We start from the raw sequence: 57671 nt of genomic DNA, 5'->3' as shown, positions 1-57671 counted from the left end.
CAATGGGCATGCCCAAAAGATGAAAATGGAAAACTAGATGTAAAGAGAGCCTTAACAGGAGATGATTTAGTCGATTTTGTAAACAAAACCCTTTTCCCTTATTTACAAGCATTTAAAGCAACAACAAACAATCCTAAATCGCTAACCTATAAAATAGGGGCAATTTTCGAATATTTAGACAACAGAATTGCAAGCGGACATACCTTGCGTGAAGTTTTAGACATTATCGATGCCTTAGACTTTCAAAGTAGTGATGAGTTGTTTGAGCTATCTCAAGTATACGAAAACCTACTAAAAAGTATGGGAAGCGATGGTGGAAACTCTGGTGAGTTTTACACACCAAGAGCCATTATTAAAGCTATGGTAGAAACTACAGATATTAAAGTTGGCGATACCATTTATGATGGTGCAGTAGGTTCTGGCGGTTTTTTAGTAGAAGCATTCGATTTTTTAACTGCTGGAGATAAAAAAGAAAAACTCTCTGCAAAAGATTGGGAAACCATACAAAACGACACCTTCTTCGGGCAAGAAAAAACCAGTTTGGGTTACGTTATGGGTATGATGAATATGATTCTCCACGGAATAGAAAGTCCAAACGTATATAAAGGCAATACCTTAACCCAAAATATACGCGATTATCAAGAAAAAGACAGACACGATGTTATTTTAGCAAATCCACCTTTTGGCGGGAAAGAGAAAAAGCAAATACAACAAAACTTTCCTGTAGAAAGTAACGCGACAGAAATACTGTTTATGCAGCATTTTATGAAAATGCTAAAACTAGAAGGTCGCGCAGCAATTGTAGTGCCAGAAGGTGTGTTGTTCCAAACCAATAATGCCTTTACCAAAGTAAAACAAACCTTGCTAGAAAACTTTAATGTACATACCATAGTAAGTTTACCATCTGGTGTGTTTTTACCCTATAGTGGTGTAAAAACCAATATTATATATTTTGATAGAAAAGGTGCTACCAACAACATTTGGTATTACGACGTTACACCACCTTACAAGTTAACCAAAAACAAACCGATTGCTTACGAGCATATTAAAGAGTTTGTACACTTATTTCATAACCCTAAAAAACGTAATGCAACTAATGCTAAGACTGGTAAAGAATGTAACGACTGGACTGTAAACGTTGCAGATATAAAATACTATGACCTTAGCGCCAAAAACCCACACAAAGTAGTTGAAGTAATACACCAAAGCCCAAAAGAGTTGTTAAATGCTATTAAGCAAAACGATACTGAAATAAACACATTAATGAACCAAATTGAAAGCTTGATTGATGGGTAAGTGGGAAGAAATACAAATTGATAAATTATTTAAAATTAGAAGTGGAAATTTCATTAAAAGAAAAGATATTTCTGAAAATAAGGAATTTCCTGTTTTTGGAGGTAATGGTATTACTGGATATGCTGAAGATTTTAATTTAGAAGGAGAGAATATAATTATTGGAAGAGTTGGAGCAAAATGTGGTAACGTAAGGTTTATTAAAGAAAAGATATGGTTAACTGATAATGCTTTTTATATCTCTGAATACTTTGAGGAGTTTGATAAACAGTTTTTAAAATTATTCCTCGAACATTATAATTTAGGCTCTACAGCTAATCAAGCAGCTCAACCAGTAATTTCTTATAAAGGAATAAAAGAAATCAAAATCCCACTTCCACCATTACCAGAACAACAACGTATTGTTACCAAATTAGATGGTTTATTTGCCAAAATAGATAAAGCTATTGGTTTGTTAGAAGAAAATATTGCACATACGCAGGCTTTGATGGGTAGTGTTTTGGATGAAATATATTCGGATGGAGATATAATGCTTAAAGACGTGTGTATTCTTGGTCCCAAAAAGTCAGAAGTAAGGGATCTTGATGACAATTTAGAAGTTTCATTTTTACCAATGAGAGATTTAAATGAGCACGATATTAATTTCGTTCCAAATGAAATTAAAAAGATTAGCGAAGTTTATAAAGGCTACACCTATTTTGCAGATGGAGATATTATTTTGGCAAAAGTAACACCTTGTTTTGAAAACGGTAAAGCAGGTTTAGCAAAAAAATTAACCAATGGTATTGGTTTTGGTTCTTCGGAATATCACGTTTTAAGACCAAAAGAAAACGTTTTGCCAGAATGGATTTACTTCTCTGTTTTAACCGAACAAATAAGAGTTACAGGTAAAGAAAACATGACAGGAGCTGGAGGATTAAAAAGGATTCCAAGACCTTTTTTAGAAGAATGGAAAATACCAGTTCCTGAATTATCAATTCAGAAAAAACAAATTAAAAGAATAGTTCAAATTCAAGAAGAGACTAAAAGTTTAGAAACCTCAATTCAGGAAAAATTAAATCATTTAAAATCCTTAAAAAGTAGTTTGTTAGATCAGGCTTTTAAGGGGGAGTTGTAAAATGTTTAGTGTGTTAAAATAAAAAAGTAAAAAATGGCATTAGAAATAAATATAGGTGAAGAATATAAAATAAAAATAGAAAAAACTGAGGACTTTGAAAAATCTATTTTTAAAGAAGTATATACGCAAGCCACAAAAAATGTAGAAGAGATAATTTTACAAGCAAATACAGTTTCTAGCACAAAAAGTATTAGTAACGATGATTACAATAATGTAATTGCTTTTACAGGAGAACGCGGTACAGGTAAAAGTTCTTCTATGATTTCTTTTGCTGATGCTTTAAAAAACAAAAAGTCTAAAGATACTTTTTGGAGTGCCACTCCAAATCTTGAAAAAGCTAAAATAAAATCTTTAGATATTATAGACCCTTCTTTATTTAGAAATGAAGATAAACTTTTTGAAATTATAATTTCTAAAATGTTTTCTAAGTTTCAGAAGAAATTAAAGAAAGAAAATACGATTAAAAATGACCGCAAACGTGATTTAATAAAACAGTTTCAAAAGGTATTTAACAATCTTAAAGTAGTTCATAACGGAAAGTCTGATGTTTACGAAAAAGAAGCTATTGAGGCTTTAAGTGATTTAGCTTTCGGAACAAACTTGAAAGAAAATTTTAAAAAATTAGTAGACGAATATCTACTTTGCATGTATGGAATTGATAATTCTAAAGATAAAAAGGGATTTTTATTGATTCCTATAGATGATTTTGATTTAAACATTTCTGGAGCTTATGAAATGTTAGAAGACATTCGTCAATTCTTAATTCAAAGTAATGTTCTTATTCTGATTGCATTTAAAATGGAACAATTACAAGATTCTATAAATAATGAAATCATAAAAGAGTATGATATGATTTTTAAATATGGAGAAAAAGCTAATATATACTTGTCAGAAAACATATCTAATAAATCTAATAAATATTTAGACAAGTTATTTCCTTTAGAAAGAAGATTTAATACTCCAATTCTTATAGAAAATAATATTTCTACTCAAAAAATGAATTTGTATGATTCTCAATATGAAATTGAATTAAAAGAAGAATTAAATACAAAAGACGTTAAAGTTAACAAAGACAAGATTTATTATATTAAAAATCAGACCATAGAAAATACTTTTTTAGGTTTGGTTTATAGAAAAACCAATATTTTAATTGCGAAAAACAAGTTTGAAAAAAATATAATTGTTCCGAATACTTTAAGAGATTTAACCAATACAATAACTTTAATTTATAGGGAGTCAAATATAAATTCTTTTAAGACTTATTTAAATAAAGAAATAGGAAGTAATCTTTCACAAGAAGAAGTTTATTTTTTTAAAGAATTAGACAAGGCTTCTAATACTACATTAAACCAATTTATTTTAAACTGGATTGGCATAAATAAAAATGGATTATTATTTAATTCTGATTATGACCCAACGTTCGAGGATGAAAATGAGATTAGTAGGTTGACTAAAATAAAAAAATATTATAATGCTTCTTTTGGAGATGTCTTATCTGTTTTAAGAGAGATAAAAAGTAATATTTTAGTTACAGATATTAAAAATTTACAGTTTGTAAGTTATTTAAAAATATATTACTCTATTAGATTTACAGAGTTATTTAAAAATAACTTTAACATTGAAAATTTACAAATTTTAACAAATGATAGATTAACAAATAATTCTATAAAATATTTTCCAACAATTAGAGATAAACCAAAAGGTCTAGGTCGACGAGATTATTTTGTAATTAACAAATCTCCTCTAGATTTATATCAATATATAGTTGATCTTATTAATGAAATTACACCAAATAATAACAATTATAATGAAATTTATTTATGGTTTACTCATTTTTTAAATTTTATAGGTTATGGAAGTAAAGACAATAAGTATTATGTCAATAATATAACGGATGATATAAAAGAAAGGACAGGTAATAAGTATGAAACTGTTACATTTAGTGCAATTTCTATTTTAAATAATTTAAATAATTCGGACAAGTTAATAAAGCAATATGTTCCTCATAATATTTTAGTAGACATTAAAGATTCTAATTTTTATTTAAATTTAAAACAATGGAATATTGATTTAAACAAAGATTATTATTTAGTATATAATATTAACTTGTTTGATGAAATACTAAATAAATTGAGTGATTACTCCAGTAGTAAAGATAGTTTAGGAGATAATTATGGAAAAAGATTACATGTCTATTTATATGATGGATTAAAAGAGATTAGTGAGAAATTATCAATTAAATATAACATTGATTTAAGAGATATATGCAATAATCCATTTTTTGATTATTGGAATGATAACTATTCAGTTTTAAACGGAATTTTAGATTCATTATTTAATTTTTCATCAGAAAAGAGCATTAAAAGTTTATATAAATTGGATAATGAAAATCTCAATACAATTAATAGGTTTATAAAACACTCTTTACCTAGTTTAACAAAAAAGAAGTTAGCTATATTAATCAATAAATTAGCTAAATCAAAAAATTCCCCTAATCAAAGAATTTTAAATGAGCTTTGGAAACTTAGAAATAGTTTAAATAATAATAACCTTGAAGAAATAAAGAATGATTTACGTGATTTGTTAAATAATTTAAAATCTAATGGATAACCTTAGAAAATCCATAAAAGCAATTTTCAATAATACTTGCCCTGATTTAATATTTCAGAATATCTATAGTAATGGTTTGGAAAAGGATACTTTTTCTAAAACGGGTTTTTTAGAGCAAGGCTTGGCATTTTTTAATAATTATAGCTTTGATGAAATTGAAAACTTGTATAGCAAATTAGATTCAGATTGGTTGCTAGATGTGTATCAAGGAAAAAGTAGTAAGAAGTCAATTTTTAATTTATTAACTCATTTTAATAAACAAGTTTTAATAGAAAGAGACAAAGAACCTTTTGTTTGTTATGAGCATTTATTGCGTTGGCGAGATTTATCTTTTTCTTTAGGAGAAGATTTATTTACGTGTTCTTATTTTGCATACATGGATAACCGTTCTAAAAGAAAAAGAAATTTCTTTTCTTGGAGAACCGTTGCTTTTTCAAACAATAATAGACTTAAAAAGTTATTAGATAAAGGGATTGCAGAAAATCATTTTCATTTAAAAGGCTCTGCTCCAGTTTTTGATTTGAATTGGATTTCTTTAATGAATACGATTAATAGTAATCATCATACTGAAAAGTTTAAGAAGTTAAAAAAAGGACTAAAATTAAATGGAGCTACTTCTCATTCTTTCCATAATCAAAATAAAGAAATAGACGTCCTTGTTAATAAAGCTTCGAAAATAAGACTGGTGTTATTTCAATTTTTATTAGATGAAAATAGTGAAATTAACTTAGCTGATTTTAAGTACTTATTATATCCGAATTCTAATAAAAATGATTCCTTTGAGCTATTAATGAATTTATCTAATATTCAAATTGAAATCAACGAGAAGAAAAAACTTTATGGGTATGAGTTTTATCATAAAGGAAAGCAGGAAGTAGCAGATTATGCTATTACTAAAGATATGCATATTAATAACTTTAAAGGTTCTTTTATAATGTATGGAGAAAGGCAGTTGCTCTACAAAGCTTTCAAATATATTTATTCAGAAAAAAAAGAAAGCTTTAAAATAGAAAAATTATTACACGCCTACATATCTATTAAAAATCAATTTAGGTCAGAATTAATTCAAGTCAATAAAAAGGTTGGTTTTGCTAATTTTTCTACGTATCAAGATAGAAAAGAATACTTTATTCCAGATAATAGTATTTATGAAACAGCCTTATTACAAATGGCTATTAATGATAGTACAAAGTTTCAAAATATAACTTCTTTTGAAACTAGAATTACACCAAAAAATACAGCTTTAGCCATTAATAACAGTTTAAAAAAATATCAAATTAATAGTGATATAAAAGCATTAAAAGAGACACATTATAATATACCTACTAAAAAGGCTTTAGGTACTTATAAAGCAAATAAAGAAAAACATTTTTATACAGTCCATTTTATTAAGTTTAAAGAGAAGAATACCAACTATAAATTAGCTCAAGAAGTATTACCAAGGCATCATCAATTAAGGAAAGATGTAAAAAAACAAGCCAGAGCAATTGTGCAACTAAGAGAATCGTATTCTAAGAAAGCAAAACTTATTAGAGGTATTGATGCTGCTTCGTCTGAATTTAATGCAAGACCAGAAGTTTTTGCACAAGCTTTTAGGTATTTAAAAGACCATAAGTTAAATGGAAAATACAATCATTTAAAGAAAGAGATTGTAGAAAATAAACTATATGCTACTTATCATGCAGGTGAGGATTTTTACGATATTATAGATGGAATTAGATGTATTGATGAAACGATTAAATTTCTAAAATTTCGCCAAGGAGATAGAATAGGACATGCATTGGCACTAGGAATAGATGTTAAAGAATATTTTGATTTTAAAGGAAGAAAATTATTGATTCCGAAAGAGATGCTATTAGATAACATAGCTTGGTTATTAGCAAAGGTTAGAAAATATAATATAAATGACCATACCAGTGAAATATATAAATTAGAAAAATTATTTGACTCATTATTTAGAGAAGTCTATCAATGTTATTTTGATAAAGATTCTAAATTTAATAACATACATTTTAAGCACGAAATATATTTTGATGCCTGGAAATTAAGAGGAGATGATCCATATTTATATTTAGAAGATATACATGAAAAAATAGAAGATATTCCGAACATCACGTACTGGGAAAGATGTAGAATTAACCATTTTTATCCTAAAAGAGGAAACATAAGAAATGATAGCAAAACTAAATTTTTGTATCTACAATATCATTTTAATCCTGAAATAAAAAAGAAGGGTAAAGAAATAAAGCAATTTGAAATTACAGATGCTTATGTAAAACTAGTAACAAGTATTCAAAAAGAATATCAAAACTATATCGTTCAAAAGAATATAGGTATTGAATGTAATCCAACATCTAATTATTTAATAGGAACTATAGATAAATACCACAAACACCCTATAAAGAATTTTTTCAATTTACATTTAGAAACTGATTTTGATATAATAAAAGAATGTCCACAATTGTTTGTTTCAATAAATACAGATGATCAAGGTGTTTTTGGTACATCTTTAGAAAATGAATATGCTTTATTAGCTATTGCCATGGAAAAAGAAAAAGATGAAAACGGAAACCCTAAATATAGCCAAACTATGATATATGAATGGTTAGACAAAATTAGAGAAATGGGGTTAGAACAAAGTTTTAAAAAATAATATATTATTCTCAAAAGGATGTTGTTTTGGCGCTTTGGAACAATAATCTAATTATAAAATAAAAGTAAGCTATGCTATTCGAAAAAGTAACCAAAGAACATATATTACAAGGAATTAAAGATTTCGAAGAAAATGGCTTGCCAAATGGTTTTGGTCCTTCTTCAACATATGATTTAGTTTATAACGGTATACATTACCCTCCAAAGGCAATAATGGCATATGCTAATTTTTATGCAGAAGGAAGAACCATAAAACCTTATTTTAAAGGTGGTTTGAATACGGATTGTTTTAATGCATTCGAAAAACTTCAATTTAGTGTTATTAAAAAGCAGTTAACAGACCCTATATTTCAAATTCAAGTCTCTAAAACAGATAAAACTTCAGACGGCAATTTTTTAACAGCAAAATTGCAAATTGTAAAAGGTGGCTATCAATTATTAAAAGGATCTTATATTTATAAAGAACCCAAACCTAGTTTTTTAAAGCACTCTTATTATCAAATGAGAGTTAAATATGAAAAAGAAGACTATTTTGAAGACTCTGATTATAGTAAATATGTAATTCTAAAAAAAAGCATAACATTTAATAGACCATCACCAGCAGCGGTTATTACACTTAATAGAGCTGCTAATGGAAAGTATGAATGGAAATTAAAAGACGGTACTACCCTTGAAGAATTTGAAAACAAACAAGTAAAGCCTTTAAAACAGATTAATTACTGGATCTTTCAAGGAAATCCAGATATTTATAATATTACAAATGCCTTAAAGTATGGACACTTGAAAAGCTGGAAAGTTGCTGCACATAAAGACAAAATAAAAATTGGTGATCAAATAATATTGTGGCAAACCGGAAATCAATCAGGATGTTATGCGTTGGCAGAGGTTACTTCAGAAGTAGGTGTTTTAGAAGAAGAAAAAATTGAACAGCAATATTATCTCAATCCTAGCATTAGTGAGGCTGCAGTAAGAGTGAAAATTAAAATCACAAAAAACTTAGTAGAAAATCCTATTTTATGGAAAGATATAAAAGAGGATCCTAAATTTCTAAATTTTAAAGCAGGGAATCAAGGAACAAATTTTAGTGCTACTCAAAAAGAATTTGAGACTTTGTTAAATTGGAATCAAAACAATAATACTAAATATTGGTTGTATTCTCCAGGAGGAGGTGCTGATCATTGGGATGAATTCTATAATGGCAACATTATGGCTATTGGTTATGATAAACTAGGAGATTTAAGAACTTATAAATCTAAAGATGAAATACGTGATGCTTTAATTTCATTAAACGGTGGAGAAGGAAATCCTATGAACAAAGTAGTAGCGAATTATGATTTCCTGGAAAATATAAAAATTGGAGATATTATAATTGTTAAAAAAGGAATAAGTAAATTATTGGGGTATGGAGTAGTAACTTCAGATTATTTTTTTGATAGCAAAAGAGAAAGTTATAAAAGCTGTAGAAAAGTAGATTGGAAATTAAAAGGAGAATGGCATTCAGAGCATAAACTTGTTTTAAAAACGCTTACAGATGTTACTATTTATGATTCTGAATACAAAGGGTATGATAAATATTCTGATTATTTAATGGAATTAATGACAAGTGATAAAAAAGAAAAAATTGCAGAAAAAATAATAACCGATATGAAACCAACAAACCAAATTCTATACGGACCTCCAGGAACAGGGAAAACTTATTATTTAAAAGACCAATTATTTGATACATATACGCTTAGGGAAAACGCCATCACTAAAGAAAAGTTTTTTGAAGATAAAATAACGAATTTAACTTGGTGGCAAGTAATAGCAATTGCACTTATTGAAAATGGAACCTCAAAAGTAAATGACATTTTAGAGAATAGATGGTTAAAAACAAAAGCATCGTTATCAGAATCTAAAAATGTGAGAGCTACAATATGGGGAACATTACAAATGCACACGATAACTTCTTCAGAAAATGTAGCATATAAACAACGTCAAAATCCGTTAATTTTTGATAAGAATAATGATAAAATGTGGCAGTTACTTGAAGAAGAAACAAAAGAGCAAATTCCTGAAATATATGATATAATAGATGAGGTTAACAATTTTAAAAGCAATAATGAAACGGTTATAAAAAATTACGATTTCGTAACATTTCATCAATCCTTCTCATATGAAGATTTTATTGAAGGAATCAAACCTGTTTTTCCAGAAACAGAAGAAGAAACGAAAGATTTAGGATACACGATTGAAGATGGTGTTTTTAAAAAATTGTGTACAAAAGCTAAAAATGATTCTGAAAATAGATATGCTATTTTTATAGATGAAATTAATAGAGGGAATGTCTCTGCAATTTTTGGGGAGTTAATTACGCTTATAGAAATAGATAAACGAAGTGGCGCTAAGAATGAATTAAGTATAAAGTTGCCATATTCTAAAATAAATTTCAGTGTACCTTCTAACTTAGATATTTATGGTACCATGAACATAGCAGATAGATCTGTAGAAGCATTAGACACTGCATTAAGACGTCGTTTTGAGTTTAAAGAAATGATGCCAGATTATGCTGTTATAGAAAATGAAGAAGTAGATAATATTAAGCTATCTGAAGTTTTAAAAAAGATAAATGAACGTATCGAATTATTAATAGATAGAGACCATACAATCGGACATTCTTACTTTTTTAATGTGAATTCAGAAGAAAAACTAGTCAATGCTTTTAATAATAAAATAGTGCCCTTGTTACAAGAGTACTTTTATGGTGATTATGGTAAAATAGGATTGGTGTTAGGAAAAGGGTTTGTAGAAAAGAAAAAAAATGATGATATCAATTTTGCAGATTTCTCGTATGAAAATTCAAATGATTTTAAAGCACCTTCATACCTTCTAAAGCTAGTAAATGAAGGTAATGTAATTGATGCTGTTCTATCATTGTTAGGAAAAAAGCAAGCGGAATAATTGATAAGTAATAAGACAATATCGGTTTTTGAACACCAACGTTTATATGTTGGTGAGGAAGGTTTTAAGCAAGTACATTTAGATGCGCTATTAAAACTGAACGAATATCATGATGGTAATTATTTTGAACCTATTGCAAAAGGGATCAAATTTAATCAATATGTTGGTGTAATTCAGGTAGATGGTTTAACTATTGAGATTCACCCAAAAGCAGACAAAGAGGATGATGATAATAAATGGAAAGGTGTTTTATTAAAAATGTTACAAGCATGCGGAAAACTTAAAGCGGAATCTTCTGGGGCAGCACATGTTAAAAGACAGCACCTTAATTTACTAGAAGTTTATTTTGAATTGTACTTATTAGAAGTAGAAAGTTTGGTTAGAAAAGGTTTGATTAAAAACTATAGAAAGCAAACACAAAATACAAAAGCATTAAAAGGTAAATTAGAATTTGCAGGACATATTCGAAAAAACATCGTCCATAAAGAACGCTTTTATACTACGCATCAAGTGTACGATAGTAATCACTTTTTACATCAAGTATTACAAAAAGCATTAATTATTGTTACTCAGTTTACAAACGGAACGAGATTACAGGATTTAGCAAACAGAGTGCAGTTAAATTTTCCAGAAGTAGATCAAAAAACTATTACCGAAAAACAACTGAATGAAGTTCGGTTAAATAGAAAATCTGTTGGATATGCGAATGCTATAGAGTTAGCGAGGTTAATTATTTTAAATTATTCACCAGATATATCAAGCGGAAAAGAAAAGATGTTGTCTCTATTATTTGATATGAATGAATTATGGGAAACCTATGTTTTAAAACAATTACAAAAAGCTTGTTTAGGTACTGATATAAAAGTGTCAGGACAAGAATCTAAATCCTTCTGGGGAGGCAATAGTTTAAGACCAGATGTTGTATTACGCAAAGGTTCACAAACCTTCATAATCGATACAAAATGGAAAAGACCCAAAAACAATACAGCTTCAGTGAGCGATTTAAGACAAATGTATGCCTATTGTCGTTTTTGGGATGCTAAAAAAGCATTGTTATTGTATCCCGGAGATCCCCGAGAAAATAGTTTTAAATCGTATTTAACAGATGATTATGTTATAGATGAAGATGCTAATCATTCACAAATAGAGCATCAATGTAAAATGGGCTTTGTATCGGTTTTAGAGGGGGGAGAACTAGATGAAAATCTAGGGAATAAAGTGCTGTCATTAGTAGTTTTATAGAATATAATTCTGTGTGTAATTAAAAGGGACTTGAATAATTTTAGGTAAAATAAATTGCTTTTTTTAAAAGCAAATAATAAAGGATAAGTTAGTGCGTGTTTATTGAGTTTAAAACATGAGAAATAAAATTCTGTATATAGATATTGAAACGTCTCTACAAGGGAAGATCAATGATGTGGGTGCTGTTTTTAAAGGAGAGGAGCTTCATGGAAAACAATTGACCAAATTAGAGTCTTGGATAAAGCAAGCAGAGTATATTTGTGGTCATAACATTGTAGCACACGACATTGCATTATTAAAGTTGTCTTTGGGAGACGATATTTTTAAGACTAAAAAAATAGTAGACACATTACTATGGTCCCCAATACTCTTTAGCAATACTCCTTATCATAAATTAGTAAAAGGATACAAAATTGTAAACGATAGTGATTATAATAATCCTTTGTCAGATTGTAAACTCACAAAACAATTATTAATAGATGAGTTAAATAGATTCTCAGAATTAGAATCAAACATACAACAGGTATATGCTTGTTTATTTTCTAATTTAAAGGACTATGCTGGATTCTTAGAGTTAATCAATTTTAAGACAACAAATATTGAAATTAAGATAGAGCTAAAAAAATGCTTTGAAAATAAAATCTGTACAAATTTAAAGATAGAAAATCTTATAAAGAATTATCCCGTAGAGTTAGCATATGCATACGCACTAATAAATACGGTAGAAGATAAATCAGTACTAGCTTATTGGATTAGCAAAACTTACCCAAAAACGCAACAAATAGTAAATCATTTAAGATTTAAAAATTGTGAAGACACAAATTGTAAATATTGTAGTTCAAACCTAAACCCTAAAAAAGCCTTACAAACTTATTTTGGTTATAAAGATTTTAGAAGCTTCGACCAAGAGGAGGTAATAAGTTTACAAGAAAAAACAGTAAGAGCAGGACTAAGTGAAAAATCATTTGTTGCCGTGTTTCCTACAGGTGGTGGTAAATCACTTACGTTTCAATTACCAGCCTTAATGAAAGGTGCTTTATCGCGTCAACTAACTGTAATAATTTCTCCATTAGTGTCTTTAATGAAAGATCAAGTAGAAAATCTTGAAAAACGTTTCGACATTACCAAAGCTGCTGCCATCAATGGTTTATTATCTCCATTAGAAAGACAAGAAGCGATTGAACGTGTAGAAAAAGGAGATATTCAGTTACTCTATTTATCTCCAGAATCGTTAAGGTCTCAAACCATCTTAAGAATTTTAAAACAACGTTCCGTAGCTCGATTTGTGATAGATGAGGCACATTGTTTTTCTTCTTGGGGACAAGATTTTAGAGTGGATTATTTATACATTGCTCAATTTATCAAAAGTTTAGAAGAAGAATTGATGGGTAGAAGAATACCTGTTTCTTGTTTTACAGCAACGGCAAAACCACAGGTAATAACAGATATCAAAGAATATTTTAAAACAAAACTAGAGATTGATTTAGACGAGTATGTAACCAGAGCAAGCAGAACAAATCTTAGATACGAAGTAGTCGATATCAATGATGCGGAACGCAAAATGGGCGCATTATTAAAGTTACTAGACCGTTGTGAAAAACCAGCAATTATTTATGCTTCTAGAACCAAAAAAGTAGAAGAAATTCATGGTTTAGTGGAAAGTGCAGGATTTAATGCATCTTATTTTCATGGAAGGTTAGATAAAGATCTAAAGAAAGAGTACATGGATGCCTTTATGAACAATAAAAAAGACATCATAGTGGCAACTTCCGCTTTTGGAATGGGGGTAGATAAAGATGATGTAAAATCAGTTATCCATTATAATATATCAGATTCTCTCGAAAATTACGTGCAAGAAGCGGGTAGGGCAGGTCGTGACGAAAACATTCAAGCTAAATGTTACATTCTTTTTAGTGAAGGAGATTTAAATAAACATTTTAGTTTATTACAACAGACCAAAATAAATCAAAAAGAAATTCAACAAATATGGCAAGGACTTAAGTTTTTGTCTAAAAACAGAAAGAACAATAAAATAAGTAATTCTGCTTTAGAAATTGCTCAAAAAGCAGGTTGGGATACCGAAATACATGAGCTTGAAACTAAAGTAAAAACATCAATTGCAGCCTTAGAAGATCAAGGGTTTTTAAAGCGTAAGCAAAATTCTTCAAGTGTGTTTGCAGATAGTTTAATGGTACCAAACTTAAATAAGGCACTTCAAAAAATACATAAACAAACATCACTAACAGAAGAGCAAGTATTAAATTGCTCCCGAGTATTACAACGTATCGTAAAAGACAAAGAATGCAGAATTGATTATTTAGCCGATACCACAGGGTTAACACTTTATATAATTAGAGATGTAATTGATATATTAAGAGATTTAAAAATCTTAGGAGATTCAAAAGATTTAACGGCTTTTATAAATGTAACACAATCAGCAAATAGTTCTAAAAACGTAATGGCTCGTTACAGTAAAATTGAATCAGCATTACAAAAGTTCTTAACAACAAGCATTAAAATATCAATGCGACAATTAAACCAAAATTTAATGGATTTTGGAGTTGTGAATTCTTCAATAGACGCCCTTAAAAACATTTTAAATTATTGGGAGATAAGAAACTTTATCACTAAAAAACGAATTGATAGGGAAAATGATTTATATCAAATTAAAATCAATAAAAGTAAGGAGTTAAAAGAGGATCTATTGTGGAGACATGAGCTTGCAGTAGACGTGTACCAGCTACTTGAAAAATTTCAAATAAAGCAAAAAGAAAAACAAGTAGGTACAGATAAGAAAGACCTTCCAGTTTCTTTTTCAATGTTAGAATTAAAAAATTCGAACCAGTTATTGGGGCATTTAAAAGAAGAAAATCTAAAGCGATATGAAAAAACATTACTTTATTTAAATCAGATAAAGGCTATAAAATTAGAAGGAGGGTTTATGGTGTCTTACAATAGGTTAAATCTCGAAGAGATTAATGCATCTATCCCTAGATTTACCTTAGAGAATTTTAAAAAAATGGAGGATCATTACATCCATAAAACGGAACAGATTCATATTGTAGGAGAATATGCAAAACGTAGAATTCAAAATTACGAAGCGGCTCTTACCTATGTAAATGATTATTTCAGCTTACCTTATGAAGAGTTTTTGGCAAAATATTTTCCAAGACGTAAATCAGAAATTAGAACACCTTTAACTCCTAATCGATTGAAAGAAATTATAGGAGATTTAGATACAAATCAAACTAAAATTGTCAATGATGGTAAATCAGATAATATTTTAGTGTTAGCAGGACCGGGAAGTGGTAAAACCAAAGTATTGGTGCATAAAATAGCAAGTTTATTACTTTTAGAAGATATCAAGCCAGAACAGTTTTTAATGCTTACATTTTCTAAAGCTGCTTCTTTAGAGTTTAGAGCAAGAACAAGAAAATTAGTACCAGAATATTCAGGATTAATTAAAATCACCACCTTTCATGGCTTCTGTTTTCAGATAATGGGGCAATTAGGAGATCTAGCAAAGTCTAAAAATGTAATACAAGATTGTTTAAACGCCATCGAAAATGAGGATATAGACATCTCATCAATTATAAATAAAAGTGTGTTGCTTTTAGATGAATTTCAAGATGTAAATCAAGCGGAATGGAAACTCATTCAAACCATTATACAAAAATCTGGAAATATAAGAGTAATTGCAGTGGGAGATGATGATCAAAATATTTATGAATTTAGAGGTTCATCAAATAAGTATATGCTTGAGTTTAAAGAAAAGTATAAAGCCACAGAATATTCATTAATTAAAAACTACAGATCTACTGCTAATATTGTGGCATTCAATAATGAGGTGTTAGATAAAATTCCAAATAGATTAAAGCGAGAAGTATTAGAACCAGCAAAAGTAGAAATAGAGCGGCCAATTCAATTAATTAGATATCAAAGTTCGTATTTAGAAAAATCTTTGACAGATTTCTTAATAAAGGATAACCATGTGGGTACAAGGGCTATTCTTGTAAGAACAAACAAGCAAGCTTTAATGCTAAGTACATTACTTAAAAATGTGGGGCAAAAAACAAGATTAATCACAGATTTAGAGGGTTTTAGGTTGTCTGATTTGATGGAAATAAGGACATTTACGGATAAACTAAAACAAAACAAAAATGATGCGGGTATCATCTTTAATAATTTTTGGGAAGAGGCAAAAATATACTTTAAAAACAGTCATAAAAACAGTATTCATTACCAAACATGTTTAGAGATTATCTTAAAATTTGAAAGAAACTATGAAAAGAAAAAACAATTAATAGATTGGTATGAGTACATTAATGAAATAAAAATGGAAGATGCCATCAATGCAGATGCAAATGCAATCATCATTGCAACAATCCATAAATCAAAAGGTAAAGAATTTGATCATGTATATCTATTATTAGAAAATTATGAATTTAATAACTCTGAATCAAAACGTGTATTGTATGTAGGATGTTCAAGGGCAAAAAAATCCTTACAAATACATTGTAATTCAAGTTTTTTCGATCATTTTAAAACAGAAAAATTAGAAATCATTCCGTTCAAAGGCAAGACCACACAACCTAATTATTTTGAGATTATTTTAGATCATAAAGAAATTAATTTAGGTTCACAAAAATATAGAGCAACCATAAATAGGGTAAACCATTTAAAAACAGGAGATCTGCTAAATAAAGATTTGACACAATTTTCTAATGGTTCTGTTTTAGGTTTAGCAAATCCAACATTAGGTAATGTATTGTTGTTTTCTAGAGCTTTTATAGAAAAAAAATACAACATTTTTTTAAAAGATGGATATCAATTGACGAATGGTAATGTAGAATACCTATTGTTTTGGTACGATATCAAAGAAAAAAAGGAATACAAAATAGTACTTCCAAAATTACAGTTTAAGAAAAACTAAAAACTGTACGATTCGACTAATTTCAAATCCATAAACAAAATCTACAAAGAATAACTTTTACCTAAAGCACAGACTTCTTCAATGCCTCCAATTCCACACCTAAATCAGTAAACATTGTAATAATACTACTCAATTTCAATTCATGTTCCTCATATTCTTGAGTGTTGATACTACAAGTAAATTTCCACAATTCCAAAACCTCAGAAACAGGTACATGGTAAGGTTGGTAAGTCGGATTATCAGGTTTCAATAAAAAAGAATCATTTTCTTCAATCTCATTATAAAGCCTTTTATACGTCATACCATCATCTTTGGTCACCACAATATAAGAAACCCCACTTTTCGCATTTTTAATATCCTCAACAAATTCAGCAACCAAATAAGAACCATCTTTCATAGGCAACATAGAATCCCCTTTAATAGGGAAAGCGCGATGTTTTCCAGTAGGTAAAAAAGGCAATTTAATTTTTTCCAATTGCTCAATATACTCAGGATCATCATAGCCTAATAGATAACCTGCAGAAGCTTTTGCAGGTACAATTTCAATCAAGTTTTCATTGTCCTGGTCTACAGTAATCGGAAACAAAACACGTTGGTTACCAACTTCAATAAAAGAAACATCTTTCGCTTTGGTCAAATCATTTTTAATAATAATGTCAATCGGAATACTAAAATAGTTCGAAAAATCAATTAAAAAATCAATAGTTGGCGAAGAACGATTCTCTTCATAAGAACTAATACGAGATCGGGTAACATGCAATTCTTCGGCCAAAGACTCCTGTGTTAATTTTTTAAGAGTTCTTAAATGTTTGATGTTTTTCGATAAAATATTCATAATGCTACAATATTGAGCAACAAATGTATGGTTTTGTAGCTAATTTTACAACGTGAAAAAACATATTTTACATCTCGATTTAGATACCTTCTTTGTTTCTTGCGAACGACTCATAGACAGCAGGTTGAAAAAAAAACCTCTATTAGTGGGCGGTACAGGAGACAGAGGTGTGGTGGCAGCATGCAGTTACGAAACCAGAAGGTTTGGGGTACATTCTGGCATGGCTATGAAAATAGCCAAAAGATTGTGTCCAGAAGCAACAATCATTAGAGGCAATACTGGAATTTACTCCAAATATTCAAATCTAGTCACAGAAATTATCAAAGAAAGTGTACCCGTATTCGAAAAAGCAAGTATAGACGAATTTTATGCAGACCTATCTGGTATGGATGCTTTTTTTGGAAGCTATAAATATGCTTCAGAATTAAGACAACGTATCATCAAAGAAAGTGGACTGCCAATTTCTTTTGGCTTATCACAAAATAAAATTGTTTCTAAAGTGGCTACTGGTGAAGCCAAACCTAACAACCAATTACTCATTAATAGGGGGTTTGAAAAATCCTTTTTGGGGCCTTTGTCCATTCGTAAAATTCCATCAGTAGGTGAAAAAACCTATAAAATCTTAAGAAATTTAGGGGTAGACAAAGTAAAAGTAGTACAAGAAATGCCACTAGAAATGATGATGAGTGTTTTGGGTGCAAACGGAAAAACGATTTGGAAACGTGCAAACGGAATTGACAATGCTCCAATCATCGCTTTTCATCAGAGAAAATCCTTATCAACAGAAAGAACTTTTTCAAAAGATACCATAGACATCAAAAAACTAAAAGAAACCATTTTTGCAATGGCAGAAAATCTAGCCTATCAATTAAGAAAAGGGGATAAGTTAGCAGCAACCATCAGTGTGAAAATTAGATATTCAGATTTTAACACCTATAGCAAACAAGTAAAAATTCCATACACTAGTGCAGATCATATCATCATACCAACAGTATTAGAATTGTTTCAAAAGCTCTATCAAAGGCGTTTATTAATTAGGTTGGTAGGGGTTCGGTTTACAGATTTGGTAAGTGGTAATTATCAAATAAATCTTTTTGATGACACAGAACAAATGCTCAATTTATACAATGCCATGGATACGGTTAGAAACAAATATGGCGAAAAGAGTATTATGAGAGCAGCAGCTATGGGAGCAAAATCAATCGGTAGATTTAACAATCCTTTTAACGGAGAACCACCATTAATATTAGCACATAGAAAACAATAGTGATGTATCTAAATTGTCATACATATTATTCTTTAAGGTACGGTACGTTTTCAGAAGTAGAATTGCTACAATTGGCAGTAGAAAATGGCGTACAAGCAGTAGCGTTAACCGATATCAACAATACCTCTGCATGTATGAATTTTGTACAACAGGCACACAAAACAAATATAAAACCAGTGCTAGGTGTAGATTTTAGAAATGGCAATTCCCAACAGTTTGTGGCACTCGCAAAAAACAATCAAGGTTTTCAAAATATCAACACCTATTTATCTAAATTTTTAGAAGCTAAAACAGCCATTCCAAATCAACCGCTAGAGCTTGATGAGGTATTTATCATCTATCCTTTTGAAAAAGTGTTAGAGCTAAATTTAACTGTTTTTAAATCAAATGAATTTATTGGGGTTTCCATAGCTGAGGTCAACAAACTACGGTTTTCTTATCTAAGAAGTTACCAAGATAAAATTGTCATGCAACAGCAAGTAACCATCAGAAATAAAAAGGACTTCAATGCACACCGATTATTAAGAGCAATAGATAACAACACTTTATTGAGCAAGTTGGATACAACAGAGCAATGTTTAGAAACAGATAAAATGCACAATGTTGTAGAGCTAGAAAATCATTTTAAAGAGTTTCCTAATGCCATTGCAAATACCAAGAATTTGTTGCAGCAATGCAATATTGACTTCGGTTTTGGTAAAGAACGTAAAAATCAAAACCTGCAGGTGTACACCAATAGTTTTCAAGAAGATTGTAACATGCTTTTAAATTTATGCAAAAACAAGTTACACAAACGCTATAAAAACCCAACAGAAGAAGTACATAAAAGGTTACAAAAAGAATTAAAGGTAATTATCGATTTAAAATTTGTTTCTTTTTTTCTGATCAATTATGATATTATTCAACATGCAAATAGCAACAATTTCTTTCATGTGGGTAGAGGTAGTGGCGCAAACAGTATTGTAGCTTATATTTTAGGAATTACAGATGTAGATCCTATCGAATTAGATTTGTATTTCGAAAGATTTATCAATCCGTTTAGAGCTTCGCCTCCTGATTTTGATATTGATTTTTCTTGGAAAGATAGAGACATCATGACGCAATATATTTTCAAGCGATTTAAAAATGTAGCCTTATTAGCAACCTATGTAACGTTTAAATACAAAGCAGTTGTAAGAGAATTAGGAAAAGTATTTGGCTTACCCAAAGAAGAAATAGACAAATTAAGCAAAGGACCTGCAGCAGAACAATTAGACGAGATGTCTAAGTTGGTTTTAAAATATGGCAAATTAATAGAAGGATTTCCAAATTATGTAAGTGTGCATTCGGCAGGTGTGTTAATCTTAAACAAACCCATTCATTACTATTCAGCCACGCATTTACCACCCAAAAATTTTCCTACAGTACAATTCGATATGAATATTGCAGATGATGTAGGTATTTTTAAATTCGATATTCTAGGTCAAAGGGGATTAGCAAAAATTAAAGAGGCATTAGAAATCATAAAAGAAAACAATCCTACACATCCACCAATAGATATTACAGAGGTAGCTGCTTTTAAAAAGGACAAAAACATTAATAACCTTTTAAAATCAGGGGGTGCTATTGGGGCTTATTATGTAGAGTCTCCTGCAATGCGTGGTTTAATGCAAAAATTGCAAACCCAAGATTATTTAGGTTTAGTGGCAGCAAGTTCAATCATAAGGCCAGGGGTTTCCAGTTCTGGGATGAAAGAGGAGTTTATCAAAAGACATCGTTTCCCAGAAAAACGAAAAGAAGCAAATCCAATTTTATTAAAAATAATGCCAGAAACTTACGGAGTGATGGTGTATCAAGAAGATGTCATGAAAGTGGCCAATCAGTTTGCAGATTTAACTTTAGGAGAAGCAGATGTATTAAGAAGAGGGATGAGTGGCAAATACCGTTCACTCAAAGAATTTCAAGCGGTAGAAGAAAAATTTATTGCAAACTGTAGAAAAAAAGGACATAAAGACGAGTTGATTTTTAAAGTATGGAATCAAATTAAAAGTTTTGCTGGTTATGCTTTTGCAAAAGGACATTCGGCTTCTTATGCCGTAGAAAGCTATCAAAGTTTATTCTTAAAATGCTATTATCCCATCGAGTTTATGACAGCGGTGCTAAATAATGGTGGTGGATTTTATTCAGCAGAGCATTATATACATGAAGCTAAAATGTGTGGTGCTAAAGTAGAGTTGCCTTGTATCAATAGAAGCGATCACGCAAATAGAGTAAAAGGAAAAACCATTTATTTAGGCTTTGGGTATTTAAAAAGTTTAGAGCAATTAGTAATTCAACGCATCTTAAATCAAAGACAATTGTATGGTTTATTTAGTTCTTTAGAGAACTTTTTAGAGCGGGTAAACATCTCTATAGAGCAATTAACAATCTTAGTGCGTATAGATGCATTTCGATTTACCAAGAAGCCTAAAACAAACCTATTATGGCAAGCAACCTTTCGTTTAAACGCATCTAAAAACAAAAAAAATCAGCAAGCAGAATTATTTAAAATACAGCAAAGAACATACAAAATACCACAGTTGCATTCCAATCAGATTGAAAATTTTTATGACGAAATAGAGTTGTTAGGTTTTACAATTCAGAATTACTTTTCATTAGTAATAGAACAATTTCACACAAACATCAAAGCAAAAGAAATGCATTTACATACGAATAAGAACGTTCTTTTATACGGACAATTAGTAACCACACGTTACAACAAAACAGCACAAGGTAAATTAATGCGATTAAGTACTTTTATAGATGCAGAAGGCAATTATTTTGATGCAGTCCATTTTACAAATGTAGTACACCAATACCCAATCAACGGAATGGGAATTTATGCTTGTTATGGCAAAATAACAGATCGTTTTGGCTTTTGTAGCATGAATATCATACAATCAAAAAAAATGAGCATCGCCACAGATCCAAGAAGTTAAAAAAGATAAATTATATTATTTAATTAGTTTTTATAATATCTAGCTGTCATTGCGAACGAAACGATAGGGAAGTGAAGCAATCTTTGTAAAAAAAATATAATATCCCATTTCGTCTTTACGAGGAAGATAGGACGTGGTAAGCTGTTATTGAAACTTTCCTAAATAGCCTTGTCTAAAGCATAAAGCAAAAGTAAATTATAACTCCCAAAACGACATACTTTTCATTTTCGTAGAAATTCAAATTGTATGTAACGGTATGCGCCCAAAGAACGCAGTGGTCTGGGTGCGTGAGTGGAAGACAATATAGAATTCAAGAAAATTAAAATAAGTCTAGATTTTTTTGTTACTTTTTTCATCAATGGAAAAAAGTAAAGATTAAAAAAATCGCAACTATAATTTTAAAACAGAGTTGAACTAGATTCAGTATTCATCAATGGAAAAAAACAATGAGTAAAAAAATAGGTAAGATAAAAACCTCTAACCAAACTCTAATACCCTCTCAAATGTCACCTTGAGCTCAGTCGAAAGGTCTTATAAATGAAAAAGAACAAGGGTGAAAAAGATACCTAAGTCCTAGTGTCAGGTCTAAACCTTAAAGTGTATCAAAAAAAAAGACTCTATACTTTACAGCTCATTTAAAATGAACAAATAAGTATAGAGTCTAGTATTCTAATTAAATAAACAATTAATTACCAACCAAACACCTGTTCTAAATTAGGGTTAAGTATGGTTTCCGAAGCCGGTATTGGCCTATAATAGTCTCTTGGTTCTGTAAAAACACCACGTTCTGGATTTGCTACAATGTTACCACTAGTACCATTACTCAAATATACATTTACACTAATATTACCTACATTACCAACTTTATAATACACTAATTCTACTCCCAGACTGTTCGTTTCTTTTGGGTTTGGTATAGCATCAGATTCTGCTAAAAGTACAATATCTTCAATTCCATCTCCAGTAAGATCATGTTTTCCTAATCCTGAAAAATACATTCCTTTAGGTTCTTTTTCCATTAATTTACCAGCAGCCCAACGATTTAGGTCATCTAAACGACGTCCTTCTAAAGCCATTTCTACTCTGCGCTCTCTTCTAATTTCTAAAAGAATTGGACTAGTTACATTTGGATATTTTGCAGATTGTACTGGGTCTACACTTACATTTAATAATAAATTTGGCATTCCTGCTCGTTTTCTTAATTCATTAATAGATATGTCTAAATCTCCTTGAGTTAAATTACCTAATTCAGCTTTTGCTTCTGCGTAATTTAAAAGCACTTCTGCATATCTTAATACAGGAATATCTACAGCAGCGCGTACCGCGTAAGAAGGGTCATTAATAAAGCCTTTAATTTGATGATATCCAGTAAAATTCTTTTTAAGTTCTTGTACATAATTGGTATTACCTGGGCTATAGGTAGAAGTATAATACAATTGCCAACCAGGAAAAGCATAAGTTTGTGATAAGCGAGCATCACGATTTGTAAACTCTTCTACAAAAGAAAGTGTGTTTACGTTGCTCTTAGAGCTAAAATACGATCCATCACTCATTAAATAAGCTTCTACTAAATCTTTTGCAGGTCCTGATTCATAACTACCAAATAAATATTGTGGATCTGCGCCATCTTTAATATCAGTTTCAAAAGTATTAGAAAAAATAATTTCTGGATTAGAAGTTAAATCCTGACTTTCGAAAAGCATATGGTAATCTTGAGAAGGGTTACCAGTATTGTAGATAGAATAAGCATCACTGTCTATAATTTCTTTAGAAACGTTTTCTGCAAGTTGCAAATAAGTGTTGCTTGTAGAAGTTAAACCTAATTCGTAGTGATATTTTCTAAAGGTACCTTCGTGTAAAGCATTTCTACTATAATAAGCAGCAACTACCCATTTATTTACAGTTCCTATATTAACACTTTCTTTTACATTGTTTAAAGCAAACTGATAATCTTCAAAAATATGATTGATGACAACTTCTCTAGAATCACTTGGTTTGTACAAATCTTCATCAGAAGTACCTAAAACATAATCATACCATGGTACATTTGAGTATCTTTTTACTTTTTCCATATAAAAATTAGCTCTAAAAAAACGAGCAATTCCTATATAGTGATTACGAACATCTTCGGTAACTTCTGCTTTATCTACATGTTCTAAAAAGAAATTGATATTTCTTAAATCACTCCAAACCCAACCACTGGTAATGTTGGTAGCGTTTGCTTCGGTTGTCATAATCGTTTTTATTTCACGGTTACCAGTGGTGTTCATATTATCTGTAGCTTCATCAGCCGTATAAATACCATTTCCAGGAAAGTTGTACATACTGTAAACGTATGTTATTAAATCGTCTTCAGTATTAAAAAAGTTTTCTGCTCCAATTTCTGTTTCAGGAAATTTTTCTAAATAGTCATCATTACATGCAGCTAGGCACAAAATACCAAATAACAGTAATGCTTTTTTAAAATATTTTTTTATGTCTTTCATTTTTTTTTTTTTAAAAACTAACATTGATACCCAATGCATATTTACGTTGATAAGGGTATTGATATCCACTTGTTTCTGTACGTCCAGGGCTATAACCAGGGTTTAATCGATTATCGATATCCGAAATAGATTCAGGATCAAAAAAGTCAGCCACTTCAGACCATTCAAAAAGATTATCACCACTAAAATAAATTCTAAGAGAAGAAATCCCGATTCGATTAGTAAACGTGTTAGGTAAAGTATAACCAAAGGTGATATTCTTTAATCTAAGATAAGCACCGCTTAATAAATATTTAGATTGTGGTATTGCTAAACCTTTTGCTTGGTCTATACGTTCTCCTAAATTTCGGTCAGCTAACCAGGCTTGCGCTACTGGGTAATTGGCATCTGTATTTGCATGAGCCAAACCTGCATCTATATACGCTTGTGAATGCTGTGCCATAAGTTCTGGAGAATCATCTGTAGCTCTATAATAGTCATTTAAGTGAGCATAACCACCAGCATAAGGTTGTTGATAAAAGCCCCAGTATAAGTAATCTTTTGGATAGTAATCTCTTTTGCCAACACCTTGTAGAAATAGGCCAAGATCAAAATTATTCCAATCTAAATTTAAGTTAAAACCAAGACGAAATCTTGGCATCATATTACCAATTACACTAGCGTCTTTAGGATCGTCTGCACTAGTACCTAATTCTATAACACCATTACCATCTAAATCTTTATATTTTGGCCAACCTTCTACAATGGTTAATGCACCCCAAGGTATTAATGAGGTTTGGTCTAAGGCGTCTATTTCATCCTGAGATTCAAAAAGACCATCAGAAGTTAGTCCCCAGATTTCACCAAGTTCCATACCTTCTCTAAATTGTGTAAGACTATTATTAGGGTTATCAAAACTTGTAATATAAGAACGGCTATCACTTAAAATAAATCGGGCACTTACTCCCAAAGGTTTTTCAGATCCAAAACTATTTTGATATGCAATAGAAAGTTCCCAACCATTGGTTTTTAAATTTGCTGCATTTTCTAACGGCTCATTAGCACCAATTACGCCAGGTAACTCTTTACCTAAAGTTAGCATATCTTTAGTGTCTCTTCTATAAATATCGAAAGTAGCTTTAATTTGATTGTTTAAAAATCCAAGATCTACACCAAAGTTACGAGTGGTTACTTTCTCCCAAGTATAATTATCAGAAACCAATGATGGTGAATTGATCATTAACGGTAATTCACCATTTACGATATAACCACCATTAGTAGCAGACATAAAAGGAATATAATCAAATGGATTTACATCTTGGTTTCCTAAAGTACCATAAGAACCTCTGAATTTTAAAAGACTAAGTGTAGGGCTTACTTTATCCATAAAGCTTTCTTTAGAGATATTCCATGCTGCAGAAACTGAAGGGAAAAATCCAAATCTTTTGTCTTTAGGAAATTTAGAAGAACCATCATAACGTCCGTTTAATTCTAAGATATAACGATTTTTGTAGATATAATTGGCTCTGTAAAACAAACCTCTAACAGCCCAACTGTAAATACTTTGAGAAGCTTCAATATTTCCTGTAGCCAATTGAATGGTTGGTAATGAAGCAGAAATTACACCATCTCTATTTAAATAAGTATATTCATTTCTTAGATCTTCTTGATTGTATCCTCCTAAAAGGGTAATATCATGATTATCATTTATGGTTTTGGTAAAAGTTCCAAAAACATTTAATACACTATATTTTCTTTCTCCAAATCCTTTCCAAACTTGGTTTACACCTTCTTCTCTAATATCGTTTTCTGCAAACCCAATTTTATACTTGGTATAATTAGCATCATAATTTTGGTTTTCTTGTTCATAAGTAAACTCTGCATTAATTTTAAAAACATCTTTTACCAACCAAGCTTGGGCTGTAAAATTAGTTCTAAAAGTACTGGTTACGTCTTTTTCATCACCTCCATCAACTAATTGAGCAGCCATTCTACCTACACCTGTATTTGCCCAAGTTCCATCAGGATTTTCGTTGTACTCATAAGTATTAAAATTATAAATACTTGTAATATCAAAATAAGATGGATTTTTACGAGTACCCATAATAAATGAGGTATTATTACCAAAGCTTAACCAATCATTTATAGATGTATTTAATTTGGCTCTTAAACCAGTTCTTGTAAAATAATCTTCGGCTAATTGTAAGGCTCCATTATCTTTATTGGTAGAAGCTGAAACAAAATAGTTTAGTTTTTCATTTCCTCCGCTAATACTAAAATTGTGATTTGATGAAAAAGTAGTGTTTGATAAAAAGTATTCAGACCAATCTTTATTTCCCATATATTCCCACATGCCAGTTGTGCTATTTGCTCTTACACCTACAGTTTCGTTAGGATTGTTGCTTCGTTCTTTTGCCCATTGCCATTGGTCGTCTGTAAAGAATTGATTATCCCAAGGCGTGTTACCAGAAAAGGTTTTTTGCAAACGCATGTATATATATGGATCGCTAGTTTTTTGAGGTAAAACAGTGGGTGTACCTACACTCATATAATTATTATAAGTGATTTTAGTTTTACCCTTAGAGCCATTTCTGGTGGTTACCAATACTACACCAAACGCAGCTCTAGACCCATATATAGCAGAAGAGGCAGCATCTTTAAGTACAGATATATTTTCGATATCTTCTGGTGCAATTTGATTTAAGTAAGAAACATCCGAAGGAATATTATCGATAAGAATTAAAGGTTCACCACCATTAATAGAGGTAAAACCACGCACATTTATTTTTGGATTAGATCCTGGAGCTCCATTTGTAAAATCAATATTAAGACCAGGTGAAACTCCTTGCATACCTTGAGTAATGTTGCTTACAGGTCGTGTAGACAATTGTGCTACAGAAACTGAATTTACAGCTCCTGATAAATTGATTTTCTTTTGTTTACCAAACCCAACAATAACAACTTCGTCTAAAGACTGTAAATCTTCTTGGAGTGTAATGTTGATTATATCTCGATTACCAATAAGAATCGTTTGGGTAACAAAACCTAAATAACTAAATTTAAGTTCCTGTGTTGCTTCAGCATTAATTTCATATTTACCGTCAAAATCTGTAATAACTCCTGTTAATGTACCTAGTACAGTAACAGAAACACCTGGTATAGGTTCGTTAGCATTATCAGTAACACGTCCAGAAATTCGTTGCTGCGAAAATCCGAAGGAGCTAATGATTAAGAATAACAATAATAATTGATGTTTTTTCATAATTAGGTTATAGTTGTTTTAGTAATTTATTTGTTGATCCAGTAATTTAAAGTGGTGGTTTTGGTTTCTAGAACTACCTTATAAAAGTTTGATTCAATACCTTTTATAGCAGTTTTGTAACTTTCTTTTGCTAGTTCTACTTCTCCCAAATAAGTATAAGAATCTGTCCCTTTAGTAGCAGCTAAATTGGTAGTACTGATATAAATTTTGGCTTTTTCTTGTTGGTTTTCTAAGGCTTTCCAAGTAACAGAAATGGTGTCTTTTTTAATTTTTGCACTAAGGTTTACAGCAGATATAGGTTTCAATAACGAAACACCATCAAGTTCTCTTTTAATGTTTTTAGGTACGTTTATCTCTAAAAAATCTGTGATTGTTGGGTAAATATCTACAATAGCAGGAGTTTCATTTTTAAAATAAGAATTGGTGTTATTTTTATTGGTAAGAATCCAAGTGCTGCGTTCTCTTGCACTTTGACCTCCATGATGTTTACCGTCTTTAGCACTTCTACCATGGTCTGTGGTTACAACAAATAGCCAATCTTCATTAGTGTTTTTTTGACGTTGAGCAACTGCATCATAAATTTGTCCTATTAAACCATCCTCAAAAGTAACTGCTGCATTAAAATAAGGTCCATCTCCATATCCATGGCCAATATCATCTGAATATTCAAGGTAAACCCAAGAAATATCTGGCGCTTTTTCTAAAATAGTTTTAGAAGCTTCTTTTGCCACATGAACATCGATCAACTTCATAAAGTTTCTATACTTATCATGAGGATAATTGATAGAATCGTATTCTAAACCATCATAAGAATAATCTACTCTTATACGATCTGTTGCGTCAAGACCATCGCCCACTAATTTTGTTCTATTATCTAACCAAGAAGAAAAAACACCAATAGTGCCTTTTGGGTTATAATCTTTATACAATCTAAAAATACTTGGATAGCTATAATTTGGTTTTTTTATTGAGTTGCCATATACATTATGTTTATTGGCCCAAGTACCTGTTAGCAAACTATTGTAACCTACTGCAGAAATTGTTGGTGTTTTTCTATAGTCTTCAGCAATGCCCCCAACATAAGCTTCTGTTAGGTTACCTGCCTTACTAATACGATCTATATTAGGTGTTGAAGCAGTTTGTAATTGATCGTATGAAATACCATCAACAATAATAAAAACCACCTTTTTGGAGCGGTTTGAGTCAGGATTTTGAGCGAATAAAATAAACGGAAATAGTAAAAAAGTGTAGTAAAGTAGTTTCATGATCTATATTTTTACGGTAAATGTAATGCAGTAAAATATAGATTGACCAACTGTTCAATTAATAAATATTTAACTAAACTTTAAGGGTTTGTTACCAGATTTTTAGAAGTGTGAATAAACTGTTACTAAGGATAATTTCTATGAGGTAGCATCAATAATAAACATGAATAAAGACATTAAATTATAGTTAATAATTAATAGGAGTAATGATGTTTTTATGGCAAATTGATACTAATATTAATTAAAGAGGTAAAAAATAAATTGAACACTTATTCAATTAAAAAAATGATAATTTAAGTTTAAGTAAAAGTTAAGTGATTTTTTTAGTTTAAATTCGATAAAATTATTCTTTAAGAATACCTATTTTCGTTTCATAATTGCAAACATGGGAAGAATTAATTTAACCAATCAGAGACAGAAAGAAATAACTATAGCTTTTTACGAAGTAGCTAAAAAAGTAGGCCTAGAAAATGCATCCATAGCAAAAGTGGCAGATAAAATGGGTATTAGTAAAGGCTTAATTATGCATTACTTTGCTACTAAAGAGAGCTTAATATTTGCACTTTATGAGCAGATTTTAGAGCGCTATTTAAACTTTGTGGTTGCCGAAAAGTATTTAAATATTAGCACCAAAAAGGAATTGGTAGCATACATTAGCTCTTTGTTTTCTAGAGAATGGAATCTATATATAGATGATGGAGTTTTTTATAGCTTTTATGCTTTAATTTATCAAAATGATCAAGTAAGTGCACTTTATAGCGAATTTTTAAAAACATTAAGAAACGGAATTGCTACTATTTTACAGAATTGTAAAGAAAAAGACATCATTTATAATTCGGATGTAGTACTAACTTCAAATATTTTATATGCAATGATTGATGGTGCTTATTTTCAATTAGGAGCGCATATAAATAATAAGGAAACTTATGATAAAGAAGCAGAGTTGTTTATAAATCACGCTTTAGGTTTGCTAGATTTTGCTGATTTGGATTGATTTATTTTTAATTTAATTGTGGTAAAAAGTGCTATAATTCCCCATACAGCATTTACCGTGAATGAGGGATAGTCCTTTATACCCAAAGCATTACATACCAAACAAATTGCACCAAAAGCATTTAGCCAATGATAAGTAGTTTTTTTGGCACTTAATACCTCAAGACTTAATAATAAATAAGCCACAATAAAAATTACAACGCCAAGCCAGCCAACAATTGTGTAAAACATTTTTTTTGCTAAATATAAAGGCTATTTTTATAATTTACTAATTTTTTTAAAAACATAAATAGAGAGTTTTCCGTTGCATTGGTTTTTAAGGGTATGGTTCTAAATTAAAATATAAATTCGTAAAAAGTTATAGAACCAGCAGACGTGTATTATATAAACAAAGAATCTGTAAAAACAATGTCTGTTCAAGTATTAAGGTAAAATAAAATATATTTATTTTTTTTAAGCTAACAAGCGCAGTCTATTTCATTTCTTGTAGGAATTGAAAATAATTTAGACCGCTTAAAGTTATAGTTAAGATTCTTAGTTAAACTAGAATCAGGAATCAAAACCAAATATAATTAAATAAAAAATCAGTAATTTTAAAGAGTAATAGACGAAGTAATTATAGCTTAAATTTTATTCAACAACACATGTGTTACCACACCAAACAAAATAAAACAATAAAGGAAGTAGAACAAAAATTCAAAGCGAAATTTGTAGAGGGTGTAGTTGCCAAACCAAGCAATCATATCAACGGCTTCAATTACCCTAAAACACCAATAATTACGAATGCAGATCCAAGTCACATACTAATATATAATTGGGGATTAGTTCCAGATTGGGCAGGAGTAAATTGGCAAAAAAATTACACCTTAAATGCGCGAATGGAAACCGTTAATGAAAAACCAGCTTTTAAGCAATACACCGAAAACAGATGTATTGTAATCGTCAATGGTTTCTATGAATGGCAGCATCGAGGTAAAGAAAAGATAAAATTTGAAATAGGATTTAACAACCAATTATTTGCTTTTGCAGGATTATATACAAACAATACCTATACAATCATAACTACGGAAGCAAAAGGAGTAATGCGAGAAATTCACAATACAAAATTAAGAATGCCATTTAGTTTAAAAACAGAAAGCGATATGCAACGTTGGTTAAATAATGAAGAAGTAGCTCCTCAATATAATTTCACTACGACCCAATTAGATTTTACACAACCAACTTTATTCTAAGAAACCCTAATAAAAGGGTAAGTAGTTCTTATAAACTCCCCACAACACAAAATCCAGTTTATTTTAAAAACACGTTTATTATTTTCAGTAGTATTTTTAAAAAAAGCCTCTGTCTTTTGTGTTGTTCCGCTCTCCAATACAAGTTTAGCGTTTTAATATTCTAGAGGTACTTACATTTTAAAACTTGTATTTTGGAAAACTCAAACACAACTATAAAAAGCAATCTTTGCTATTATTTTCATAAAACACAAAACTCCTTAAAGCTAAGTTAAATAATATAACGATAGTTTAAGATAGAATGATATATTTCTCAACTGGTATGAGGTCATAGATATTTTTTATTATCCGTATTTTACCTAAATAATTTAGAGTAATCTTCTGGTAGCTCAGCATCAATTTCTCGTAAATATTTTTCTAAAGAACTCATTGAGCTATGACCAGTAATTAGCATTAAATTACTTTTCGCTTCAAAAGGAGAGTTCTTTTCTCGTAATTTTCTATACAGTTTTGAAATAAATGTATGTCTAAAGCTATATACTCCATAATCTTGACTTAATTTAAAATGGTCTTTTACAACGCTTCTAAAGCGTTTAGAAAAATGATCTCTTCTATTGGTTTCATTGGCATTCCAGAATCCACCTATTTTATCAGGAGTAAATAAATAGGATTCTTTATCTAACTTGGATAAATCTGGTAACTCAATAAATAGAATATTAGGAATGATTTTGGTTTTTAAAGGACTGTTTTTTGCTTTGAATTGAACAGTCTTACTTTGTAAGTTTATGTCTTTAATTCTCAATCTACAAACTTCAATGGGTCTTATAAACCCATAGGAAACAAATTTTATGAACAGTAATAAAATTTGATCTTCTTTTTCTAAATACTTAAATATATTTTGTTGTTCTTTTAATGTATAAGTCTTGTTACGCTCAGGTTTGGTTTTTAAAACAGGAATCGAGTGAATATAGTTTTCATCAATTAATTCGTTATTTTTTAATACTTGAAAGATGCTCCCTAATTCTGTTCTATAATTGTTGCGGTTTCTTGCACTAGTTTTTAAAACAATTTCATTGAAGTAGTCTAATAAATCTTTTCTAGAAATTTTCCTTATATTTTTTTTGGTAGGATGGTTTTCTTTCATCCAAGCAACAAATAATTTTACTTTTCTTCTATAATCTTTGATTGTACTTGTACTCACTGCTTTTTCCTTTAAGCTTAAAGCAAGATCAAAAGCTTTTGTAAAAGACATATCCTCTTGTTTTTTGTGGGATGTGCTTTGTTGTTCTTTAGAAATCACTGTTTTTGTTCTTTTTAAATCCTTTTTTGTTGATTTACTATTTGTAGATATTTTGATCAATGATGAAGTAGGTGCGTTTTCACTTATAGCTTCTTTAATAGTGGTCTTTATAGTATTATTAATTTCGGATAAAAGAATTTTTTCTTTTTTTTGGTTTTCTTTCTTTTTTTTAAGAGTAGGTTTTTTCAATTCCTGATAAAATTGGCTATTGTCTGTAAAGGGGTTGAACCCTTTTTTTAATAATATCAACAAATGTTTTTTGTAATAGGATAATATGCTTATTCTATCTTCTTTGGTTTTGTATTGGTTTACTCGTCCATATAGATTTGTCATACGTTCCAATTTTCCCGTTTTCGGATTTCGATAAGAATAATAAACATACCAACGCTTTGATAGATCTCCTTTTGCGATGTAAATTTTGGGTGTAGAAAATAGGGGTAAAATTTGTGAATCGTGTTCCAAATCGTGTTCCAAATCGTGTTCATTTTTCACTTTTAGGGTAATGTACTCGTAAATTGAAGGCATAAAAAAACAGTTTAGAGATCTAAACTGTTGTTTTTAAATGATTTAAAATTTGTAGCGAAAACGGGATTTGAACCCGTGACCTCAGGGTTATGAATCCTGCGCTCTAACCAACTGAGCTACCTCGCCATTTATATTTGAGGGTGCAAATATAATAGATTTTTACATTCTGGCAAGTTGTGTTTAAAATTTTTTTTAAATAGAATTAATACCTATCTTGTCATCTAAAGTTAAATTAAATGGATAAAGTTAAATTCGAATTGGAAATACCAGTTCATGCCTCCCCAAATATGTTGTATCAATACATATCATCACCTTCTAATTTGCAAGAATGGTTTGCAGATAGTGTAAATTCTAGAGGTAAAATTTTTACTTTTAGTTGGGATGGAACAGAAGAGGTAGCAGAACTTGTTACAAAAAAATCTGACGAAAGAATTCGCTTTAAATGGTTAGAAAGCGAAGATGATGAAAGTTTTTTTGAAATAAAGATTCAAGTTGATGCTCTAACAAAAGATGTATCACTGATTATAACTGATTTTGCAGAAGACGAAGACGAAGTTGAAGAATCTAAGCAACTTTGGGAAAATCAAATAGATGAGTTAAAACATACAATTGGAGCTTAAATATAAATTTATATAATTTAAAAACTCAACTTTAAGGTTGGGTTTTTTTGTGCTTTAAATCTAACAAAAAACACTAATTTTGCATTCACAAAAAATAACTGTAGATGATTAATTTTAATGGTGAATTACTTTTTAGTGAAAATGTAAAACTATCTTCTGATAATAGAGGTTTTAAATATGGTGATGCAATTTTTGAAACCGTAAAAGTAAATAACAATAAGGTTGTTTTTTGGGAAGATCATTATTTTAGATTAATGGCTTCTATGCGAATGCTGCGTATGAAAATACCAATGCAATTTACTTTAGAGTTTTTACAAAAAGAAATTTTAAAAACTGTAGCAGTGCAAGATAATGCAGCAACATTTAGAGTTCGTTTAAGCGTTTTTAGAAAAGATGGTGGTTTATATACTCCAAAAACTAATGAGATTAATTATTTAATTGAAGTTAAAGAAAGTAACTATCAAACTAAAGAAATCTATAAAGTAGATGTTTTTAAAGATTTTTATAATTATTCAGGTTTGTTATCTACCATAAAAACCAATAATAGAATGGTAAATACTCTAGCTAGTATTTATGCTGATGAAAATGAATTAGATAATTGTGTTTTAATTAATGAAAAGAAAGGAGTAGTAGAGGTAACAAATGCTAATATTTTTATTTTAAAAGGAAATACCATAAAAACACCAGCTCTATCAGAAGGATGTGTAAAAGGAATCTTAAGAATGAAGGTTATTGAGTTAATTGCAAAGAATACAGAGTATACTTTAGAGGAAACAAGTATTTCTCCTTTCGAAATTCAAAAAGCAGATGAGGTTTTCATTACAAATGCTATTATGGGTATTCAGCCAGTAACCAACTATAAAAAGAAGCAGTTTTCTGTAGGTTTTGCCAATAAAATAAGTAAAAGCTTAAAAGTATTAGAGGTAACTTCTAATTAATTTAATTGAATATCACTAGGAGCATTTGCCCAAAGTTTGTAATCTCCACCTTTTTGAAGAATTTTATTTCTCCAAAGAGAATCTCCTTTTTTAGAAAAAATATTATCAATATCATTTTCAGAAATAAACCAAGAATTTATGTTTATTTCATCCTTAAGTTGATGTTTACCCCATCCAGAATAGCCTAAGAAGAATCTAATATCAGATTTTTCTAATAAATTATCGTTTAATAACTGTTTTAAAGAGTCAAAATTACCACCCCAATATATACCATTTGCAACTTCTACGCTTTCTGGTATTAATTCTGGTACTTTATGTACAAAGTATAAATTATCTTGTTCTACAGGTCCACCTTGATAAATTGTAAAGTCAGAGTCAATTTCAGGGATTAAATCTTGCAATGTGTAATCTAAAGGTCTGTTTAAAATAAAACCTACAGAATTATAATCTGTATGTTCAGTAATTAAAACGATAGCTCTGTTAAAAGAGCTGTCGTTTAAAATAGAAGGTTCAGCAATTAATAATCTTCCTTTAAGCGGTTTTAAATAGGGCATAAGTAAAAGTAGGTAAAATATAGGAATAAAAAAAACTCTCTTAAAAAGAGAGTTTTATTATAAATTATATTGTAATTCTTAGTTTACAGCATCGCTTAAACCAGCTCCTGCTTTAAACTTTGCTACATTTTTAGCAGCAATTTCAATAGTTTTTCCTGTTTGAGGATTTCTACCTGATCTTGCAGCTCTGTGAGAAACAGAAAAAGTTCCAAAACCAACTAAAGCTACTTTTCCTCCACCTTTTAAAGCAGAAGTTACATTATCTGTAAAAGATTCTAAAGCTGCTTTAGCTGCTACTTTAGAGATTCCTGCATCTGCAGCCATTGCGTCGATTAAATCTGACTTGTTCATAATAAATAAATTTTTAAAATTAATTGTATATTTTTTATTGCTAAAAAGCTTAACAAATATAGACGGATTAAGGGTTTGCGCAAATTTGTGTCTAAAAAAAACACTATTTTGTTGATAAATAGCCCCAAATTGTTAATAAGGGAAGTTGAAAAAGTAAAAAATCGTTAAAAAGCTTGTCAGTAAAGGAGTTAGAGCATTTTTGCATTTTCAGCAAAACTGAAGCCATTTAGTAGGCTAGTAGCATCCATTTTTTTCTTTCCTGCAAGTTTAATTTCTTTAATATTGATAAATCCATTTTTAACAGCTACTTTAATTTCTTTTTTAGAAATAACTAGCTTACCAAATTCATAATTATGCATTTCTACTACTTTATCAATAGCGTAAATTTTAGCAGAAATCTCATCATCTCCATTGTTAATCAAAGTCCAAGCTGTAGGAAAAGGATTTAAGCCTCTAATTTTATTATATATACTGTCTAAAGAATCAGACCAATCTATTTTTGTGTTTTCTGGGTTTAGTTTCGGAGCCGATTTTTCTTCTAACTCAGGTTGTTTTTGAGTGCTTATATTTCCTTTTTCAATTAAATCTACAGTTTTAGCAACAAGATCTGCACCTAAAAACATTAATTTATCATGTAAAGATCCTACAGTTTCTGTGTCATCAACATTAATTTCTTCTTGTAAAATGATTTCTCCTGTGTCAATTTTATCATCAATAAAAAAAGTTGTAACACCTGTTTTTGTTTCCCCATTAATAATTGCCCAATGAATTGGGGCAGCACCTCTGTATTCTGGTAATAAGGACGCGTGTAAATTAAAAGTACCCATTTTTGGCATTTGCCAAACTGCTTTAGGTAACATTCTAAAAGCAACTACTATTTGCAAATCTGCGCTTAAACTTTTTAGTTCTTTATTAAAGTCTTCGTTTTTTAAATTTTTAGGTTGTAGTATTTTTAAATCTTTAGATAATGCATATTTTTTTACAGCAGACTCATTTAATTTTCTTCCTCTTCCTGCAGGTTTATCTGTTGCAGTAATTACACCAACAACATTGTAATTATTATCTACTAAATGTTTTAAAATGGTTACTGCAAAATCTGGAGTTCCCATAAAAACGATACGTAAATCTTTCATAAATTTTATTTTAAATGGTATTTATTTTGATGATTTATCTGTACTTTATTTTCAGATAATAACATTCGCAAATGTATTAAAATGTCTTTTTCATTTGCTTGTAAATTCTGATTTATTTCTTGTGATGTTAAACTCGATTTTTTTGCTAAAAGCGATAAAATATTCGAAGAAATATCTTGAGTTTTTGTCTTTTTTTCTGATAAACAAACATCGCAAATTCCACATTTTTTGGTTGATTTTTCATCAAAATAATCTAAAATTTGAATGCTTCTACAAGTATTATTATTCTGAATATAGTTTAAGAAATCATCAGATTTTTTTTGTTTTTGTTTTAAGAATTGTACTATTTCTTTAGAGTATATATTTATAGTTCTGTCATCTTCTCTTGGTACTAAAAAACGGATTTCAGCATCAGTTTTTACGCGCTTATAAGTTAAGATATTGTCTTGCTGTAAACGTTCTAAATGTGCAATTACTTGTCTAGAAGTGCTATTTGTTTTCTTTGCTAATAGAAATTCATCTACTTTAACTTCTTGTTGAAATAAACCTGTGTAAGTTCTTAGAAATGTGTCTATAAAATTCTTAGTATAGATATTGTTTATAGTGTAAGAAATAACCTTTTTACTACTTGAATTAAAAATTACAGTAGATTTTTGATTGAACGTATTTGAGATTTCTAAGATACCATAATTTGACAATATTTTTAAAACTGAAGTTACTTTTTTTTGAGAAAATTTATAAGTTTTACAGAATTCAGAAATCTGAAAATGAAACATTTCTTCTAAAATTTCGCCTTTTGCAATTCTAAAATATTGATATAATTTTCTGTGAATTTCTTTTACTTCTGCTAAAGATGGTAGCTCTTTTTTAAGTTGATTTTTATGAATTAAAATATCGCTATTATTTTTTAATAAAACCGCAAAAGATTTTTTTTCATTTCTACCTGCTCTTCCAGATTCTTGAATGTAGTTTTCTATAGAAAAAGGTAAGTCAAAATGTACAACAATGCCAACATTTGGTTTGTCAATTCCCATTCCAAATGCATTGGTTGCAACAATTATTTTTGTCTTTTCAGACATCCAATTTTCATAAGCAATTTGTTTTTCTGCTAAAGATAATCCTCCATGATAAAAACTACTTTTAAAATTATTTGCATTTAAAAAGTTGGCAATGTCTTTGGTTTTTTTTCTCGAATTTACATAAACAATTGCAGGTGATTTTGTCTTCGTAAAAATCTGAATAAGCCTCAATAATTTATCTTCAATATCAAAAATTTGATACGCTAAATTTTCTCTAAAAAAAGATTTTTTAAAAAGTTGAGGTTGTTTTAATTCTAGATTTTTTGCAATATCTTCTAATACTTTTTTATTGGCAGTTGCTGTGAGCGCAATAAAATTTATATCTGGTTTTAGTTCTTTTAGTACTTTAATATTTCTGTAAGTTGGTCTAAAATCGTGTCCCCATTCAGAAATACAATGAGCTTCATCAATAGTAACAAAACTTATTTTAAGTTCTTTAATTTTTTGTTGAATTAAAGAGGTTTGTAGCCTTTCTGGAGAAATGTATAAGAATTTAAAATTACCAAATTTTATATTATCAAAAAGAGTAATAATTTCATCTTGTGATGCTCCAGATTTTATAGTTGTCGCTTTTACACCTCTTTTCTTTAGGTTCTCTACTTGATCTTGCATTAATGCAATTAAAGGAGAGATTACCAAACAAACACCTTCGTTTATTAAAGCAGGTACTTGAAAACAGATCGATTTTCCACCTCCAGTTGGTAATAGTACAATTACGTCTTTTTTTTGTAAAACAGCATTTATTATGTCTTCTTGTGGTTCTCTAAATGCTGTATATCCCCAATATTGTTTTAGTATGTTTTTAGCAGCAATCATAAATCGCAAGAAAGCGAATTTATAATATAATTGGTTCTTTCATTTACATGGCCAAAAGGGATAGTTATAATTCTATAGCCCAATTCTGAGTAAGCTTTAATTAAAAATTTATCAATAGCAATAGATTCTTCAAAAGATTCGTAACGTTCGTTGTCTGTAGTATGAATCTCTTTCCAAGGAGAAAAATGAAAAACGATATCATATTTAAATTCCTTACTTTTTTCTATAAAAAAAGAAGGATAATCAGTTTTAAAATAGTTAAGATATGCGTAAACATCAGGTATACCTCTATCAAAAAAAACTAAATTTTCTTTTCTATTTAAGGCATCAGAATACTGTTCTTCTCTGCCCTCTAAAAGCATTTTACTAAACAGAAGTGGTTCTGTTAAAAATAATTGTTCAATACCTTTTTCTTGTGCTTTTAAGGTTACAGCTCTAGAAACTTCATCAAAACAAAAAAAACCTTTTTCTTTTAAAGCATTTAAAACAGTTGTTTTTCCTGTTCCTGGACCACCAATTAAAACAATTTTTTGCTGATTTTTTTGCAAGTATTTAATTTTATAAATTATTAAAAGTCAATAGAAATTTTAAATTCATTTGTAAAAATTCTATAATAATGATGTTCTCATTAAAATTTAAATCTAAAATAGAGATTTTTACTTTGATAAAATTAAAAATCTGTTATTTTTGAAATTTGCATTTAAGTGAGATCCACAAAAATAAATCATTCGCTTTATAAAACTAAATTTTAATGTAATTTTGTGCTTGCTATTTGTTATTAGTAAAATACAATTATAAATATGAGTGATAAAAATGCTTTTTATACTAAATTAAAAGGTCAATTAGAAGATACAACAAAATTTCCTGCTGATTATATGTACAAATTTATTGTACCTACTGATGGTAATCAGTTAGATGAAGTACAAACTATTTTTGATAATAAAGGAGCAGTAATAAAAACTAAGAAATCTAAAACTGGCAAATATATCAGTATTACAATAGTTTTAAAACTAATAAATGCTGATGAAGTGATTGGTTATTATAAAAAAGTTGAAAAAATTAAAGGAATTATATCATTATAAATTTATGAAAAAGTTAGTATTATTAGTAGTTTTATGTTTTTCTAGCGTAGTTATTGCACAGAAGAAAGATAAAGGGTTGTTAACAATTGATGGTAAAGTAACAACAGTTTCTGATTTTAAAAGGGTTTACGAAAAAAATCTAGACGTTATTGATAATGAAGAAGCTAAGGATGTAGAGAAAAATTTAGAATTGTATATTAATTACAAGTTAAAAGTTAAAGAAGCATATAATATTAAGTTAGATACTTTGCCTTCTTATATTAAAGAAATGGAAGGTTTTAAAAATCAACTTTCTGCACCTTATATGCAAGATACTTTATTTATTAATAAGTTGGTTAAAGACGCATATTTTAGAACAAAAAATGAAGTAAAAGCAAAACATATTTTAATAAGAACGCCAAAAATTCCATCACCAAAAGATACTTTGGCAGCATATAAAAAAATAACTGAAATAAGAAATAGAATTTTAAAAGGTGAGGATTTTGAAGCTGTTGCAGAAGAAACATCAGAAGATCCATCTGCAAGAGATGATGATAAAAGAAAACGTAAAGGTAACAAAGGTAACTTAGGTTATTTTTCTGCTTTTAAAATGGTTTTTCCTTTTGAAGAAGCTGCATATACAACAAAAGTAGGGGAGGTTTCTAAACCATTTAGAACACGTTATGGTTACCATATTTTAAAAGTTGATGATGTAAGACCATCTAAAGGAGAAGTAGAAGTTGCACATATTTTGTTAACTAAAGAAACAAAAAATGCAAAAGTATTAATAGATTCAATTTATAATGAATTAGAAAAAGATGTGCAGTTTAAAGCTTTGGCTAGAAAATATTCTAACGATACTGGCTCTAAATCTAAAGGAGGTAAACTAAGAAAATTCGGAACAGGAGTTATGGTAAAACCTTTAGAAGATGTGGCTTTTAGTTTAGAAAAAGAAGGTGAATATTCTAAACCTTTTCAAACTCGTTTTGGTTGGCATATTGTACAGTTAATAAAAAAACATCCAGTACAATCTTTTAATGAAATAGAAAGAGAGTTAAAAAACAAAGTAAAATCTGGAGAAAGAGCTCAATTATCAGAAAAGGCTGTTATCAATAAACTAAAGAAAAAATATACAATTTCTGAAAATAATATTGCAAAAGAAATTTTTGATAATGATAAAATAAGAACAATTGCAAAAGATTCTTTACAATCAGTTTTGTTAACGATAAATAAAAAAGAAATAAAACAAGAAGCATTTGTTAACTATATTAAAAATAGAAAAAATAAACCTGTTTTTGAATTATTTAATGATTTTAAAGACCAAGAAATTTTAACCTATTACAAAGCAAATTTAGAAAAAACGGAGCCTGAATTTGCTAATACATTACAAGAATATAAAGATGGTTTATTACTTTTTGAGTTAATGCAAAGAGAAATTTGGGAAAAATCATCTAAAGATACTTTAGGCTTAAAAAATCATTATACTACTAATATTACCAAATACCATAATAAAGAGTTTAAAAAGGTGAAAGGTGAGGTTATGAACGATTATCAGAACTATTTAGAGAAAAATTGGATTGCAGATTTAAAAAATAAAAGTGTTATTAAAGTAGATAAAAAACAACTTAAAAAATTAATTAAATTTTACAATAAAGGTTAATGAATAAATATGCAGTTCTTTTTTTAATGTTGTGTACATTTATTTCTTGTGATTATTTAGAGGTGCAAGAAAAAGAAAAAACAACATCAGAAATTGTTGCAATTGTAAACACAGAAAAACTTTTTAGAGAAGATTTAAAAAGTGTTTTACCTACTAGTTTAAATAAGCAAGATAGTATTGTTTTTGTTAGAGGTTATATTAACGACTGGGCTATAAAACAGTTGTTGCTAAAAAAAGCAGAAACCAATAGTTCTCTAGAAGACGTACAAGAAATAAACTCGCTTGTAAAAGATTACAAAGAAAGTTTATTGATTAACAGTTATAAAGAAAGATTAATAAAGCAACAATTAGATACAATTATTGATGATGATGAGATTGATCTTTTTTACACAGAATATAAAGAAAACTTTAAGTTAAATGAAGAGCTTTTAAAAATAAAATATCTTCATTTTGATAACAATATTATCAACAAAAAAGAAATTACAACACTCTTTAAATCTGACAGTATAGAAGATATAGAAGCTTTAGAAAAACAGCAATTAAGTTTTAAGTATTATCAATTTAACGATTCAGTTTGGACACAATTAGATAAGGTTTTGTTAAAACTGCCCTTTTCTAAAGAAAACCTGTTAAAAAAAACAAAATTTGTTCAAAAACAAGATTCATTAGGTTTATATTTGGTCGCTATAAAAGATGTATTGGTTAGAAACGATATAGCACCATTAAGCTATATAAAACCAACCATAAAACAAATGATTTTACACAAACGTAAAATCCAATTAATTAGAGATATAGAAAAAATATTAGTAAAAGATGCAACAAAAAATAACAATTTCAAAGTATACTAAATTAACGCTTTTAACAGCCTTTTTTGGGTTGATAAGCATCGCAAATTTTGCACAAGTAAAAATAGATGGTGTTGCAGTAGTAATTGGTAAAAATATTGTTTTAGATTCTGATATAGATAAATTTAAGCAAGAAATTGAAGTACGTTCAGAAGGTAAAATTAAAATTTCTGATTGTGAAATGTTAGAAGAGTTAATGCAACAAAAATTATTAGCACATCATGCAATTATAGATAGTGTTACAGTTGCTGATTCAGAAATTACAGATAGAGTAGACAGAAGTGTACAGTATTTTACGCAACAATATGGTTCTGTAGATAAAGTTATTAAAGCCTATGGTTTTAATGATTTAGATGATTTAAAAAAGGAATTATATACTGTTCAAAAAGAAAATGTTTTAATAGAAAAAGAGCAGTTAAAAATTACAGAAAAAATAGATGTTACTCCAGAAGAGGTTCGTATTTTTTATAATGGTTTAAAAGAAAAAGGAGAATTACCAGAGTTTTCTGCAGAAATAGAATTGGCACAAATTGTAATTAATGCAAGCCCAGCTAAAGAAGAAACTGAAAGAATTTTAAATAAGCTTAATGAGTTAAAGAAAGAAATTGAAGATGGAGCTCCTTTTAAAATGAAAGCAATTATTAATTCTGATGATCCAGGTGTTACTAATAATGGAGGTAGATATGAGATTACAAAAGAATCTCAATTTATTAAAGAATTCAAAGAAATGGCATTTAGTTTAGATGTTGGTCAAGTTTCTAAACCTTTTAAATCTGACTTTGGTTATCACTTAATGCAATTGCATGAAGTAAGAGGTAATATGAGAGTTGCATCGCATATTTTAATGCAACCAGATGTGCCTAGCTCTAAACTAGTAGAAACTAGAGAAAAAGCGGAAGAAATTGTAAAAGACATAAATTCAGGTAAAATTACATTTGAAGAAGCTGTTAAAAAATATTCTGATGATAAGGAAACTAAAAATAATGGAGGTTTAATTATTAACCCTTATACAGGCGAAGCTACTTTCGATTTAACAGGTATGGATCCTGCTTTGTATGCTAGAGTTGCAGAATTAAAAAAAGGTGAACTTTCTGATGTGTTTTTTGATCAAAATAGAAGTGGAGAAAAAATGTATAAGTTCATTATAATGAGAGATAGAACAAATACACATATTGCAGATTTAGTAAATGACTATGTTAAGGTACAAGAATTAGCATTAACAAAAAAGAAAGAAGAAACTATAGATAAGTGGGCAAAAGAAAAGATAATGGATACTTATATTAAAATGGCAGATGCTCATAGAAAATGCACTTTTATTAAAAACTGGAAAAAAGAAACAGGTAAATAATGTCTGATGTTAAAGCTGTAGATGATTTAGTCTTAAAATACAAATCATTAAAATCTGAAATTGGTAAAGTAATTATTGGGCAACAAGAAGCAGTAAGTTTTACTTTATTGTCTATTTTTTGTGGAGGTCATTCACTTTTAATTGGTGTGCCAGGTTTAGCCAAAACTTTATTGGTAAATACAGTTTCTGATGTTTTAGGTTTAAAATTTAATCGAATTCAATTTACACCAGATTTAATGCCTTCAGATATTTTAGGAAGCGAAATTTTAGATCAAAACAGACAGTTTAAATTTATAAAAGGTCCAATTTTTTCGAATATTATTTTAGCTGATGAGATTAACAGAACTCCACCAAAAACTCAGGCAGCTTTGTTAGAAGCCATGCAAGAGCGTTCTGTAACAGTTTCTGGAAATCATTATAAATTAGAATTACCATTTTTTGTTTTAGCAACACAAAACCCAATTGAGCAAGAAGGTACTTATCCTTTACCAGAAGCGCAGTTAGATCGATTTATGTTTTCTATTAATTTAGAATATCCAACGTTTAAAGAAGAAGTAGAAGTTGTAAAAAGTACTACAAGTGCTATAGCTCAAACAGTAGACGGAATTCTTTCTGCAGATCAAATTATAGCGATTCAAAAATTAATTAGAAGAATACCAGTTACAGATAATGTAATAGAATATGCAGTTAGTTTGGTTGGTAAAACAAGACCAAAATCTGATGCAGCAACAGAAATGGTAAAAAGCTATTTAGATTGGGGAGCAGGTCCAAGAGCCTCTCAAAATTTAATTTTAGGGGCAAAAGCACATGCAGCAATTAACGGAAAATATTCACCAGATATAGAAGATGTAAAAGCAGTTGCTATACCTATATTATCTCATAGAATTGTAAAAAATTACAAAGCAGAAGCAGAAGGAATTACAATTGCTGATATAATTAACTCTTTACTTTAGTCTTCTTTTTCTTCTTCAACAGAATTTTCAAAAAAGCTAAACACATTTCCTCCATAACGTTTATCATAACTATGGTTTTTGTGTATAGTTAAATCTGTGTGTTTAGAGTGTTCTATGATTAGAATACCATCTTCTTTAAGTAAGTTTTTTTCAAAAACAAGATCTGCAATTTCTAAAAATTTTTCAGCCTCAAAGTCATAAGGAGGGTCAGCAAAAACAATATCAGATTGAATAGAAGTTTTATTTAAAAATTTATACACATCACTTTTATATGTGTTTATATCAAAATCAAACTCTTTTGCAGTATTGTAAATGTATCTAATACAATTGTAATTTGCATCAATAGCATAAATGTTTTTTGTACCTCTAGAAGCAAATTCATAGCTAATATTACCTGTACCAGAAAATAAATCAAGCACAGCAATGCTATCAAAATAATAATGGTTATTTATAATATTAAATAAACCTTCTTTAGCCATGTCTGTTGTAGGACGAACAGGTAGGTTTTTAGGTGCTTTTAATCGTCTTCCTTTAAATTTTCCTGATATAATTCTCATTATCCTAACAGTATATAATTTGATTGATTTGGTAAGTCTAAATCATTAAAAATGTTGTTTTCACTTTCTAAAATAAAAACATTTTTTATATACTTATAAGCAATTTTATAAATATCAGATTCAGAATTAATTTCTCCAATAAAATACAATTTAAATTCTTCTGTATTTAATTGAGTTTGCTCTGCAGTAAATAATATGTAGTAGATAAAATCTTCTTTAGAAGCATAACCAAATGTGTTAGATAAGATTAGGTTTTTATCTTCTATGATAACAATATCAAAACTATTCTTATCAACATTTACATACATTACTTTTTCATCAGAAGTATGTTTGTTTAGAAGTTTATCTATTAATAAAGTTAAATGATGATTAAACTCAAACTCACCAAAATTCTGAAACAAATAATTGTTGATGTTTACAAAAGGTATGTAAACATTTTTAGCTTCAATATTAGTAAGATCATCATAAGTTATAAAATCGTTTTTTAACGTTTTAATATTATGTTTTAAGTAAGCATCTAAGTTATTTTCATCAAAAAAAACATTTGGTACAAGTGTAGATAAGTTATTTTGATGAATTGCATCTACTTTAGCGTATTCTAGCTGAAGGTTTGCATCACTTTTAAAAATAGATTCTATTTTATTTAATAAATCTACAGGCGAATTTAGAGTTTCATCAAATAAATATTCTGTAAAAAATAAATCTTTTTTAGTTTCTAAATGTGAGATACAAAAAGAAAATCCATCCAAACTAAATTGGATGGATAATTTTATATCCTTTATTTTTTGTAAAGATGTTTTGCTACTCTTTTTCTGCACCGTCTTTTCTATCATAAGAAGGAGGCCAGTTACCACCAGTAGAAACTTCTTCTAAAGATCCTACAGAAACATATTCTCCTTTAATTTGTACAGATTCTATAGCCTCTAATTCTTGTTTAATTAAAGATTTGTTCATTCCTTTTAAAATACCTGTTTTAGGAGTTCTAGCTCTAAATGTAGGTACAACTAAACCTTGTACTTTTTCTACAGAACCTACTTCTAGTTCAAATTCAGTACCTTCTACACCAGGAACTTTAAACATATTATTATAATCTCTATCTTTAAAGTATTTTAATACAGGCTCGTAACCAATTGTATCTGTTACTCTTTTTTCTTCAGGTACAATTATACCACCACCTTTGTTTACTTGCTCTACAATAGTTTTAGTTTCTGTTAAAGCTAATTGAGCAGTGTCAATAAATTTAATTAAACCAGCTTTATCTTTAGTGTAAACACCATTTACTTCGTAAAACTTAACTTCTGCGTCTCTAATAATTTTTAAGCTTTTAATAACAGGATTGTATTTTTCAACTTTTTCTTTAGCAAATTTGATAGGTTCCATAATACCATCGTATATTTTAACACCTAAAAAGATTGCTAAAACCAACAATAAGATAGAAGGAAGCCATCTTAGTTTTAAAGGTAAATATTTAACTATAATAAAAGCGATAAGAACTGATACCAGCACAGCTCCTATAATCATTAGTATTAAATTCATTTTTTATTTGTTTTTTAATAGTGTTATCGCAAATCTACAATTTTTTTTCAATGATAAAAATTTCTTTGCAAAGAAATGTATCTTTGAACCTTTAATTTTTTTATGATAAAAATACCTGCAGAATTTTACAAAGAACTTCAAAAGAAATTTCCACATAATCCTACACAAAAACAAGGCCAATTATTACAATTATTAAGTAATTTTATTTTTAATGATGATAAAGATGCGTTGTTCTTATTAAAGGGTTATGCAGGTACAGGTAAAACAACCACAATAAGTACTTTTGTAAATTCGCTTTGGGCTTCTGGTAAAAAAGCAGTTTTATTAGCGCCAACAGGTAGAGCAGCTAAAGTTATAGCCATATATTCTAAAAGACCAGCTTTTACAATTCACAAAAAAATCTACTTTCCTAAAAAGCAAGGTAATGGTTCTGTAGATTTTGTTTTACAAACCAACAAACATAGAAATACTATTTTTATAGTAGATGAGGCTTCTATGATCCCTGATGGTAGGCAAAATCAAAAATTGTTTGATTCTAGTTCTTTATTAGATGATTTAATCTCTTACGTTTATAATGGTCATAATTGTAAATTAATTTTTATTGGTGATACTGCTCAGTTACCTCCTGTTAAGTTAGATATAAGTCCTGCTTTAGAAGAAGAGACGTTAAAATATACTTATCATAAAAATGTTGAAGAAATTGAGTTGGATGAAGTAATGCGTCAGCATGAGAATTCTGGAATATTAGCAAATGCAACACATTTAAGACTTTTATTGCAAAATAATGGAGATAATTTTCAGTTTGATGTTGATTTTCCTGATATAAAAAGATTAATTGATGGTTATGATATAGAAGACGCATTGGTTGCTGCTTATGATAATGATGGAGTAGAAGATACTGCTTTTATTGTGCGTTCTAATAAAAGAGCCAACCAATACAACCAACAAATACGAATGAAAATTCGTGGACAAGAAAATGAAATTTCTGCAGGAGATTATGTAATGGTTGTAAAAAATAATTATTTCTGGTTAAACGAATCTTCAAAAGCTGGTTTTATCGCCAATGGCGATATTTGCCAAGTTTTAAAAATATTCTCTATTAAAGAGTTATATGGATTTAAATTTGCAGAAGTTGAGTTAAAAATGATAGATTACCCAGAAATGCAACCTTTTGAAACGGTTTTGTTGTTAGATACTTTAATTAGTGAAAGTCCGTCTTTAACTTACGAAGAATCTAATAAATTGTACCAAGCTGTTAAAGAGGATTATGCAGATGAAAAATCAAAGTACAAACAATTTCTAGCCATTAAAAAGAACAAATATTTTAATGCATTGCAAGTTAAGTTTTCTTATGCAATGACTTGTCATAAATCGCAAGGAGGTCAGTGGCAAACTGTTTTTATAGAGCAACCTTATTTGCCAGATGGGGTTTCTAAAGAATATTTTAGATGGTTATATACAGCTATTACAAGAGCGCAAAAAAAACTATATTTAATAGGTTTTAAAGATGATTTTTTTGAAGATTAACGCAACAAGTAATTAATACTTATTGTTCCGTATTTATGGCCATAAGTATATCTTAAATCCTTGGTTTTGTTGGTGTTGTAATTAAATATATAGCCAAAATTAAAACGATTAGCTGTAAATTTAATACCAAGTTCTATATTGAATACTAAAGGAACTATTTCTTTAGTAACCAAACTGTTATTGTTTAAAAAACTACCTTGAATTGTAGCGTCATAAAAATTATATTGTAGAATAGGTTTCATATAAAAGAAAGACTCTATCTCTCTTTTAAATTTTGTTTTATCATCATTTAAATTTGTATTAAAAGCTATTGAGTTTGCCATTTTTTGAAGCGATGTAAAACCAAATCTTAAATTAAAACCAGAATTAATATTGGTAAATACGGTACCTAAATTAGCAGAATTTGCCCAAGAAATATCAAAAGTATTCGATTCGTTATTTGTTAAGGAGGTAATGTATTCTGTACCAAAATTTAAACCGAAGGCATTTTCTATTTGATATTGCCATCCTGTAGCTTCTTCAAAACCATAGATGTCGTGAATAAAATCTTGTAGTTCTTTACCATAAGCATTTGGTCCAACAATACCAATTTGTAAAGAAGTGTTTAAGATTTTATTTTTTTTATATACTTTTTTTAATCCAAAACCAGCGTATAAATAACCTGCAAAAGGTCTGTCATGTAAATTAATAGTTTTTACAACAGGTTTATAGGGGGTGTACATTTTATGGCCAATTTGCCATTCTATAATTTTTTTGTCTAAGTTTTTATTGTTATTTTTAGTTAAGTATCTGTAGGTTAAAAACATTCCATTTGTGTAATAACGATCTCTGTCTACAGAAGCATAGAGGTCATTATCATTAACAAAACTGATTTCTTTAGCATATTTTTGCTGAGAAGAAATAGATAGTGATACAAAAAAAATAATTATAAAAATTCGGTTTTTCATCGAAGACAAATATATTATGAATCAATTTAAAATGATAAAATTTAACGCAATTTTAAAAAAAGGTTTTATTTTAGAGCAATTAAACTAAAAATATGAATTCTAAGGGAACTTTAACTGCAGAAGATTTTAATAAAATTACAAGTAGTAAAGAATTATTAGCGCTTATTAAAGAAAAAAACATGTCATTTTCAAAAGTAGAAAACACACTTACTTATGATAATGAACTACGTATGCTACAAATAGAATTAGTAAAATTACAACGATTCGTATCAAATAATAATAAAAGAGTTGCTATAATATTTGAAGGTAGAGATGCTGCAGGTAAAGGTGGTAATATCCGTAGATTTATGGAGCATTTAAACCCAAGATCTAGTAGGTTAGTAGCACTTAATAAACCAACAGAAGTAGAAAAAGGACAATGGTATTTTCAAAGATATATTAAAGAATTACCAAATCCTGGTGAAATTGTTTTTTTTGATAGAAGCTGGTATAATAGAGCAGTTGTAGAACCAGTTATGGGTTTTTGTACAGATACACAATATAAAGAATTTTTACAGCAAGTGCCAGAATTTGAGCACATGATGTATGAAGATGGTGTAATTATTATAAAATTTTGGCTGTCTATTACAAAAGAAGAACAAGCTAAGCGTTTTGAAGGCAGAAAAGAAGACCCGTTGAAAAGGTGGAAATTTAGCCCTGTGGATAGACAAGGCCAAATTCTTTGGGATAAGTATACTTATTATAAAGAAGAAATGTTTACCAAAACACACACAACCTACAGTCCTTGGATGATTGTAAAAACTAATGATAAAAAAGTTGCAAGATTAGAAGCAATAAGACATGTTTTGTCTCAGTTTGATTATGAAGGTAAAACTGAAGCAGGTACAGTTTTAAATCCTGATCCTAATGTTGTTATGCGTTATTATCGTTCAAATATTCATCAAATAGATTAAATAAATGAGTAATAATTTAACAGAGTCTGATGTAAAAAAACTTAACTCTAAAAAAGGGTTGTTGGCATTACTGTCTAAAGAACCTTTTAATGTAGAAAGAGCTTTAAGGTATATAGATTATCAAAAAAAATTAAAAAAATTACAAACTGAGTTAATTCGATTACAAACTTGGGTAATTAATAATGATGAAAGAATAATTGTTGTTTTTCAAGGTAGAGATGCTGCAGGTAAAGGTGGAGCAATAAGAAGAATTACAGAACGTATTAATCCACGTTTTATGAGAATTGTTGCATTACCAAAGCCTACTGAAGATGAAAAATCTCAATGGTATTTTCAAAGATATGTAGAGCAATTGCCTAAAGCAGGTGAGATGGTTTTTTTTGATAGAAGTTGGTACAATAGAGCAGTAGTAGAACCTGTAAATGGTTTCTGTACACCAGAAGAATATGAAATTTTCATGAATCAAGTTAATGATTTTGAAAGAATGATTTTAGATTCTGGCATACACTTGGTGAAAATTTACATGTCTATCTCTAAAAAAGAACAAGCCAAACGTTTTGCTGATATTAAAAGTGATCCTTTAAAACAATGGAAAATGACCAAGTTAGATGAAAAGGCACAAGATTTGTGGGATCAATACACAGAATATAAAAATGCAATGTTCGAAAGAACAAATACAGAAATTTCTCCTTGGAAAATTATAAGAGCCAATAGAAAAACAGAAGCTAGAGTAAATGTGATAAATCATATTTTAAAAAGAATTCCTTACGATAAAAATTTAGAAATTTAGTTTATTGCTTAATCCCCCAATTTAAATTTATAGTATGCTAATTAAACGTTTCATAGCATTATTTTATTTATTGTTTTGTGTACAATTACTAGTTTCTCAAACTGCACCTATAGCTAGTAACGATAATACTGTTGTATTAAAAAACACAAATTTAAACATAGTTGCTCCAGGTGTTTTGGCAAATGATACAGATGCAGATGGTGATACAATTACAGTTACATCTTTTTCAATTAATGGAATAGAATTAACAGCAGATCAATCAGCAAGTTTTACAGAAGGTACTATTCAGATTTTTAAAGATGGAAGTTATACATTTACTCCAACTTTAGATTATAGAGGAATTGTACCAACCATAAATTATACAATTACAGATGGCACTTTTACAAGTTCTGCAAACTTAAACATTACTATTAAAGATGCTCCAATTGCCAATAACGATACAATTGTTGCAGTTGTTAATACAGCTATAAATCAAATTACTCCAGGGCTTTTAGAAAATGATACAGATGCTGATCAAGATGTACTAGTAGTTACCAATTTTACAATTAACGGAACAACTTATAATGTAGGTCAAACAGCAAGTTTTTCTGAAGGAAGTATATTAATATTTCCTGATGGTAGTTATAATTTTACGCCGACTTTAAATTTTTCAGGTGATGTTCCAACAATAAATTATACCATTTCAGATGGAAATTTTACAAGTTCAGCAAATCTAAATATCTCTGTAGAAAACATTCCAGAAGCCAATGATGATGATGATTCTACAATAGTAGATCTTTCAATTACAGAAGTAACACCAGGTCTTTTAAAGAATGATACTGATTTAGATGGAGATTTACTTTCCATATCTAAATTTTCGGTAAATAGTTTAGATTATAATGCTGGGCAAACAGCCACTTTTTCTGAAGGTTCAATTATTATATCAGCAAATGGAGCATACTCTTACACACCAACTCAAAATTTTGTGGGTGATGTTCCTCCTGTAAATTATACTGTTACAGATGGGGTTTTTGAAAGTTCAGCTATATTAAATCTTACAGTTTATTTACCTCCAGAGCCACCTGTAGCCAATAACGATTATGATACAGTAGATATTAATACTACCTTAAATGTTGCTACACCTGGTGTTTTTGTAAATGATACAGACATCAACGTACAAGATATTTTAACTGTAACTCAGTTTTCTGTAAATGGTTTTACATTCAATGCAGGTCAAACAGCTAATTTAGCACAAGGTAATTTAACTATAGCAGAAGATGGAAGTTATATTTTTGAGCCTACAACAGATTATATAGGTGAAGTGCCAACCATAGTTTATACAATTACAGACGGTACATTTACAAGATCGGCTAATTTATATTTAACAGTAGAACCTACAGAAGACTTGTTAGAAATTAGTAATTTAGGTAGTTGTAATCAAGGTTTTAATGCAAATGGAGAATATAAAATTGTATACAGCCTAATACTTACTAATATAAATAATGCTAGAGATTTACACGAACCAGCATTAATTAGAAATATCGATTTAATAGATGATTTACAAAGTGCTTTTGGAGTTGGTTGTGTTGTAAATGTAGAGGCTGCAACAGTAAGTAACAATTTAGTAGAAAACATTGCAGAAAGTTCTTACTTTCCAATGGATTTTGATAATTCAGCAATCAATAATGGATTTTTAAATGGTAGTTCAAGCGCTGTTTTTAATGATAATGCTATTAACAATTTAATTCTATACCCAAGGCAATCTATTTTTGTTAGTTTTTGTGTAACCGTAAATCCATTTTGTAATGGAAGACCTAATCCAACTCCATCAGGTTCAGGTATTAATTTTACAAATACAATAACAGCAAATACAGACAAAGGTAATAACGCAATAAGTGCAATTACTTTAAACGATTTTCATACAACAGAAGCTGTTGTTTCTGCGGGTTTATATGTGCCAGAGTTTAATAATCAAACTATAGATCCTCCTGGTTTAGTAAATTTTGATGGTACTTACGATTACGTAAACACTATTATATTAACAAATGAAGGAGCAGTAGATGCCCAAAATATTAATTTTAATATGGGGTTAGACGATTTTAGAAATAGAGTTGTTTTTACAGAGTTTCTAATATCACAAGTTTCAGGGCCAGATGTTACAGTAAACACCAATTACGATGGAAATAACGAAACAACTTTATTAACACCCAATAACATTCTGCCTGCAGGAGAAACTGTTGTTTTAGAAATTTATTATAAAATTGGCCCAATAGATAATGGTAGTTATAGCTATTTTAATCAAACTAGTTTATCGCAAACTCAAGGAAATGCAGATGGTTTTGATGCTTTATCAGATGCAAATAAAAGTGCTTTTACCTTTGTAAGTTGGTCAGATGGTTTGGGTAGTCATTTAGATCGTTATTATTTTGCTAATTCAGCTTCAGCAAGTATAACATCAAGTTTATATTGTACTTGTACAATTGCTGGTATGCGTTTTATTTTTGATGCAGAATCAGAAACAGATAAAAGAATTACTAATGTTGTTAAAGTGCCAGATGGTATTTTAGAACACGAAGAAATTACCTATCAAATTACTATTGAGAATACAAGTGATTCTGTTCAGTTAGATGAATTGCAAATCACAGATAATTTAAATAGTACTTGTGGTGGTAATATACTTTCGGTTTCTACCCCAACAATTTTTAGTTCATCAGCAACTACAAATCCTAATTTAAATTCAAATTATGATGGTGTTTCAGATACCAATTTATTTGATGGTACTTCTGGATTATTAAAAATTGGAGAAACAATTACAGTAGAATTTACAGTGTTGTATAGTGAGTCTTGTATTGGTTCAAATTCGGCTTCTTTTACATCAAAAGATCCTTTAGATAGACAAATTTCATCATCAAACTCAACTAACGTAAATGCATCTACAGACACAGATAATGATGGTATTATAGATGATTTTGATTTAGATGATGATAATGATACTATTGCAGATGTTTTAGAATATGATGGTTTAAATCCTCTAGATGATGATGATGCAGATTTTATACCCAATTATAGAGATACTGATTATGGTTCAGATAATAATGCAGACGGAATTGTAGATATTTTTGATTTTGATAATGATGGTGTGCCAAATCATTTTGATTTAGACAGCGATAATGATGGGATTTTAGACATTGTAGAAGCTGGTAATACTTCAGATGATGTCAGTAAAAATGGTAGAACAAATAACAATGTAGGTGCAAACGGATTAGATAATTCTAAAGAAACCAATGATGGCTCAAATGCAACTAACAACTATAATTTACCAAATACAGATGGTACAACAAATCCAGATTTTTTAGATATTGATGCAGATGGAGATGGAATTGTAGATAACATAGAAGCGCAACTCACCAATAATTATGTAACAACAACAGGTGTTTTTACAGATGCAGGTATAGATACAGCATACCCAAATGGACTTATACCTATAGATTCTGAAAATGATAACATTCCAGATTATATAGATATAAATTCAGATGATGATATAAGAGATGATATTATTGAAGGTTGGGATACAAATAGTGATGGAACTGCAGAAACTGTAGCCACAAATTCTGATGCAGACAATGATGGTTTAGATGATGCTTTTGATAATAATGATAGTCTACTAAATCCAACAAATGGACAAACACCACAAAGTTTTCCAAATTTTGATAATTCAGATACTCCAGAAAGAGATTGGCGAGAAATTATTGCAATAGTTGTACTTATAGATGATGTTAGTTTATCAGAAGGTAATGAATTTGTTTTTACATTAAGGTTAGTAACCAAAAACGATAATTCTGTATTAATAGAAAGTGCATTTCCAATAACAATAAATTTTTCAACCTCAAATGGTACAAATTTAACTGGTCAATATGATGCTGCTATTGCTCCTTTTGATTACTTTAGTGTTTTAAATACAGTATTTACAATTCCCCCATTAATGAATACAGAACAGTTTTCTACAACAACTCTAGAAGATAATATTTACGAGTTAACAGAGTTTTTTACCTTAAATGGTACAATTACATCCAACAATACAATCAATACAAACTTTAGTGGTATTGGTACAATTTTAGATAATGATGTTGCTCCAGATATTACAATGAACAATACTCAAGAAGATGAAAATGTAGATTTAGAACATACTATTGTTATTTCTCATCCTTGTTCAACACCTATTGAAATAGAACTAAATACAAGTGATGATTTTGCGATAAGTCCAGATGATTACTCGTCATTTTCTGATGTTTTAGTTATAGCTGGTACAATTGATGAAAACAACGCAAATACAGAAGTTTCTTTTACAATTTCATCATTTTTAGACAATTTAAACGAGTTAGAATTAGAACCTTTAGATGTAGTTGGTATTGTGCAAACTAATAATGTAGGTATACAAGATTTAACAAAAACAGCCACAATTGTAGATGTAGATCCAAATCCGTTAGTAGTTATAACTAACGAAGAAACTATAGAAGGCAAAAGCTTAAATTTTACAATTAATCTTTTAAATGATTCTGATGAGTTAATGCAAAATTATCTGCCTATCAACTTAAATTTTATTACTGTTGATAGTACAACAACAGGTAATTTTGATTACGAATCAATTTCAGAACAAGTTACAATACCTGCATATTCATCAACAATAACTCAAACTGTAAAAACGTTAAACGATAATTTAAATGAAGATACAGAAACAATGTATTTACAGGCAGATTTATTTAGTTTTAATGTAGCAAACATAACAGCTCCAAGAGGCGTAGGTACTATAAAAGATAACGATTATCCTAATTTATTTTCACCAAATGGTGATGGTAAAAGTGATGTTTTCGAAATTTCTGGTATAGAAGATTATCCAAACTTTAAATTAACGATTTACAATCGTCAAGGAAACGAAATATACAACTACAGTAATAATGGAAATGTAAATCCTTTGTGGTGGGATGGAACTTATAATGGTAATCCTGCACCAACAGACGTCTATTTTTATCAATTAGATTTTAATGATGGGGAATCAGAACCTATTACTAAATTTATTCAATTAATAAGATAATGATTCAGGAAACTAAAATTATCTTAAAAAAGAGTATTAAGTTTAAACTAAACTTAATACTTCTAGTTGTTTGCTTTTTAAGTCTAAAAATGCAAAGTCAGCAAGTGCCACATTACACACAATATTTGTACAATATGCAAATAATTAACCCTGCATTTGTAGGGTATAGAGCAGAGTTAAGTGCATCAATTTTAACACGTCAACAATGGGTTGGAGTAGAAGGTGCACCCAAAACCAATACATTCTCTTTAAATGCAAGAACAAGAAAAGGTTTAGGTTTAGGTTTAACAGTTGTAAATGATAAAATAGGTTTATCAGAAACTACAAATTTAAATTTAGATGCATCATATACTCTAATAACTTCTAGATATAGTAGAGTCGCATTGGGTTTAAAAGGCGGTTTTACCTTTTTTAATAACAATTTATTTGATGGTATAACTCCAGATAGTGATGTATACGCATCAACAACTGGTAATTTTTCTAATGTAGGTTTTGGGGCTTTATTTTACAATAGAAAATTTTATCTAGGATTCTCTATTCCTTATTTATTAGAAACCCCACAATTTTATATCGAAGACAATTATAAAAAAGGAAGTTTAGCAACCAACCCAAATTACTTTTTGTCTAGTGGAGTTTTGTTTAAACTATCAGAAGATGTAATGTTTAGACCATCAACAATGGTTAGGTATACTAAAAACTTACCAATATCTGTAGACGTAAATACAAATTTCTTGTATAAAGATATGATAGAAGGTGGTTTATCTTATCGTCATAAAAGTTCTGTAAGTGCTTTGTTTAGTGTAATTTTAAATAAGAAATTTAGAATTGGTTATGCTTATGACCATCGATTTTCTACATTGGGTGGTAACTTAAGTTCTCATGAAATTATGTTTCACATCGATCTTAATTTTAAACGAAATACAAGGTGGTTAATTCATAACCTATGTTATTTTTAATACAAAGAAAATAGTTCAAAACACCTTAAGAAAGTAATTTTTTAATTTGATTAAAAATTAAATAGATTTCACCAGCAATTTGGGTACTTGTTTGCAAATAAACTTGTTCTTGTTCAGTAGTTCCATCAGAGAATTTTGGATCTAAAAAAGGCAATGCAAAACGATGTGTAGCAGCAGGTATAAAAGGACAATTTCTATCTGCATCATTACAGGTTAAAATAGCCATATAAGGCTCTTGATTTATAAGATTACTATACAGTTTAGAAAAACCTAGAATATGGCTATAAGAACCCTTAAAAGATATTTGATAAGTTGGGTTTTGATGAGAAAAATCTGATAATTGAAAAGAAAACCCAGCTTTTTGTAAAGTTTTTACTGTTTTTCTGTAAAAAGCTGTAATTTCTGTACCTCCAGAAAAGGCATTAATATTTAGGTTAAAATAATAAGCAGCAAAATAGCTCCAAACTTGCCCCATTTGACTTCTTCTAGAGTTGTGTGTGCATATAAAATTCAAATTGATAATCTCATTAGTTGCATACTCTTTAGCAATAGTTTCTGCTATTTTTAACAAAAGTTTTGTTCTATCCTCAGAAATAGAAAGTTTTTTATAAGAATTTTCAAAAAAGTTTTTTGTGGAGGTGTTTGAAGTTTTCAGCATATTCACATTATTTTTTCAACAAAATTAGACTAAAATTGTATTTTTGTAAATTAATATAATGTTAAGAATGCGTTTAGAAATTGGAAATAAAGTAGCAGTTTTAGATGATGTTTTAAAAGGAATAGTCACAAATATTAAAGGTGATGATATTTCAGTTGAAACCGAAGATGGAATGCTTTTTATTTTTAAAAGGAATGAGTTGGTTAAGATAGAAAAAGAACAACATGAGCTCACTAAATTCTCAGACATTAACAATGCATTTTTAAAAGAAAAAATAGCTTCTCAAAAAAAGAATAAAAGTGCTTTTATTAAAGAAAAAAATGAAGTGATTTTAGAGGTAGATTTACATATAAATCAGCTTGTAAAATCTACCAGAGGTTTAGATAATTACGATATGTTAAACCTGCAATTAGATACTGCCAAAAGAAAAATT

40 protein-coding genes and 1 tRNA gene (2 of these 41 cut by a window edge) are annotated in these 57671 nt (G+C 29.2%); 24 read left to right on the top strand and 17 right to left on the bottom strand.

Annotated features, from left to right (window positions below):
- The 7 genes from KO506_RS12705 to KO506_RS12675 form a co-directional block, all read left to right on the top strand.
- Positions 1–1296, top strand: partial view of an HsdM family class I SAM-dependent methyltransferase gene (locus tag KO506_RS12705; RefSeq protein ID WP_215995294.1) — the 3' portion only. The gene continues 204 nt to the left of window position 1, outside the view; 1296 of the gene's 1500 nt are visible here — the last part of the coding sequence; the start codon falls outside the window, past its left edge; it ends in the stop codon at positions 1294–1296.
- Positions 1289–2410, top strand: a complete 1122-nt coding sequence (locus KO506_RS12700; protein ID WP_215995293.1) for a restriction endonuclease subunit S — start codon at positions 1289–1291, stop codon at positions 2408–2410. Before KO506_RS12705 ends, KO506_RS12700 begins: the two co-directional genes overlap by 8 nt.
- A 33-nt stretch (positions 2411–2443) precedes the next feature.
- Positions 2444–5020 (top strand): hypothetical protein, encoded by a 2577-nt coding sequence (locus KO506_RS12695; protein ID WP_215995292.1) that lies wholly within the window; start codon positions 2444–2446, stop codon positions 5018–5020.
- Positions 5013–7673, top strand: coding sequence for a hypothetical protein (locus KO506_RS12690; RefSeq protein WP_215995291.1), 2661 nt, complete (start codon positions 5013–5015; stop codon positions 7671–7673). Before KO506_RS12695 ends, KO506_RS12690 begins: the two co-directional genes overlap by 8 nt.
- A gap of 71 nt (positions 7674–7744) precedes the next feature.
- Entirely contained in the window at positions 7745–10612 is a 2868-nt protein-coding gene (locus KO506_RS12685) for an EVE domain-containing protein (protein WP_215995290.1), read from the top strand.
- Positions 10613–11854, top strand: coding sequence for an McrC family protein (locus tag KO506_RS12680; RefSeq protein ID WP_215995289.1), 1242 nt, complete (start codon positions 10613–10615; stop codon positions 11852–11854).
- A 115-nt stretch (positions 11855–11969) separates the two neighbouring features.
- Positions 11970–16787 carry a RecQ family ATP-dependent DNA helicase gene (locus KO506_RS12675; protein ID WP_215995288.1) on the top strand — a complete coding sequence of 1606 codons (4818 nt, stop codon included), beginning with the start codon at positions 11970–11972 and terminating at the stop codon, positions 16785–16787.
- A 61-nt stretch (positions 16788–16848) separates the two neighbouring features.
- Here the strand turns inward: KO506_RS12675 and KO506_RS12670 are convergent, their stop codons facing one another.
- Positions 16849–17622: an XRE family transcriptional regulator gene (locus KO506_RS12670; protein WP_215995287.1), complete on the bottom strand. Its 774-nt coding sequence runs from the start codon at positions 17620–17622 to the stop codon at positions 16849–16851.
- Between the two features lie 52 nt (positions 17623–17674).
- Between KO506_RS12670 and dinB the strand changes: the two genes are divergently transcribed.
- Positions 17675–18889 carry a DNA polymerase IV gene (gene dinB / locus KO506_RS12665; RefSeq protein WP_215995286.1) on the top strand — a complete coding sequence of 405 codons (1215 nt, stop codon included), beginning with the start codon at positions 17675–17677 and terminating at the stop codon, positions 18887–18889.
- A gap of 2 nt (positions 18890–18891) precedes the next feature.
- Positions 18892–21846, top strand: a complete 2955-nt coding sequence (locus KO506_RS12660; protein ID WP_215995285.1) for a DNA polymerase III subunit alpha — start codon at positions 18892–18894, stop codon at positions 21844–21846.
- A 689-nt stretch (positions 21847–22535) separates the two neighbouring features.
- Here the strand turns inward: KO506_RS12660 and KO506_RS12655 are convergent.
- The 3 genes from KO506_RS12655 to KO506_RS12645 are packed head-to-tail and all read right to left on the bottom strand — an operon-like array spanning position 22536 to position 28838.
- Entirely contained in the window at positions 22536–24332 is a 1797-nt protein-coding gene (locus KO506_RS12655; protein ID WP_252726861.1) for a RagB/SusD family nutrient uptake outer membrane protein, read from the bottom strand.
- A 10-nt stretch (positions 24333–24342) separates the two neighbouring features.
- Entirely contained in the window at positions 24343–27573 is a 3231-nt protein-coding gene (locus tag KO506_RS12650) for a SusC/RagA family TonB-linked outer membrane protein (RefSeq protein ID WP_215995284.1), read from the bottom strand.
- Between the two features lie 26 nt (positions 27574–27599).
- Positions 27600–28838: an alkaline phosphatase family protein gene (locus KO506_RS12645; RefSeq protein ID WP_215995283.1), complete on the bottom strand. Its 1239-nt coding sequence runs from the start codon at positions 28836–28838 to the stop codon at positions 27600–27602.
- A 385-nt stretch (positions 28839–29223) separates the two neighbouring features.
- On the opposite strand from KO506_RS12645, the gene KO506_RS12640 reads away from it, so the two are divergent.
- Entirely contained in the window at positions 29224–29832 is a 609-nt protein-coding gene (locus KO506_RS12640; RefSeq protein WP_215995282.1) for a TetR family transcriptional regulator, read from the top strand.
- Here the strand turns inward: KO506_RS12640 and KO506_RS12635 are convergent.
- Complete coding sequence (locus KO506_RS12635) at positions 29793–30062, bottom strand: CBU_0592 family membrane protein (protein ID WP_215995281.1); 270 nt, start codon at positions 30060–30062, stop codon at positions 29793–29795. The two genes, KO506_RS12640 and KO506_RS12635, sit on opposite strands and share 40 nt — an antisense overlap.
- A gap of 413 nt (positions 30063–30475) precedes the next feature.
- Between KO506_RS12635 and KO506_RS12630 the strand changes: the two genes are divergently transcribed.
- The gene (locus KO506_RS12630; RefSeq protein ID WP_215995280.1) at positions 30476–31063 is read left to right on the top strand and encodes an SOS response-associated peptidase; all 588 of its coding nucleotides are present in this window, start codon (positions 30476–30478) and stop codon (positions 31061–31063) included.
- A 352-nt stretch (positions 31064–31415) separates the two neighbouring features.
- Here the strand turns inward: KO506_RS12630 and KO506_RS12625 are convergent, their stop codons facing one another.
- Together KO506_RS12625 and KO506_RS12620 are read right to left on the bottom strand one after the other, a co-directional pair.
- Positions 31416–32852, bottom strand: coding sequence for a tyrosine-type recombinase/integrase (locus KO506_RS12625; protein WP_215995279.1), 1437 nt, complete (start codon positions 32850–32852; stop codon positions 31416–31418).
- A gap of 85 nt (positions 32853–32937) precedes the next feature.
- Positions 32938–33011, bottom strand: a tRNA-Met gene (locus KO506_RS12620).
- Between the two features lie 110 nt (positions 33012–33121).
- Here KO506_RS12620 and KO506_RS12615 point away from each other — a divergent pair.
- On the top strand, positions 33122–33505 hold the full coding sequence (locus KO506_RS12615) for an START-like domain-containing protein (RefSeq protein WP_215995278.1): 384 nt from the start codon (positions 33122–33124) through the stop codon (positions 33503–33505).
- A 104-nt stretch (positions 33506–33609) separates the two neighbouring features.
- Complete coding sequence (locus KO506_RS12610) at positions 33610–34443, top strand: aminotransferase class IV (RefSeq protein WP_215995277.1); 834 nt, start codon at positions 33610–33612, stop codon at positions 34441–34443.
- On the opposite strand, the gene KO506_RS12605 is transcribed toward KO506_RS12610, so the two are convergent.
- From KO506_RS12605 to KO506_RS12585, 5 genes are all read right to left on the bottom strand, one after another.
- Positions 34440–34997: a YqgE/AlgH family protein gene (locus KO506_RS12605; RefSeq protein ID WP_215995276.1), complete on the bottom strand. Its 558-nt coding sequence runs from the start codon at positions 34995–34997 to the stop codon at positions 34440–34442. The two genes, KO506_RS12610 and KO506_RS12605, sit on opposite strands and share 4 nt — an antisense overlap.
- Positions 34998–35075: 78 nt before the next feature.
- Positions 35076–35372 carry an HU family DNA-binding protein gene (locus KO506_RS12600; RefSeq protein ID WP_303436773.1) on the bottom strand — a complete coding sequence of 99 codons (297 nt, stop codon included), beginning with the start codon at positions 35370–35372 and terminating at the stop codon, positions 35076–35078.
- A 164-nt stretch (positions 35373–35536) separates the two neighbouring features.
- On the bottom strand, positions 35537–36481 hold the full coding sequence (gene fmt / locus KO506_RS12595) for a methionyl-tRNA formyltransferase (RefSeq protein ID WP_215995275.1): 945 nt from the start codon (positions 36479–36481) through the stop codon (positions 35537–35539).
- A gap of 5 nt (positions 36482–36486) precedes the next feature.
- A complete protein-coding gene (locus KO506_RS12590) occupies positions 36487–38376 on the bottom strand; it encodes a RecQ family ATP-dependent DNA helicase (RefSeq protein WP_215995312.1) in 1890 nt (629 codons plus the stop codon).
- Complete coding sequence (locus KO506_RS12585) at positions 38373–38924, bottom strand: AAA family ATPase (protein WP_215995274.1); 552 nt, start codon at positions 38922–38924, stop codon at positions 38373–38375. Before KO506_RS12585 ends, KO506_RS12590 begins: the two co-directional genes overlap by 4 nt.
- Positions 38925–39176: 252 nt before the next feature.
- Here KO506_RS12585 and KO506_RS12580 point away from each other — a divergent pair, with 252 nt between their 5' ends.
- From KO506_RS12580 to KO506_RS12560, 5 genes are read left to right on the top strand one after another with little or no spacing between them, the layout of a single operon-like run.
- Entirely contained in the window at positions 39177–39458 is a 282-nt protein-coding gene (locus KO506_RS12580; RefSeq protein WP_215995273.1) for a DUF493 family protein, read from the top strand.
- A 4-nt stretch (positions 39459–39462) separates the two neighbouring features.
- Positions 39463–41097 carry a peptidylprolyl isomerase gene (locus tag KO506_RS12575; protein ID WP_215995272.1) on the top strand — a complete coding sequence of 545 codons (1635 nt, stop codon included), beginning with the start codon at positions 39463–39465 and terminating at the stop codon, positions 41095–41097.
- The gene (locus KO506_RS12570; RefSeq protein ID WP_215995271.1) at positions 41097–41945 is read left to right on the top strand and encodes a hypothetical protein; all 849 of its coding nucleotides are present in this window, start codon (positions 41097–41099) and stop codon (positions 41943–41945) included. The genes KO506_RS12575 and KO506_RS12570 overlap by 1 nt, the downstream gene beginning before the upstream one ends.
- Positions 41911–43290, top strand: a complete 1380-nt coding sequence (locus KO506_RS12565; RefSeq protein ID WP_215995270.1) for a peptidylprolyl isomerase — start codon at positions 41911–41913, stop codon at positions 43288–43290. The genes KO506_RS12570 and KO506_RS12565 overlap by 35 nt, the downstream gene beginning before the upstream one ends.
- Positions 43290–44243 (top strand): AAA family ATPase, encoded by a 954-nt coding sequence (locus tag KO506_RS12560; protein WP_215995269.1) that lies wholly within the window; start codon positions 43290–43292, stop codon positions 44241–44243. The genes KO506_RS12565 and KO506_RS12560 overlap by 1 nt, the downstream gene beginning before the upstream one ends.
- Here the strand turns inward: KO506_RS12560 and KO506_RS12555 are convergent.
- Genes KO506_RS12555 through KO506_RS12545 form a run of 3 tightly spaced genes read right to left on the bottom strand, consistent with a single transcriptional unit; the run spans position 44240 to position 46336 of the window.
- Positions 44240–44800 (bottom strand): RsmD family RNA methyltransferase, encoded by a 561-nt coding sequence (locus tag KO506_RS12555; protein WP_215995268.1) that lies wholly within the window; start codon positions 44798–44800, stop codon positions 44240–44242. The genes KO506_RS12560 and KO506_RS12555 overlap by 4 nt on opposite strands.
- Entirely contained in the window at positions 44800–45633 is an 834-nt protein-coding gene (locus KO506_RS12550; RefSeq protein WP_215995267.1) for a DUF3822 family protein, read from the bottom strand. Before KO506_RS12550 ends, KO506_RS12555 begins: the two co-directional genes overlap by 1 nt.
- Positions 45602–46336 (bottom strand): hypothetical protein, encoded by a 735-nt coding sequence (locus tag KO506_RS12545; RefSeq protein ID WP_215995266.1) that lies wholly within the window; start codon positions 46334–46336, stop codon positions 45602–45604. Before KO506_RS12545 ends, KO506_RS12550 begins: the two co-directional genes overlap by 32 nt.
- 102 nt (positions 46337–46438) lie before the next feature.
- Between KO506_RS12545 and KO506_RS12540 the strand changes: the two genes are divergently transcribed.
- Complete coding sequence (locus tag KO506_RS12540; protein WP_215995265.1) at positions 46439–47863, top strand: ATP-dependent DNA helicase; 1425 nt, start codon at positions 46439–46441, stop codon at positions 47861–47863.
- Here the strand turns inward: KO506_RS12540 and KO506_RS12535 are convergent.
- A complete protein-coding gene (locus KO506_RS12535) occupies positions 47860–48810 on the bottom strand; it encodes a lipid A deacylase LpxR family protein (RefSeq protein ID WP_215995264.1) in 951 nt (316 codons plus the stop codon). The genes KO506_RS12540 and KO506_RS12535 overlap by 4 nt on opposite strands.
- Before the next feature lie 92 nt (positions 48811–48902).
- On the opposite strand from KO506_RS12535, the gene ppk2 (KO506_RS12530) reads away from it, so the two are divergent.
- Genes ppk2 (KO506_RS12530) through KO506_RS12515 form a run of 4 tightly spaced genes read left to right on the top strand, consistent with a single transcriptional unit; the run spans position 48903 to position 56580 of the window.
- On the top strand, positions 48903–49763 hold the full coding sequence (gene ppk2, locus KO506_RS12530) for a polyphosphate kinase 2 (RefSeq protein WP_215995263.1): 861 nt from the start codon (positions 48903–48905) through the stop codon (positions 49761–49763).
- A gap of 4 nt (positions 49764–49767) precedes the next feature.
- Complete coding sequence (gene ppk2, locus KO506_RS12525) at positions 49768–50553, top strand: polyphosphate kinase 2 (protein ID WP_215995262.1); 786 nt, start codon at positions 49768–49770, stop codon at positions 50551–50553.
- Between the two features lie 34 nt (positions 50554–50587).
- Positions 50588–55624 carry a cadherin-like domain-containing protein gene (locus tag KO506_RS12520; protein ID WP_215995261.1) on the top strand — a complete coding sequence of 1679 codons (5037 nt, stop codon included), beginning with the start codon at positions 50588–50590 and terminating at the stop codon, positions 55622–55624.
- Positions 55624–56580: a PorP/SprF family type IX secretion system membrane protein gene (locus KO506_RS12515; protein WP_215995260.1), complete on the top strand. Its 957-nt coding sequence runs from the start codon at positions 55624–55626 to the stop codon at positions 56578–56580. Before KO506_RS12520 ends, KO506_RS12515 begins: the two co-directional genes overlap by 1 nt.
- 25 nt (positions 56581–56605) lie before the next feature.
- On the opposite strand, the gene KO506_RS12510 is transcribed toward KO506_RS12515, so the two are convergent.
- The gene (locus tag KO506_RS12510; RefSeq protein ID WP_215995259.1) at positions 56606–57238 is read right to left on the bottom strand and encodes a hypothetical protein; all 633 of its coding nucleotides are present in this window, start codon (positions 57236–57238) and stop codon (positions 56606–56608) included.
- Between the two features lie 67 nt (positions 57239–57305).
- Between KO506_RS12510 and KO506_RS12505 the strand changes: the two genes are divergently transcribed.
- Positions 57306–57671, top strand: the 5' portion of a protein-coding gene (locus KO506_RS12505; RefSeq protein ID WP_215995258.1) for a Smr/MutS family protein. The gene runs 180 nt beyond the window's last position; the window shows 366 of its 546 coding nt (coding positions 1–366); the start codon lies at positions 57306–57308; its stop codon lies beyond the right edge, outside the window.

Origin of the sequence: Polaribacter vadi (genome assembly GCF_018861005.1) — a bacterium.
Taxonomy (GTDB): domain Bacteria; phylum Bacteroidota; class Bacteroidia; order Flavobacteriales; family Flavobacteriaceae; genus Polaribacter; species Polaribacter vadi_A.
Note: the sequence above shows the minus strand (reverse complement) of the source record. Positions and strands in the feature narration are given on the sequence as shown.

What these genes read in the sequence shown, in the direction of transcription:
- KO506_RS12700 (WP_215995293.1), top strand. Translation starts at nt 1,289, where the DNA reads ATGGGTAAGTGGGAAGAAATACAAATTGATAAATTATTTAAAATTAGA.
- KO506_RS12695 (WP_215995292.1), top strand. Translation starts at nt 2,444, where the DNA reads ATGGCATTAGAAATAAATATAGGTGAAGAATATAAAATAAAAATAGAA.
- KO506_RS12690 (WP_215995291.1), top strand. Translation starts at nt 5,013, where the DNA reads ATGGATAACCTTAGAAAATCCATAAAAGCAATTTTCAATAATACTTGC.
- KO506_RS12685 (WP_215995290.1), top strand. Translation starts at nt 7,745, where the DNA reads ATGCTATTCGAAAAAGTAACCAAAGAACATATATTACAAGGAATTAAA.
- KO506_RS12675 (WP_215995288.1), top strand. Translation starts at nt 11,970, where the DNA reads ATGAGAAATAAAATTCTGTATATAGATATTGAAACGTCTCTACAAGGG.
- KO506_RS12670 (WP_215995287.1), bottom strand. Translation starts at nt 17,622, where the DNA reads ATGAATATTTTATCGAAAAACATCAAACATTTAAGAACTCTTAAAAAA.
- KO506_RS12660 (WP_215995285.1), top strand. Translation starts at nt 18,892, where the DNA reads ATGTATCTAAATTGTCATACATATTATTCTTTAAGGTACGGTACGTTT.
- KO506_RS12655 (WP_252726861.1), bottom strand. Translation starts at nt 24,332, where the DNA reads ATGAAAGACATAAAAAAATATTTTAAAAAAGCATTACTGTTATTTGGT.
- KO506_RS12650 (WP_215995284.1), bottom strand. Translation starts at nt 27,573, where the DNA reads ATGAAAAAACATCAATTATTATTGTTATTCTTAATCATTAGCTCCTTC.
- KO506_RS12645 (WP_215995283.1), bottom strand. Translation starts at nt 28,838, where the DNA reads ATGAAACTACTTTACTACACTTTTTTACTATTTCCGTTTATTTTATTC.
- KO506_RS12640 (WP_215995282.1), top strand. Translation starts at nt 29,224, where the DNA reads ATGGGAAGAATTAATTTAACCAATCAGAGACAGAAAGAAATAACTATA.
- KO506_RS12635 (WP_215995281.1), bottom strand. Translation starts at nt 30,062, where the DNA reads ATGTTTTACACAATTGTTGGCTGGCTTGGCGTTGTAATTTTTATTGTG.
- KO506_RS12630 (WP_215995280.1), top strand. Translation starts at nt 30,476, where the DNA reads ATGTGTTACCACACCAAACAAAATAAAACAATAAAGGAAGTAGAACAA.
- KO506_RS12615 (WP_215995278.1), top strand. Translation starts at nt 33,122, where the DNA reads ATGGATAAAGTTAAATTCGAATTGGAAATACCAGTTCATGCCTCCCCA.
- KO506_RS12610 (WP_215995277.1), top strand. Translation starts at nt 33,610, where the DNA reads ATGATTAATTTTAATGGTGAATTACTTTTTAGTGAAAATGTAAAACTA.
- KO506_RS12605 (WP_215995276.1), bottom strand. Translation starts at nt 34,997, where the DNA reads ATGCCCTATTTAAAACCGCTTAAAGGAAGATTATTAATTGCTGAACCT.
- fmt (WP_215995275.1), bottom strand. Translation starts at nt 36,481, where the DNA reads ATGAAAGATTTACGTATCGTTTTTATGGGAACTCCAGATTTTGCAGTA.
- KO506_RS12590 (WP_215995312.1), bottom strand. Translation starts at nt 38,376, where the DNA reads ATGATTGCTGCTAAAAACATACTAAAACAATATTGGGGATATACAGCA.
- KO506_RS12580 (WP_215995273.1), top strand. Translation starts at nt 39,177, where the DNA reads ATGAGTGATAAAAATGCTTTTTATACTAAATTAAAAGGTCAATTAGAA.
- KO506_RS12575 (WP_215995272.1), top strand. Translation starts at nt 39,463, where the DNA reads ATGAAAAAGTTAGTATTATTAGTAGTTTTATGTTTTTCTAGCGTAGTT.
- KO506_RS12570 (WP_215995271.1), top strand. Translation starts at nt 41,097, where the DNA reads ATGAATAAATATGCAGTTCTTTTTTTAATGTTGTGTACATTTATTTCT.
- KO506_RS12565 (WP_215995270.1), top strand. Translation starts at nt 41,911, where the DNA reads ATGCAACAAAAAATAACAATTTCAAAGTATACTAAATTAACGCTTTTA.
- KO506_RS12560 (WP_215995269.1), top strand. Translation starts at nt 43,290, where the DNA reads ATGTCTGATGTTAAAGCTGTAGATGATTTAGTCTTAAAATACAAATCA.
- KO506_RS12555 (WP_215995268.1), bottom strand. Translation starts at nt 44,800, where the DNA reads ATGAGAATTATATCAGGAAAATTTAAAGGAAGACGATTAAAAGCACCT.
- KO506_RS12550 (WP_215995267.1), bottom strand. Translation starts at nt 45,633, where the DNA reads ATGATAGAAAAGACGGTGCAGAAAAAGAGTAGCAAAACATCTTTACAA.
- KO506_RS12545 (WP_215995266.1), bottom strand. Translation starts at nt 46,336, where the DNA reads ATGAATTTAATACTAATGATTATAGGAGCTGTGCTGGTATCAGTTCTT.
- KO506_RS12540 (WP_215995265.1), top strand. Translation starts at nt 46,439, where the DNA reads ATGATAAAAATACCTGCAGAATTTTACAAAGAACTTCAAAAGAAATTT.
- KO506_RS12535 (WP_215995264.1), bottom strand. Translation starts at nt 48,810, where the DNA reads ATGAAAAACCGAATTTTTATAATTATTTTTTTTGTATCACTATCTATT.
- ppk2 (WP_215995263.1), top strand. Translation starts at nt 48,903, where the DNA reads ATGAATTCTAAGGGAACTTTAACTGCAGAAGATTTTAATAAAATTACA.
- ppk2 (WP_215995262.1), top strand. Translation starts at nt 49,768, where the DNA reads ATGAGTAATAATTTAACAGAGTCTGATGTAAAAAAACTTAACTCTAAA.
- KO506_RS12520 (WP_215995261.1), top strand. Translation starts at nt 50,588, where the DNA reads ATGCTAATTAAACGTTTCATAGCATTATTTTATTTATTGTTTTGTGTA.
- KO506_RS12515 (WP_215995260.1), top strand. Translation starts at nt 55,624, where the DNA reads ATGATTCAGGAAACTAAAATTATCTTAAAAAAGAGTATTAAGTTTAAA.
- KO506_RS12510 (WP_215995259.1), bottom strand. Translation starts at nt 57,238, where the DNA reads ATGCTGAAAACTTCAAACACCTCCACAAAAAACTTTTTTGAAAATTCT.